The sequence below is a fragment of the Corynebacterium sp. HMSC073H12 genome (assembly GCF_001837775.1).
Lineage (GTDB): Bacteria > Actinomycetota > Actinomycetes > Mycobacteriales > Mycobacteriaceae > Corynebacterium > Corynebacterium amycolatum.
In genome coordinates this window covers 265266-322819 of the sequence record NZ_KV834023.1, presented here as the reverse complement: position 1 = coordinate 322819, position 57554 = coordinate 265266, and the positions used below count along the sequence as shown (strand labels likewise).

The 57554-nt window shown below is 59.5% G+C and carries 53 protein-coding genes; 39 read left to right on the top strand and 14 right to left on the bottom strand.

All coding sequences use genetic code 11. The features are described 5' to 3' along the window. Positions 1–178 precede the first annotated feature (178 nt). The 8 genes from HMPREF2708_RS01470 (at position 179) to HMPREF2708_RS01435 (ending at position 10013) form a co-directional block, all read left to right on the top strand. Positions 179–952, top strand: coding sequence for an HAD family hydrolase (locus tag HMPREF2708_RS01470; protein WP_070831351.1), 774 nt, complete (start codon positions 179–181; stop codon positions 950–952). A 308-nt stretch (positions 953–1260) separates the two neighbouring features. Beyond that, entirely contained in the window at positions 1261–3654 is a 2394-nt protein-coding gene (locus HMPREF2708_RS01465; protein WP_371326287.1) for a glycoside hydrolase family 65 protein, read from the top strand. A gap of 416 nt (positions 3655–4070) precedes the next feature. After that, positions 4071–4811 carry a succinate dehydrogenase cytochrome b subunit gene (locus HMPREF2708_RS01460; protein WP_070831346.1) on the top strand — a complete coding sequence of 247 codons (741 nt, stop codon included), beginning with the start codon at positions 4071–4073 and terminating at the stop codon, positions 4809–4811. A 19-nt stretch (positions 4812–4830) separates the two neighbouring features. Beyond that, positions 4831–6849: a fumarate reductase/succinate dehydrogenase flavoprotein subunit gene (locus HMPREF2708_RS01455; RefSeq protein WP_070831344.1), complete on the top strand. Its 2019-nt coding sequence runs from the start codon at positions 4831–4833 to the stop codon at positions 6847–6849. Continuing rightward, on the top strand, positions 6849–7598 hold the full coding sequence (locus HMPREF2708_RS01450) for a succinate dehydrogenase/fumarate reductase iron-sulfur subunit (RefSeq protein ID WP_016421966.1): 750 nt from the start codon (positions 6849–6851) through the stop codon (positions 7596–7598). Before HMPREF2708_RS01455 ends, HMPREF2708_RS01450 begins: the two co-directional genes overlap by 1 nt. Positions 7599–7638: 40 nt before the next feature. Then, positions 7639–8037 carry a hypothetical protein gene (locus HMPREF2708_RS01445; protein WP_049172374.1) on the top strand — a complete coding sequence of 133 codons (399 nt, stop codon included), beginning with the start codon at positions 7639–7641 and terminating at the stop codon, positions 8035–8037. A gap of 190 nt (positions 8038–8227) precedes the next feature. Then, positions 8228–9577, top strand: a complete 1350-nt coding sequence (locus HMPREF2708_RS01440) for a DUF445 domain-containing protein (RefSeq protein WP_070831342.1) — start codon at positions 8228–8230, stop codon at positions 9575–9577. Between the two features lie 124 nt (positions 9578–9701). Continuing rightward, positions 9702–10013, top strand: a complete 312-nt coding sequence (locus HMPREF2708_RS01435; protein WP_070831339.1) for a DUF2516 family protein — start codon at positions 9702–9704, stop codon at positions 10011–10013. Positions 10014–10184: 171 nt separating this feature from the next. Here HMPREF2708_RS01435 and purU read toward each other — a convergent pair whose 3' ends face one another. The 3 genes from purU to HMPREF2708_RS01420 all read right to left on the bottom strand — a co-directional run bounded on the left by purU (position 10185) and on the right by HMPREF2708_RS01420 (position 12503). Beyond that, positions 10185–11090 carry a formyltetrahydrofolate deformylase gene (gene purU, locus HMPREF2708_RS01430; RefSeq protein WP_070831336.1) on the bottom strand — a complete coding sequence of 302 codons (906 nt, stop codon included), beginning with the start codon at positions 11088–11090 and terminating at the stop codon, positions 10185–10187. 17 nt (positions 11091–11107) lie between these two features. Next, entirely contained in the window at positions 11108–11878 is a 771-nt protein-coding gene (locus tag HMPREF2708_RS01425; RefSeq protein WP_070831333.1) for an LmeA family phospholipid-binding protein, read from the bottom strand. A gap of 127 nt (positions 11879–12005) precedes the next feature. Continuing rightward, positions 12006–12503 carry a DUF2505 domain-containing protein gene (locus HMPREF2708_RS01420; protein ID WP_038627523.1) on the bottom strand — a complete coding sequence of 166 codons (498 nt, stop codon included), beginning with the start codon at positions 12501–12503 and terminating at the stop codon, positions 12006–12008. 85 nt (positions 12504–12588) lie between these two features. On the opposite strand from HMPREF2708_RS01420, the gene HMPREF2708_RS01415 reads away from it, so the two are divergent. Next, complete coding sequence (locus tag HMPREF2708_RS01415) at positions 12589–13764, top strand: UDP-N-acetylmuramate dehydrogenase (RefSeq protein WP_070831461.1); 1176 nt, start codon at positions 12589–12591, stop codon at positions 13762–13764. Between the two features lie 328 nt (positions 13765–14092). Here the strand turns inward: HMPREF2708_RS01415 and HMPREF2708_RS01410 are convergent, their stop codons facing one another. Further along, entirely contained in the window at positions 14093–15928 is a 1836-nt protein-coding gene (locus tag HMPREF2708_RS01410) for a long-chain-fatty-acid--CoA ligase (protein ID WP_070831330.1), read from the bottom strand. Positions 15929–16199: 271 nt separating this feature from the next. Here HMPREF2708_RS01410 and mshA point away from each other — a divergent pair, with 271 nt between their 5' ends. The 5 genes from mshA to HMPREF2708_RS01385 all read left to right on the top strand — a co-directional run bounded on the left by mshA (position 16200) and on the right by HMPREF2708_RS01385 (position 20962). Next, positions 16200–17462 (top strand): D-inositol-3-phosphate glycosyltransferase, encoded by a 1263-nt coding sequence (mshA, locus tag HMPREF2708_RS01405; RefSeq protein ID WP_210400297.1) that lies wholly within the window; start codon positions 16200–16202, stop codon positions 17460–17462. 59 nt (positions 17463–17521) lie between these two features. Then, the gene (locus tag HMPREF2708_RS01400; protein WP_070431988.1) at positions 17522–18007 is read left to right on the top strand and encodes a type III secretion system chaperone family protein; all 486 of its coding nucleotides are present in this window, start codon (positions 17522–17524) and stop codon (positions 18005–18007) included. Positions 18008–18077: 70 nt separating this feature from the next. Then, positions 18078–18824, top strand: coding sequence for a phosphoglyceromutase (locus tag HMPREF2708_RS01395; RefSeq protein WP_016421977.1), 747 nt, complete (start codon positions 18078–18080; stop codon positions 18822–18824). A 131-nt stretch (positions 18825–18955) separates the two neighbouring features. Then, positions 18956–20263 (top strand): sensor histidine kinase, encoded by a 1308-nt coding sequence (locus tag HMPREF2708_RS01390; RefSeq protein ID WP_070831323.1) that lies wholly within the window; start codon positions 18956–18958, stop codon positions 20261–20263. 3 nt (positions 20264–20266) lie between these two features. Next, entirely contained in the window at positions 20267–20962 is a 696-nt protein-coding gene (locus HMPREF2708_RS01385; RefSeq protein ID WP_070831320.1) for a response regulator transcription factor, read from the top strand. A 53-nt stretch (positions 20963–21015) separates the two neighbouring features. On the opposite strand, the gene HMPREF2708_RS01380 is transcribed toward HMPREF2708_RS01385, so the two are convergent. Further along, positions 21016–21948, bottom strand: a complete 933-nt coding sequence (locus HMPREF2708_RS01380) for a DUF3109 family protein (RefSeq protein WP_070831317.1) — start codon at positions 21946–21948, stop codon at positions 21016–21018. 34 nt (positions 21949–21982) lie between these two features. Between HMPREF2708_RS01380 and HMPREF2708_RS01375 the strand changes: the two genes are divergently transcribed. The 5 genes from HMPREF2708_RS01375 (at position 21983) to HMPREF2708_RS10820 (ending at position 26068) form a co-directional block, all read left to right on the top strand. Next, on the top strand, positions 21983–22921 hold the full coding sequence (locus tag HMPREF2708_RS01375) for a Ppx/GppA family phosphatase (protein WP_161798944.1): 939 nt from the start codon (positions 21983–21985) through the stop codon (positions 22919–22921). A gap of 1 nt (position 22922) precedes the next feature. Further along, complete coding sequence (locus tag HMPREF2708_RS01370; RefSeq protein ID WP_070831314.1) at positions 22923–24356, top strand: hypothetical protein; 1434 nt, start codon at positions 22923–22925, stop codon at positions 24354–24356. A 102-nt stretch (positions 24357–24458) separates the two neighbouring features. Further along, positions 24459–25268: a pyrroline-5-carboxylate reductase gene (gene proC / locus HMPREF2708_RS01365; protein ID WP_070560754.1), complete on the top strand. Its 810-nt coding sequence runs from the start codon at positions 24459–24461 to the stop codon at positions 25266–25268. 263 nt (positions 25269–25531) lie between these two features. Then, entirely contained in the window at positions 25532–25723 is a 192-nt protein-coding gene (locus HMPREF2708_RS01360; RefSeq protein ID WP_005509751.1) for a helix-turn-helix domain-containing protein, read from the top strand. Positions 25724–25966: 243 nt separating this feature from the next. Further along, positions 25967–26068: a 30S ribosomal protein bS22 gene (locus tag HMPREF2708_RS10820; protein WP_003855542.1), complete on the top strand. Its 102-nt coding sequence runs from the start codon at positions 25967–25969 to the stop codon at positions 26066–26068. 234 nt (positions 26069–26302) lie between these two features. Here HMPREF2708_RS10820 and HMPREF2708_RS01355 read toward each other — a convergent pair whose 3' ends face one another. Further along, positions 26303–27388: an HAD family hydrolase gene (locus HMPREF2708_RS01355; RefSeq protein ID WP_246840288.1), complete on the bottom strand. Its 1086-nt coding sequence runs from the start codon at positions 27386–27388 to the stop codon at positions 26303–26305. Positions 27389–27625: 237 nt separating this feature from the next. On the opposite strand from HMPREF2708_RS01355, the gene HMPREF2708_RS01350 reads away from it, so the two are divergent. The 17 genes from HMPREF2708_RS01350 to rfbA all read left to right on the top strand — a co-directional run bounded on the left by HMPREF2708_RS01350 (position 27626) and on the right by rfbA (position 46745). Then, positions 27626–27868 carry a glutaredoxin family protein gene (locus HMPREF2708_RS01350; RefSeq protein WP_070831308.1) on the top strand — a complete coding sequence of 81 codons (243 nt, stop codon included), beginning with the start codon at positions 27626–27628 and terminating at the stop codon, positions 27866–27868. 224 nt (positions 27869–28092) lie between these two features. Next, positions 28093–29535, top strand: coding sequence for a glutamyl-tRNA reductase (locus tag HMPREF2708_RS01345; RefSeq protein WP_083321827.1), 1443 nt, complete (start codon positions 28093–28095; stop codon positions 29533–29535). Positions 29536–29550: 15 nt separating this feature from the next. Continuing rightward, on the top strand, positions 29551–30483 hold the full coding sequence (gene hemC, locus HMPREF2708_RS01340) for a hydroxymethylbilane synthase (RefSeq protein ID WP_070831306.1): 933 nt from the start codon (positions 29551–29553) through the stop codon (positions 30481–30483). A 204-nt stretch (positions 30484–30687) separates the two neighbouring features. Next, positions 30688–32355 carry a bifunctional uroporphyrinogen-III C-methyltransferase/uroporphyrinogen-III synthase gene (locus HMPREF2708_RS01335; protein ID WP_070831303.1) on the top strand — a complete coding sequence of 556 codons (1668 nt, stop codon included), beginning with the start codon at positions 30688–30690 and terminating at the stop codon, positions 32353–32355. Positions 32356–32402: 47 nt separating this feature from the next. Further along, on the top strand, positions 32403–33461 hold the full coding sequence (gene hemB / locus HMPREF2708_RS01330) for a porphobilinogen synthase (RefSeq protein WP_070438168.1): 1059 nt from the start codon (positions 32403–32405) through the stop codon (positions 33459–33461). Between the two features lie 45 nt (positions 33462–33506). Continuing rightward, positions 33507–34142 carry a hypothetical protein gene (locus HMPREF2708_RS01325; RefSeq protein WP_070831300.1) on the top strand — a complete coding sequence of 212 codons (636 nt, stop codon included), beginning with the start codon at positions 33507–33509 and terminating at the stop codon, positions 34140–34142. After that, the gene (locus HMPREF2708_RS01320) at positions 34139–34519 is read left to right on the top strand and encodes a hypothetical protein (protein ID WP_070831297.1); all 381 of its coding nucleotides are present in this window, start codon (positions 34139–34141) and stop codon (positions 34517–34519) included. Before HMPREF2708_RS01325 ends, HMPREF2708_RS01320 begins: the two co-directional genes overlap by 4 nt. Before the next feature lie 19 nt (positions 34520–34538). Further along, positions 34539–37130, top strand: coding sequence for a heavy metal translocating P-type ATPase (locus HMPREF2708_RS01315; protein WP_070831294.1), 2592 nt, complete (start codon positions 34539–34541; stop codon positions 37128–37130). 35 nt (positions 37131–37165) lie between these two features. Continuing rightward, on the top strand, positions 37166–38512 hold the full coding sequence (gene hemL, locus HMPREF2708_RS01310; RefSeq protein WP_070831291.1) for a glutamate-1-semialdehyde 2,1-aminomutase: 1347 nt from the start codon (positions 37166–37168) through the stop codon (positions 38510–38512). Between the two features lie 148 nt (positions 38513–38660). Beyond that, a complete protein-coding gene (locus HMPREF2708_RS01305) occupies positions 38661–39254 on the top strand; it encodes a histidine phosphatase family protein (RefSeq protein WP_070831455.1) in 594 nt (197 codons plus the stop codon). Between the two features lie 54 nt (positions 39255–39308). Next, positions 39309–39923, top strand: coding sequence for a TlpA disulfide reductase family protein (locus HMPREF2708_RS01300; protein WP_005509804.1), 615 nt, complete (start codon positions 39309–39311; stop codon positions 39921–39923). Positions 39924–39946: 23 nt separating this feature from the next. After that, positions 39947–40807, top strand: a complete 861-nt coding sequence (locus HMPREF2708_RS01295; protein WP_070831452.1) for a cytochrome c biogenesis CcdA family protein — start codon at positions 39947–39949, stop codon at positions 40805–40807. A gap of 15 nt (positions 40808–40822) precedes the next feature. After that, positions 40823–42541, top strand: coding sequence for a cytochrome c biogenesis protein ResB (locus tag HMPREF2708_RS01290; RefSeq protein ID WP_070831288.1), 1719 nt, complete (start codon positions 40823–40825; stop codon positions 42539–42541). Between the two features lie 175 nt (positions 42542–42716). Then, the gene (ccsB, locus tag HMPREF2708_RS01285) at positions 42717–43727 is read left to right on the top strand and encodes a c-type cytochrome biogenesis protein CcsB (protein WP_005509962.1); all 1011 of its coding nucleotides are present in this window, start codon (positions 42717–42719) and stop codon (positions 43725–43727) included. Positions 43728–43779: 52 nt separating this feature from the next. Further along, the gene (gene rfbB, locus HMPREF2708_RS01280; protein ID WP_070831285.1) at positions 43780–44772 is read left to right on the top strand and encodes a dTDP-glucose 4,6-dehydratase; all 993 of its coding nucleotides are present in this window, start codon (positions 43780–43782) and stop codon (positions 44770–44772) included. A 387-nt stretch (positions 44773–45159) separates the two neighbouring features. After that, positions 45160–45849 (top strand): dTDP-4-dehydrorhamnose 3,5-epimerase family protein, encoded by a 690-nt coding sequence (locus tag HMPREF2708_RS01275; RefSeq protein WP_070831282.1) that lies wholly within the window; start codon positions 45160–45162, stop codon positions 45847–45849. 20 nt (positions 45850–45869) lie between these two features. Then, complete coding sequence (gene rfbA, locus HMPREF2708_RS01270) at positions 45870–46745, top strand: glucose-1-phosphate thymidylyltransferase RfbA (RefSeq protein WP_070831279.1); 876 nt, start codon at positions 45870–45872, stop codon at positions 46743–46745. Here the strand turns inward: rfbA and HMPREF2708_RS01265 are convergent. After that, positions 46742–47044, bottom strand: coding sequence for a hypothetical protein (locus tag HMPREF2708_RS01265; RefSeq protein WP_070831276.1), 303 nt, complete (start codon positions 47042–47044; stop codon positions 46742–46744). The genes rfbA and HMPREF2708_RS01265 overlap by 4 nt on opposite strands. A 194-nt stretch (positions 47045–47238) precedes the next feature. On the opposite strand from HMPREF2708_RS01265, the gene HMPREF2708_RS01260 reads away from it, so the two are divergent. Beyond that, positions 47239–47637, top strand: a complete 399-nt coding sequence (locus HMPREF2708_RS01260) for a DUF4229 domain-containing protein (protein WP_070831273.1) — start codon at positions 47239–47241, stop codon at positions 47635–47637. Between the two features lie 26 nt (positions 47638–47663). Here HMPREF2708_RS01260 and HMPREF2708_RS01255 read toward each other — a convergent pair whose 3' ends face one another. The 3 genes from HMPREF2708_RS01255 to menE form a co-directional block, all read right to left on the bottom strand. Continuing rightward, the gene (locus HMPREF2708_RS01255; protein ID WP_083321826.1) at positions 47664–48833 is read right to left on the bottom strand and encodes an alpha/beta fold hydrolase; all 1170 of its coding nucleotides are present in this window, start codon (positions 48831–48833) and stop codon (positions 47664–47666) included. Positions 48834–48842: 9 nt separating this feature from the next. Next, positions 48843–49739 (bottom strand): 1,4-dihydroxy-2-naphthoate polyprenyltransferase, encoded by an 897-nt coding sequence (locus HMPREF2708_RS01250; RefSeq protein WP_070831270.1) that lies wholly within the window; start codon positions 49737–49739, stop codon positions 48843–48845. Positions 49740–49824: 85 nt separating this feature from the next. Beyond that, complete coding sequence (gene menE, locus HMPREF2708_RS01245; protein WP_070831268.1) at positions 49825–50985, bottom strand: o-succinylbenzoate--CoA ligase; 1161 nt, start codon at positions 50983–50985, stop codon at positions 49825–49827. Positions 50986–51133: 148 nt separating this feature from the next. On the opposite strand from menE, the gene msrA reads away from it, so the two are divergent. Then, positions 51134–51790 (top strand): peptide-methionine (S)-S-oxide reductase MsrA, encoded by a 657-nt coding sequence (gene msrA, locus HMPREF2708_RS01240; RefSeq protein ID WP_070831265.1) that lies wholly within the window; start codon positions 51134–51136, stop codon positions 51788–51790. Between the two features lie 99 nt (positions 51791–51889). Further along, positions 51890–53071, top strand: coding sequence for a YkvI family membrane protein (locus tag HMPREF2708_RS01235; RefSeq protein WP_070831263.1), 1182 nt, complete (start codon positions 51890–51892; stop codon positions 53069–53071). A 34-nt stretch (positions 53072–53105) separates the two neighbouring features. On the opposite strand, the gene HMPREF2708_RS01230 is transcribed toward HMPREF2708_RS01235, so the two are convergent. The 4 genes from HMPREF2708_RS01230 to HMPREF2708_RS01215 all read right to left on the bottom strand — a co-directional run bounded on the left by HMPREF2708_RS01230 (position 53106) and on the right by HMPREF2708_RS01215 (position 57412). After that, the gene (locus tag HMPREF2708_RS01230; RefSeq protein ID WP_070831261.1) at positions 53106–54539 is read right to left on the bottom strand and encodes an ABC-2 family transporter permease; all 1434 of its coding nucleotides are present in this window, start codon (positions 54537–54539) and stop codon (positions 53106–53108) included. Next, entirely contained in the window at positions 54536–55279 is a 744-nt protein-coding gene (locus tag HMPREF2708_RS01225; RefSeq protein WP_070831259.1) for an ATP-binding cassette domain-containing protein, read from the bottom strand. The genes HMPREF2708_RS01230 and HMPREF2708_RS01225 overlap by 4 nt, the downstream gene beginning before the upstream one ends. A 116-nt stretch (positions 55280–55395) precedes the next feature. Then, positions 55396–56082 carry a response regulator gene (locus tag HMPREF2708_RS01220; protein WP_246840286.1) on the bottom strand — a complete coding sequence of 229 codons (687 nt, stop codon included), beginning with the start codon at positions 56080–56082 and terminating at the stop codon, positions 55396–55398. A gap of 73 nt (positions 56083–56155) precedes the next feature. Continuing rightward, on the bottom strand, positions 56156–57412 hold the full coding sequence (locus HMPREF2708_RS01215) for a sensor histidine kinase (RefSeq protein WP_246840285.1): 1257 nt from the start codon (positions 57410–57412) through the stop codon (positions 56156–56158). Positions 57413–57554 lie beyond the last annotated feature (142 nt).

Below are 57554 nucleotides of genomic sequence, written 5' to 3'. Positions count from 1 at the left end.
TTTTATGCGCGGTTTTTCTGGGTGGTAGCTAAACCCGCAGGGAAGTATTGAGATTCTCAACAATCGCGTAAGTGATGCGGGTGTTAGAGATACCTATGTTCTCAAGCGGGGCGGGGGCATCGTTGCTAGCGTTGATTGGGAAGATGCAGTCTGAAACGCCCCAAGGAGCTGCGATTCTATGACCAATCCCGTGACAGATAGCGTTACCAACCTTGCCAAGGCTAAGGACTTCCTCCACAACGCCGGTGCGGTTCTGTTCGACCTCGATGGAGTAATCACTCCTACTGCAGATGTCCACCAGCAGGCGTGGGCGGACATGTTTAGTGACTACTTCGAGCACAGGGGTGTCACGTCCTACTCGGACGAGGACTACTTCACCTACCTCGATGGTCGCCGTCGTGATGAGGGCATCGCGGCAATCCTGGAGTCCCGGGGGATTTCACTGCCACACGGTAGCGATAAGGACACCGCGGACGACGAGACAATAGTGGGACTCGGAAAGCGTAAGAATGATGATTTCCTGGCTCGAGTAGCCAAGGGAATTGAGGCCTACCCTGGGTCGGTTGCACTGCTCGATGCGTTAAAGGCCGCAGGGGACTCGTCGGCAAGCGAAAAACCGCAGTTGGCAGTAGTCAGTTCGTCGAAGAACGCCGTGCCTGTGCTGACGGCAGCGGGCCTGCGTGAGCGATTTGTGGAGATAGTTGACGGCGTCGTGGCGCACGACAACAACCTGTCAGGCAAGCCAGCGGCCGACACCTTCGTATACGCGGCGGAGAACCTGGGGGTGGCGCCGCGCGATGCTGTGGTGGTCGAGGATGCCATCAGTGGTGTGCAAGCGGGTGCAGCCGGCGCGTTTGGTCTGGTCATTGGTGTTGACCGCGGTGCTGGTGCGGAAGCGCTGAGCCGAGCGGGCGCCGACATTGTGGTCAGTGACTTGGCGGAACTCGTCTAGGCTGGCTCGTGAATACCGGCTGAAATAGTCCACTGGAATTACAACAACCCGCATAAATGGGCACAACACCCGAACCTGGGTGTCGATCCCCGAGAGAGAACCGGAAAGGCACCATGGCCAAAGATTCGACCACTGAAGCTGTCGACGAGACCGAACGTGCGATGCCACAGGGGCGCGGTCACAATGAGGAGACCGAACAGGCTGAACAGCAAGAGGAAGCGGTGTCTCCAGTTCGGCGTAAACAACGACGCAGTTTCCCGGCGGATCGCGCAGATAAGCATCATCACCTGGTAAATGCTGAAGGATTGATGGACCGAGACATCACTCCGGTCGATGAGTGGCGCTTGATTGAAGCGAAACCGCAGGGGCTCCCGCTCGGGTTGGGCGAGACGCTGTTTGCGCTGTCGAACGGATATATCGGTATGCGCGGCAACCCGCCGGAGGGCCGCGATTCCAGCGAGCACGGTACCTATATCAACGGTCTGCACGAGACCTGGCCAATCAAGCACGCCGAGGACGCCTACGGTCTGGCACGCCAGGGGCAGACAATTGCCAACGCCCCGGACGCTAAGGCAATGCGGCTCTATATTGATGACGAGCCGCTACGCCTCGGCAATGCCGAGGTCAGCGACTATGAACGGAGCCTGGATTTCCGCGAGGGCGTGCTGCGGCGTCGGTTCATCTGGCGTACACCGGGAGGCAAGCATGTCCGGGTTACCTCCGAGCGCATGGTGTCCTTCCAAGAAAAGCATGTCGCAGCAATGAGCCTGGAAGTCGAGCTGCTGGACGCGGATGCGGCGGTAATGATTAACTCGCAGATTCTCAACCGCCAGGATGGCGAGGATGAATACCACGATGCCGCGAAGGCTCAGGGCGCCGACCTCGATCCGCGGCGTGCTGAAGCTCTGGAAGACCGCGTGCTAATTCCGGCGTTTCAATCGGAATCTGCGCGCGGGCAGCGCTCTACGCTGGGCTACCGCTGCGCGAACTCCGGTATGACCGTGGCCACTTCCATGGACCACACCTTTACTGTCCGCACTCCCGACGGCACGGAGCCGTTCGTAGAGGTTTCGCAGTCGACCGAGCCAGATGTAGCCAGCTCCCTGTTCAACCTGGATGCGCCGGTCGGCACTGTTATACGCCTGGAGAAACTGGTCGCGTACCACTCCTCCCGCAAGGTGCGCGCCGAAGAGCTGGCATTCCGCTGTGAACGCACACTGAACCGCGTCGGCCGCATCGGCATGTTGGGGCTGATGGAGAACCAGGAGGAGTGGCTCGAACGCTTCTGGGAGCGCTCTGACGTGGTCATTTACAATCAGCCGGAGATTCAGCAGGCAGTGCGCTGGAACATTTGGCAGATTATCCAGGCTGCCGCTCGTGCCGAATTCCAAGGTGTGCCGGCCAAGGGAATGACCGGCACCGGCTACGGCGGCCACTACTTCTGGGACACGGAAATCTACGTGACCCCATTCCTTACCTATACGTCGCCACAATTCTCGCGCAATGCCATGCGCTTCCGCTGGGACATGCTCGAAGCCGCGTGGGCGCGTGCCGACGAACTGGCGCACGACGGTGCCCTCTTCCCTTGGCGCACCATCAATGGTCAGGAGTCCTCGGCCTACTTTGAGGCCGGCACGGCGCAGTACCACATCGATGCGGACATCGTGTACGCAATGATGAAGTACGTCTACGCCTCCGGGGACGAGGAGTTCCTGCTCAAGGAGGGCACGGATCTGCTGCTCGGCACGGCCAGGTTTTGGATGTCGCTGGGATTCTTCGATGCCGAGCATCGAGAGTTCCAGATTCACAGCGTCACCGGTCCAGATGAGTACAACACGGTGGTGAACAACAACCTGTACACCAACGTGATGGCGCAGTATAACCTGCGGGTTGCTGCGGACGTCGTCAGGCAGATGAAGCGTGATCGCCCTGCCGCCTATCGTGAACTGACCAACCGCTTCGACCTTACCGAGCGCGAGATTGAAGAGTGGGAGCAGGCCGCTGAGGCGATGTACATCCCGTTCGATGAGAAGCTCGGCATTCACCCTCAGGATGATCAGTTCCTGCTGCGTAAGCGCTGGAATCTCGACAATCCCGAGGTTGGGCCGCTGCGCCCCCTGCTGCTGCATTACCACCCGCTGACGATTTACCGTCACCAGGTCATTAAGCAGGCGGACGTCGTCCTTGCACTGTTCCTCATGGGCAATCGCTTTACGACGGAACAAAAGCGCGCAGACTACATGTATTACGATCCGCTCACCACTGGTGATTCCTCGCTGTCCGCCGTTGTGCAGTCCATTGTTGCGGCCGAGTTGGGTTTGCAGGAGCAGGCGATGGACTTCTTCCTCCGCGGACTCTATGTGGACCTGGCGAACCTGCATGGCAACGCTGCCGATGGTGTCCACGTGGCATCTGCCGGTGGAGTGTGGCAGTCCCTGGTCTATGGCTTCGGTGGTTTCCGTGACCACGATGGCCGCTACAGTATTGATCCGCGTCTGCCGGAAGGCTGGAGTGGTCTGACGTACCGAGTCACTATTCATGGTTGTCGTATCCGGGTGACGGTGCGTGGCCGCACGGTGGAAGTCGTCCTGGAGGAGGGCGACCACCAGGTTGGGCCGATTATGGTCGCGGGCCATGAGGTGATTATTGGTCCGGAGCCGTTGACCGTGGTGATGGCGAACTCGGATCAGAGCGAGGATTAGTCGGACGGCTTCGGCTGTACACGGTGCCAATGGGGGGGGGATTGCCTGTTGGGGGCGGCTGTTTGGGTTCTTTGGGGAATTCGGCAGGGGTAAAAATAAAGAATTTCGCAACATAATTATTGAGTATTAAAACCGTCCACCTGAGAAAAGTGGGCGGTTTTTTATTTTCGTGCTATTTATGTTGCGTTATTAGCCGGTTTGGGCAGGTGAAAAATCGGCAAAAGTCGGGGTAGGGGCGTTTTTATGGCGGGGAAGGGGATTTATACAGTGACGACGTCAGAAGTGGCTAAAATGCGATAACCTGAGAAAAGGCGGAGAAAAGACCTAGGTAACCTGTGAAAATCCCCACCCAAAAGGGGGAAAAATGTTTACCAGGCGCTGTGTGACTTTAGAGTGAATATGACACTGGAGGTGCCATGACTGTTAAAAGTTCAAACCGTGACGCAATCGCGCACGGCAAAATTAATGTAGAACCGCTGCGCGAGCAGCCTAAATACCCCTCATGGGCTCTGAAGCTGACCATGGCCGTCACTGGCGTGCTGTTTGGCCTCTTCGTTATTGTCCACATGCTGGGTAACCTGAAAATTTTCGCTGGCGCGGAAGACTTCAACGCATACGCGACCTTCCTGCGCACTGTCGGTGCTCCGGCAGTTCCGAACGAAGGCATTCTGTGGATTTTCCGCATTGTCCTGCTGGTAGCTATTGTCCTGCACATTTTCGGTGGCCTCACCCTGGCTGCACGTGCTAAGCAGTCCCGCGGCAAGTTCCGCCGTCAGGGAATGGTGTCCAGCTGGAACACCTTTACTGCGCGTTCGATGGTGGTCACTGGCATTGTGCTGCTGGCTTTCATCATCTTCCACCTGCTGGACCTGACCATCGGTGCTGGCGTTGCTCCGTCTTCTTTCGAGCACGGTGAGGCATACCAGAACGTGATTGCGTCCTTCTCGCGTCCGGGTGTTGTTGTTTGGTACATCATTGCGCAGCTCGCTCTGCTGCTGCACCTGTCCCACGGTCTGTGGACTGCTACTTCCGACCTCGGTATCACCGGTAAGCGCTGGCGCAAGGTTCTTCTGTTCCTGTCCGGCCTGCTGCCGCTGCTGGTTGTTGTCGGCAACATCTTCATCCCAGTCGCCGTCCTGACCGGTCTGGTCTCGTAGGTCGAGGAGGAAATTTACTATGACTAACACTGAAGCAACCGTCGCTGCGGACTTCCGCGCGCCGGAAAGCGCTGTCGACGGGGTCAAGATCGGCAAGGTTCTGTCCGATAACTCCCCGGGTGACAAGGTCTCCATGAAGGACCACTGGCAGTACCAGAAGGATCACGCCAACCTGGTTTCGCCGCTGAACCGTCGTAAGTTCCGCGTCATGGTCGTCGGTACCGGCCTGGCTGGCGGCGCTGCCGCTGCTGCCCTCGGCGAGCTCGGTTACGACGTGCAGGTTTTCACCTACCACGACGCTCCGCGCCGTGCGCACTCCATTGCTGCACAGGGTGGTGTCAACTCCGCTCGAGGTAAGAAGGTCGACAACGACGGCGCTTACCGCCACGTCAAGGACACCGTTAAGGGCGGCGACTACCGCTGCCGTGAGAACGACTGCTGGCGTCTGGCTGTCGAGTCCGTCCGCGTCATCGACCACCTGAATGCAATTGGTGCTCCGTTCGCTCGCGAGTACGGCGGTACCCTGGCAACCCGTTCCTTCGGTGGTGTGCAGGTCTCCCGTACGTACTACACCCGTGGTCAGACGGGTCAGCAGCTGCAGCTGTCGACTACCTCGGCTCTGCAGCGTCAGATTGGTCTCGGCAACGTCGAGATCTTCACCCACAACGAGCTGGTTGACATCATCGTCGCCGACGGCCGTTGCCAGGGTGCCATCATGCGTAACCTGATCACTGGTGAGCTGACCGTTCACACTGCTCACGCAGTTATTCTGGCTACCGGTGGTTACGGCAACGTCTACCACATGTCCACGCTGGCCAAGAACTCCAACGCTTCGGCCATCATGCGTGCATACGACCAGGGTGCTTACTTCGCATCCCCGTCCTTCATCCAGTTCCACCCGACCGGTCTTCCGGTCAACGCGCACTGGCAGTCCAAGACCATTCTGATGTCCGAGTCCCTGCGTAACGACGCACGTATTTGGACCCCGAAGAAGAAGGGCGACGAGCGCCCGGCCAACGACATCCCGGAGGACGAGCGCGACTACTTCCTGGAGCGTCGCTACCCGGCATTCGGTAACCTCGTCCCGCGTGACGTCGCTTCCCGTGCCAACTCTCAGCAGATTAACGCCGGCTACGGTGTTGGCCCGCTGAAGAACTCCGTCTACCTGGATCTGCGTGATGCAATTGAGCGCCTGGGCCAGCCGGTCATCAAGGAACGCTACTCGAACCTGATTCAGATGTACGAAGAGGCGATCGGTGAGGATCCGTACAAGGTCCCGATGCGTATTGCTCCGACCTGCCACTTCACCATGGGTGGCCTGTGGTCTGACTTCAACCAGATGACCTCCATCCCGGGCCTGTTCACCGGTGGCGAGGCATCCTGGACCTACCACGGTGCAAACCGCCTGGGTGCAAACTCCCTGCTGTCCGGTTCGGTCGACGGTTGGTTCACCCTTCCGTTCACCATTCCGAACTACCTAGGCCCGCTGCTCGGTACCGACCGCCTGGCTGAGGATGCCCCGGAGGCCAAGGAAGCACTGGACCGCGCTCAGGCTCGCCTGGACAAGCTGATGAGTATCCAGGGTAAGCACGGCGCTGAGTACTTCCACCGCCAGCTCGGTGAGATTCTCTACCGCGACTGTGGTGTGGCCCGTAACAAGGAAGACCTGGCTCGCGGTATCGAGGAGATCCGCGAACTGCGTAAGGCATTCTGGTCTGACCTGTTTATCCCGGGTGAGCCGAATGAGATGAACCAGCAGCTCGAGTACGCTAACCGCGTTGCTGACTACATCGACCTCGGTGAGCTCATGTGTGTCGACGCCCTCGACCGCGATGAGTCCTGCGGTGCTCACTACCGCGATGACCACATCTCCGAAGATGGCGAGGCGGAGCGCGATGACGCGAACTGGTGCTTCGTTTCCGCATGGGAGCGAGGCAACAATGGTCCTGCATGGGATCTGTCCGGTCACGAATTCATTCGCCACGCCGAGCCGCTCACCTTCGAAGCCGTCCCGCTCATGACAAGGAACTACAAGTAATGAAACTGCACCTTGAAATCTGGCGCCAAGCAGGTCCGAACGTCGAGGGACACTTTGAATCCGTTGACGTTGACGACGCCGTCGCAGAGATGTCGATTCTGGAGCTGCTTGACCACGTCAACTCCAAGTACGTCGAGTCCGGCAAGGAGCCGTTCGCGTTCGCATCTGACTGCCGTGAGGGTATCTGTGGTACCTGTGGTCTGAACGTCAACGGTCGTCCGCACGGCCCGGGCCAGAACACCCCGACCTGTCAGCAGCGTCTGCACCAGTTCAGCGATGGTGACACCCTGAAGATCGAGCCGATGCGCTCCGCCGCATACCCGGTCATCAAGGACATGGTCGTTGACCGCTCCGCTCTGGACCGTGTCCTCGAGCAGGGTGGCTACGTCTCCATCAACGCTGGTACCGCTCCGGATGCAGATACTCTGCACCTGAACCACGAGACCGCTGAGTTCGCACTTGACCACGCAGCCTGCATCGGCTGTGGTGCTTGTGTCGCAGCTTGCCCGAACGGTGCTGCACACCTGTTCACCGGCGCAAAGCTGGTTCACCTCTCCCTGGTCCCGCTGGGTAAGGAAGAGCGTGGCAAGCGAGCCCGCAAGATGGTTGACGAGGTCGAAGGCACCTTCGGTCCGTGCTCCCTCTATGGTGAATGTGCTGACGTCTGCCCGGCAGGTATCCCGCTGACTGCGGTTGCCGCCGTTACCAAGGAACGAGCTCGTTCGTTCTTCCGCGGTAAGGACGACTAAACTCTTTCTCGATTAGAGTTTTCCAGAAGGGACATAGATTATGGCGAATGCAGTCAAGCGTTACCAGGGCGAAGAGCACTTCGTCGACGGTTACGTGCCTCAGAGCATGAATGCCGAATACTCCTCGCTTCACAAGAGCATTACCTGGATTGGCATGGGACTCATGCTCGCCTCTCTGGCGGCTTGGGGCACCTTCATTTTCGGTCTCGCAACGACCGTTTTTGCCGACCAGACTGCTGCCTCTCACAGCAACGGTTTCCTGGCTAAGGATGCCGCCAACTACACCGACTACACCGGTGGTTGGAACTTCGACGGCAGCGTGTTCATGTGGGCTGGCCTGGTAGTTGCACTGGTTATGGTTATCGCGGGTGTGGCCTGCATCTCCATCGGTCGTCGTGACTACAAGGCTTACCGAAAGGAATTCGGCACTCACCACTAAAGGCTTGCCCCAGTTTAAAGGGGCTCGCCTCTAGGCGGATGTAACGCTAGCCTTTTGAACTAGCACCTCCACAGTTGATGCCACTGTGCACAGTGCGCTGGGGTGGGGAAGTACTGAGAAGTACCTCTCTCACCAACAGCGGACTGCGGCGCGGTGGCATTTTCGCGTTTTCGGCGCCTAATCTATACACATGGATAACAACCCCGCTAAGCTGCCGGCAGCTGTCGATTCGGTTTCGGACCGTCTCGCAGTTCCCGGGCCATCACCTGAGGTTGAAGCGGAAAAACGTGCGCAACTGCGTAAGGCCAAGGCCTTCGCTACGATGCTGCTGGTCATCGCAACCGCTGTGTATTTCACATGCCGCGGTATTGAGTCTTCACACTTATCCGCAGGCGAAGTTGTGCCCGCGTGGGTGGGCTACGTTCGCGCTGCTTCTGAGGCCGGCATGGTCGGTGCCCTCGCCGACTGGTTCGCAGTCGTAGCTCTGTTCCGCCACCCACTCGGCATCCCTATCCCACACACCGCTATCGTCCGCCGCAAAAAGGACCAGGTCGGTGAGTCCCTGGCGCAGTTCGTCGGAGACAATTTCCTGAACCCCGCTTTGATTGTGGACAAGGTGCGTAAGGCCGAGATCCCTGAGCGTATCGGCGAATGGCTGGTAGCGCCGGGAAACGCCGACAAAGTGTCAGCAGAGGTCGGTAAGTTCACCGGAAATGTGCTGGAGGCGATAAATCCTGACGATGCCGCCGCAGTGCTGAAGTCAGCAGTCATCGATGAAGTTGCAGCTCCGGAGTGGGGGCCACCAGCGGGTAAGGTTCTCGAGCAGCTGATTGAAGAGGGGCGCACCGAGCCCATCGTCCAGCAGATGGCTGAGTGGCTGCACCGGAAGTCGCTGGGCTCGCAGAATCTTATCGACCGCCTCGTCGGAGAGCGCGCCCCATCCTGGGCGCCGAGCTTTGTCAACGATCTCATCGGCGACAAGGTCTATCGCGAGTTGGTTGATTGGACCTGGCAGGTGCAGCATGACCCTAAGCACGACGCGCGCCTGGCACTCCACCGCTTCCTCACGCAGCTCGCCATAGATTTGCAGAACGACGAGAAGACCATCGCCAAGGTCGAAGAGCTTAAGACCGACATTCTTTCGTCCGCCGCCGTCACACAGGCACCGGCGAAGATTTGGGCATCAACATCCGCAAAGCTTGTCGACGCTGCCCGCGACCCGGACTCCCTGCTCCGTCGGAAGGTCTCGGAAACGGCCGCCCGCTACGGCGAGCGGATCCAATCCGATCCTGAGTTGCGCAAACGAATGGACCGCCGTCTGGAAGCGGCTGTCGTCTTCATCGCTGAGAATTACGCGGGCGAGATTACCTCGATCATTTCCGAGACCGTCGAACGTTGGGACGCCGATGAGGCTTCCGACAAGATTGAACTGATGGTCGGTCGCGATCTGCAGTTCATTCGCGTTAACGGCACGGTTGTCGGATCACTGGCCGGTTTGGCTATTTACACCCTGTCGACCTTGGTGTTTGGGGCTATTTAGCAGTACAACCCAGCACATCAGACGGTGTGCGTTAGCATGTAAAAAGCAATGCATCCCTGTTAAAGGAGTTGTTCCCCCGGTGCGCCTGTTACCATCTTTGCCCAGTCTTGCGGACTCGCCGCTAATGGCGATTTCCGTCTATGTGGACGTCCTGTTTCAGTTCGCCATTCCGTTTGCCATCGGCATCTTGGCGCTAATCGGTGCGGTGCTTGTCATCACCACCCGCGCGGATGCCTTTGACGCTGCAGACCGCAAGAGCCGCAACGTCTGGGCCGGCATGCTGGTCGGTTCGGCGATTTTCCTGCTCCTGCCGTGGCTGGGCTGGGCAATGCTGGGCATCCCGCTGATTGCCGGGCTGGTCATCACGGGTATTTACTGGTTGGATGTTCGCCCACAGATCAAGGACATTTTGTCGAACGCACAGGGCGGTTATTAGTCCCGGGCGGGTGCTAGGTTGCACTACTGAGAAAGTGTCTGGGTTTATGACAGTTTCTGGGTGAAAAACCCGGTTATTCTGTCATAAACCCAGACACTTTCTTTTTTTTGGGGGGGGAGGGGATAGGGATAGGTCTGGCTCCCCGAAAACCTACTGGAACACCACGGAAACCTACTGGAACACCACGGTGCGGTTGCCGTAGACCTGCACACGGTCCTCCAGGTGCCAGCGCAAACCGCGAGCGAGGACCTGCTTCTCCGCATCGCGCCCCTCACGCTGCATGTCCGCAGCGGTGTACTTGTGGGAGACACGCATGACGTCCTGCTCAATAATCGGACCATCGTCGAGGTCCTCAGTGGCGTAGTGGCAGGTGGCACCGATGAGCTTCACACCACGTCGATAAGCCTGCAGATACGGGCGCGCGCCCATGAACGACGGCAGGAAGCTGTGGTGGATATTGATTGCGCGGCCTTCCCACTTCTCGCACAGATCCGGCGGCAGAATCTGCATGAAACGTGCGAGCACGATGGCATCCGGGTTTTCGGCGTCGACAATCTCGGCGACCTCATCGAATGCCTTACGCTTGCCGACGGCATCCTTGGGGAAGGGCACGTGGTGGAAAGGAATGTCATACGCTGCGACCAGTGGCTCCAGATTGCGGTGGTTGCCAACTACTGCAGCGATTTCCATCGGGTAGTCCGACTGTGCGACGCGGCCGAGCAGATCCTGCAGGCAGTGGCCTTCCTTGGTCACCAGGATGACAGCGCGCTTCGGGACGGCGTTGTCGGTGACCTTCCAGCGGACCTCAGGGCCCCAATCACCGACGAGCTCAGCGAACTTCTCGCGCAGCTCTTCTACAGTCAGGTCGAGCGCGTCGGCGCGGACCGCCTGGCGAGTGAAAAACCATCCGGTCTCCGGGTCGGAGAAAAAGTCCGCCTCGGTAATCCACGCACCAATGTCGGACAGGAAGGTCGACAGGGTGGAAACGATACCGGTACGGTCTGGACAGCCGAGCGAGAAGATGTACTGGCGCTCGGTGGGAGTACCGCTTTTTGCGGTGATGAGAGAGCGAGTCATTCTCGGTATCTTACCTGCTAGCTAAAGGTAAGTTCGTTCACGGTCGACAAAGGCAGATTTGCGCCCGTCAGTGTCAACGCCAGGCCCTCCCCGGTGACGTGCGCTTCCTCCACCTGCATGCCGTGGCCGATGTCGTAGCTCAACAGCGTACCGCTCGCTTCTCCCAGCCAGCCGGCCAGGCCATCGAGGTTTAAGCCGAGGATTGAGCCGCCCTCCAGGTTGATTTCGATATGACCGCCGTTGGCAGTCGGGCGGAACTTGGAGGTCGCAAATCCGGAGGCGAATTCAATGCTGAAAAGGCCTTCGTCTGGCAGCGGCGTGATTGTGGAAGCGCGTACACCGCTTTCCCGGTTAATCAGCGCCTGCAGCAGCTGAGGTGGGATCGTGACATCTACTCGCAGCGACTCTGCCGTCGGATCCGCGCGATTGCTCAGATCCACGTTTTCCAGGTGCACTTCCGCTGCCGGGTCACCGTTGATCTCCGGTGCGCCACCCAGCGCCTCCGGGTTCTTGACCTCCAGTGTGTTCGGAGTGGACAGGTCCATCGAGGGCACGGACTTCGTGGCCAAGGCGAGCAGCATCGGGCGAGTGCCGAAAGAAACCTTGGGGTCCTCAGTGACCGTCGCACCACGCTCCTCGGCGGAGGTGCGGTAACCGTCGGAAATCTCCTTGCTCACGAACATCCGGACGCCGATTTCGCCGGCAATCGCAATAAGCGCCACCACGATGATGACACCGAGGACGGTGGGCAGGACTTTGACGCTCGATGAGCGTTTAGCAGAACTCATGGTTCCCAGTCTTGCTTAACGACGGCTCCGTCGCTACCACCTATCTTCGCCAGGTATCCGCCGGGGAGCCCGGCAAGCCTGGCAAACCCTTTCCCGGTGCCACCCGGTGCCCCCCCCGGTGCGCAACCTACTTAGCGACGTAGTCCGCCAGTACCGCGGTCTCAGCGTTAAGGACGCGCTCCAGGTACGGAGCGGCCTTCTCCTCGAGCTTGCCGCCGAGCAGCGGCACGTTGATGGCGAACTCGGAGTTGGTGGTCAGCACTGCACCTTCACCCTGGGCGGTGAGCTTCTGGGACGCACTGAAGGACGCCGGTACGCCCGAAGCTTCTGTGGTCACGGTGGAGGTCGCGCCGTCGTCGTTAAGCGGGCTGATGACGAACGTGCGGGTCATGCCGACCCCGGACTTGACGAACTTCTGCGCCTGCGCCGGAATCTTGTCGGCAGCGACGGTCTGGCGAATCACGACGGTGGTGCCAGCGTCGGTGGTCTCGAACTTTTCCACCTTGCCGTCAGCTGCCGAGAAACGGTTTGCGACCTTCTCCCAGAAACCGGCGTCGGTGAGGGCCTCGTAAACCTTCTCAATCGGCTGGTCGAAGTTGACGGTGTGCGTGTTAGTCGTAGTCATGCGCTTGATGATACGTAACTTGCACTACGCTAGGGGCGTGGAAAATCTCGACCAATCGCCGAACCCAATTCACCTGACCTCCGACATGGAAGAAGCCATCGATGGGCTTGCGGGGCTAGAGGGGGTGGAGCTCAGCACGCATACCGCTTTCTCGGATCTGACGACGCTCCGCCTCGGCGGGGTGCCGCGTGCCGTCGTCCGATGTAGCACGACGGACGCTGTGGTCGATGTTGTACGCACGCTTGACGACGCTAACGTGCCCCTCCTCATCGTGGGAGGCGGATCCAACCTGGTCGTAGCCGATGAACTCGAGCCACTGGTGGCTGTGGTGATCGAGGCTGACAACGTGACCATGAGCACTCGCGGACACGGGTTAGAGTCCGTGTCGGCAATCGTGGAGGCCGAGGCCGGTGCAGTTTGGGACGAGGTCGTGGAGATGAGTGTCGACGCCGGTTTTGGCGGCCTGGAATGCCTGTCGGGTATTCCGGGATCGGCCGGAGCCACGCCGGTGCAAAACGTTGGTGCCTACGGTGCTGAGGTATCGCAGGTTCTGGACGCGGTGCAGCTTTACGATCGCGCAACCGGCTCGGTCGAGTGGGTGGAACCGGAGTCCCTCGATCTTTCCTACCGCTACTCGAACCTGAAGTTCACCGCACGGGCAGTGGTGCTGGCCGTGCGGTTTGAGCTCAGCGTGGATGGGATGTCCGCGCCACTTCGCTATGGCGAACTGGCGCGGCGCCTGGGCGTCGACGAGGCCGAGGCTGCGGCTGGCGAGATTCGCAGGCCGGCTGAGCTGGTGCGCGAAAAAGTGCTTGAGCTGCGCCGGGGCAAGGGCATGGTTCTCGAAGATGCTGACCGCGATACCTGGTCGGCGGGTTCTTTCTTTACCAACCCGATTATTCCGGAGAACTCGGTGGAGACCGTGCGTGCAAAGGTTGCCTCGCTGCGTGGGGCTGATGAGGCCGCGAATATGCCCGCATTCCCCGCTGGCCCCGGCCACGAGGGGGCTGTGAAGCTCTCGGCGGCGTGGCTTATCGAGCGCGCCGGGTTCCCCAAGGGCTACCCCGGTGACGGTGCGCCCGCACGACTGTCGACTAAGCACACCCTGGCACTGACCAACCGCGGGGAGACTGGCGATGGTACGCCTACGACCGCTGCCGACTTGGTGGCTTTGGCACGCGATGTGCGCGCTGGTGTGGAAAAGGCCTTCGGCGTGACCCTGGTGCCAGAACCGGTGTGGGTCGGCGTGAGCATCGATTAGGCCCGCGGCGGGTGGCTGATGGCCAGTGGGGGGGCGGGCTGGAGAGGCTGGCGTGACTGATGGGGCCGCTGGGGCTGATAGAACCGCTGGGTAGTCCTCAACTTGCGCTCCCGGGCCTTCTCTCAATGGGCGGGGATAGCGAAAGTGATGGGTGGGGATAGAGAAAGTGACTAGGTTTATGACGTGTGAATAGCATTCATCCGCAGTTTTTTGTCATAAACCTAGTCACTAAGTCTGGGGGCGGGGGTCTACCTTAAGGGGATTCGCCTTAAGAGGATAGGAGCCAGCTCTACCCAGGCCCCTATCCCAACTACAAAACCACCGCGAACTAATGGTGCTTGCGGTGGGCAAGTGAATCCACGCTCTGGCCCTTCTGCTCCAGCTGCTTGAGCAGCACGTCGCGGACGTCGCGACGGCGGACCTTGCCCATCTGGTCACGAGGTAGTTCCTCCAGGTGGAAGAATGCGCGCGGCACCTTGTACCGGGTCAGGTTTTCGTAGCAGTGGTCGCGGTAGGCGTCGGAATCCAGTCGGGCGTAGTCAGCAAGGGTGATGGCGGCTACGACCATCTCGGAGCCGTCGTTCTTTGGCAGGCCGACAACCGTGGCATCGGTGATGTCCGGGTGGGAGAGTAGTACTTCCTCGACCTCGGCCGGGTAGACATTGAAGCCACCGGTGATGATGACCTCCTTGATGCGGGCGACCAGCTTGATGAAGCCGTCCGACTCCATGACTCCGACATCGCCGGTGCGGTACCAACGATCGCCAGCGGGAAGCTCAGCCGGCCCATCGGTAAAGGACTTCTCCGTTGCCTCCGGGAGGTTGAGATAACCGGCGAAAACCTGTGGGCCTCGGACGATGACCTCGCCCTCCTCGCCGTCAGCGCGGAGCTTGGTGGGGTCATCGGGGTCAACGATGGCGACCTCGGTGTCAGGGAACGGCAGGCCAACGTAGCCCGGGCGGCGGTTACCGTCCATCGGGTTGCCGACGATAATCGGCGAGGTTTCGGTGAGGCCGTAGCCTTCGACAAGGCGACCACCAGTGAGTTTCTCCCACTTCTGCACGAGGGAAACCGGCAGGGTAGCGGCGCCACAGAAGGCGAACTTCACGCCGGAGAGGTCGACATTATCGCGCTCGGCGGCTTCGACAATTTTCTCGTAGAGGGTCGGTACACCAGGCACCCATGTCGGGCGATTGTTCTTCATCACCTTCATAATCAGCGGAATCTCCGGTGCCGGCACCAGCACCAGTTCAGCGCCGATCAGCATGGACAAGTTAGTGACAATGGTCAGGCCGTAGGCGTGGAACATCGGCAGAACGCCAAGGGAGATTTCCCGTTCCTTGCCCAAGCCCGGCACCCAGGCCTTACCCTGCAGAATGTTGGCGACCAGCCCGCGGTGGCTCAGCTGCGCGCCCTTCGGCGAGCCCGTGGTGCCAGAGGTGTACATCATCACTGCAGTGTCATCGGCAGTGATGGACTCATCGGCCTGGAGGTCGTGGCCGTCTCCGCCGACGGCGTCGTGAAGCAAAGCATCAAAACCCATGACCTGCGGTGCGGAGGAGTGCAGCTTAGCGCGGGCGGCGCGGAGTTTCGGCAGCGGGATCGACAGGGCGGTGCGCATGACAAACGGCAGGTCCTGCAGCATGTTGACCGCAATGATGGTCTCGAGCGGGGTGTTGCTGCGAAGGTCTTCAAGTACGGGGACAATCTTGTCCCAGCAGATGGCAAAGCGGGCACCGTGGTCGTTGAACGGATGGCGCAGCTCGTGGGCGGTGTAGAGAGGATTGTGCTCTACGGCAACAGCGCCGAGGTGCAGAACTGCCCAGTAAGCGATGACGTGCTGCGGGCAGTTTGGCATAAGCAGTGCCACGCGATCGCCTTTGCGTACACCGAGTGCGCGCAGGCCGGCGGCAACGCTGCGGATCTTGGCATCCAGCTCGGCATAGGAGGTGGAACGACCAAAAAAGGTCAGTGCCTTACGGCGCGGGTGGTTACTCAGAGTGTGGCGGTAGACATCCAGGAGGGTGTCGAAGTTGTAGTCAATGTGAGGCGGTGTCCACTCCGGATACAGGTTCAGCCAGGCCTTAGAAATAGCGGCGTTGGGTGTGGAGCCGTTAGTTGGGGCAGAGTCATTTTCAGCGCACGAGCTGGATGTATCGGCCATGGTATCCTCCTAGGTTTTTGTTTAGCACCTGACTATGTCGTGAGGCGATAATAACTTACGACGTAGTAGGTATCGCCCCCTATTGTGCCGTACGTCGCACTGCATTGCCGGGATTTCTAGACACGTATTTGAGGTACTCATTTGCGGGGTTGCCCTTGGAATAGGCACTCTGGGCAGTATGACCGAAACATTTCCGTCGGCAACGACGGACGCAGACGCCGCCGCCCCAAACACCACCTCTAACACTCCGGCGTGGCCGAACCGCATCGCGATGATCTCCATGCATACCTCTCCGCTGGAGCAACCGGGCATCGGTGACGCTGGCGGCATGAATGTCTACGTGCTGCGCACCTGCGAGGAGCTGGCGCGACGCGGTGTGAAGGTGGATGTTTTCACTCGCGCCACGCGTTCCAGCGATGGACCGGTGATTCAGGTCAGTGAGAATTTCCGTGTCATCAACATAGTGGCTGGCCCATATGAGGGGCTGGAGAAGTCAGACCTGGCTACGCAGATGCCGGCTTTTGCTGGCGGGGTTATTGAGTTCGCCCGCAAACAGGGGATTGAATACGATCTGATTCATTCGCACTACTGGCTCTCTGGCCAGGTGGGGTGGTTGCTGTCGGATTTGCTTGACATTCCGTTTGTGCACACGGCGCACACGCTGGCGGCAGTGAAGAACCTCCATCTGGCGGAGGGGGATACGCCAGAGCCTGAGTCGCGTCGTATCTGTGAGCAGCAGATTGTGGATAATGCGTGCCGGCTCATCGTCAACACAGATGCCGAAGCTAAGCAGCTCGCGGATCTCCACGATGCCGACCCGTGGCGCATCAATGTCGTGCCGCCCGGGGTGGACGTGGAGCTCTTTTCGCCGGGCAGCGATCGTGCCACCGAGCGGTCCCGCCGCGAGCTGGGCATCCCGTTGCATACTAAGGTCATTTTGTTCGTCGGTAGGCTGCAGCGGCTGAAGGGGCCGCAGGTATTGCTGCGCGGTGTTGGCGAGCTCATGCGTCGCCATCCCGCCACTAATGTCCGAGTGATTATCTGCGGTGGCCTGTCCGGTTCTGGGGTGCACGCGCCCGACGAGTTCACCAATCTCGCCGCGGAAGAGGGGGTCGATCACCTAGTCCGTTTCATGCCCCCGCGCCCGCCGCAGGACCTGGCGAAGCTCTACCAGGCCGCAGACATCGTCGCCGTGCCCAGTTACAACGAAACCTTCGGGTTGGTGGCGATGGAGGCTCAGGCCACCGGCACTCCCGTTGCCGCGGCGAATGTTGGCGGGCTCTCCATCGCTGTCGATGATGGGGTCAGCGGTTTGCTTGTCGACGGTCACGAGCCCGCAGCCTGGGCCGATGCCCTCGGTCGCCTGGTGGAGGACGACGAGCTGCGCATTAAGCTGGCCACCCAGGCGCGCGAGCACTCCTTGGAGTTTTCCTGGCAAAAGACCGTGGATCGGTTGGCCGATGTCTATCATCGAACCGAACTCCAAAAGGAAAATTGTCCCGGCTCTATCCGGGATGCGGGTGGCTCTCGGTAGGTTTCGTTAGCTTCAGAATCGCCAGGGCCGTAGCCACATAAACAGGGAGATGATTCACGATGAGCACGGACATCCAAGGACTGCTGAAATCCCTCGGTGAGCAGCTAGAACGTCTCGGTGTTGAGCATGGCATTGCAGACAATGCCGCCGTGGTGGTTCTGCCTGGTAAGAAGAAGCTGAAGACCGTCGTTGGTCTCATCCCGGCGCCTGACTCCCTGCGTGTCGAAGCCTTCGTTTGTCGCGCTGTCGAAGAAAACCACGAGGCCGTCTACAAGTGGTTGCTGCAGCGCAATCGTCGTCTGTTCGGCATCGGTTACACCATTGACGCCGCCGGCGACATCTACCTGGTTGGTCAACTGCCGGCTCAGCTTTCCGACGATGACCTCGACCGCCTCCTTGGTCAGCTGCTGGAGACGGCCGATGGGGACTTCAACCAGATCCTCGAGCGCGGCTTTGCATCGGCAATTAAGCGCGAGTGGGAGTGGCGGGTTGACCGCGGGGAAAACCTGGCCAATCTGGAGCAGTTCCGCCACATGGTTGAGTAGCCGGGGGTAGTAACCCACATAGCGGGGCAACGAACGGCGGGCTGTCCAGTTTTGGGGCACAATTGGGGGTATGAGCAATGGAAAACTGATTCTTGTCCGTCATGGCCAGAGTGAGTGGAACGCATCCAACCAGTTCACGGGCTGGGTCGACGTTGCACTGACCGACAAGGGCCGAGCTGAGGCAGTACGTGCCGGTGAGATGCTTGTAGAGGCAGGCCTGAAGCCACAGGTCCTCTACACGTCGCTACTGCGTCGCGCTATTAACACCGCACACATTGCCCTGGATACTGCTGATTTGTTGTGGATTCCGGTTATCCGCGACTGGCGTCTGAATGAGCGCCACTACGGCGCCCTACAGGGCCTGAACAAGGCAGAGACCAAGGAGAAGTACGGCGAGGACCAGTTCATGTCCTGGCGTCGCTCTTACGACACTCCGCCGCCGGAGCTGTCGGATGACAGCGAGTTCTCGCAGGCTAATGACCCGCGTTATGCCAACCTGGATGAGGTTCCGCGCACGGAGTGCCTCCTGGACGTCGTCAAGCGTTTCATTCCTTACTTTGAAGAGGAAATCCTGCCGCGTCTGAAGGCCGGTGAGACTGTCATGGTGGCAGCTCACGGTAACTCGCTGCGTGCACTGGTCAAGCACCTGGACAACATCTCGGACGAGGACATTGCCGCTCTGAACATCCCGACCGGTATCCCGCTGGTTTACGATTTTGATGCTGAGGGCAAGGTTTTGAACCCGGGTGGCACCTACCTGGATCCGGAAGCTGCAGCTGCAGGTGCTGCTGCTGTTGCCGCTCAGGGCAACAAGTAAATATGTAGGTCATTGATAGGCCGATAAGGGGCGCAGCCAAGTGAGGCTGTGCTCCTTGGTCTATTTAGGGCTAGCGAGCGCAATAGTTTTTCAGCGCGCGCGGATTGTGAAAAGAGCTTAGGGTAAGACCCGTGTCAAAAATCATTATCGCTGCTCTACTAGGTGCTGCGGTTATGGCAGCTGTGCTGATTCTTGGTGGAGTTGTCTCGGGTGCCTATAACGCCGCTCGGCGCCAGAGGAGCGACGAGGAAAGTACAATAACCACCATGGCGCAGGTCATGCACCTGGCCATTCAGAAGTCTCCGACGGGGGTGGTGGTCGTTGACATCTCCCGTGATTTGATTTTGTCCAACTCCATGGCGCACAAGTTGGGGCTGGTTTATGAGCGCCGCCTGAATGATGTGGGCTGGGAAGCTGCAGAAAAGGTTTTTGACTCGCAGGAGGACCAGGAGCTGACACTGGTGTTGCCGTCGCGCCGGGCAGGGGCGCCGGACACGATTGTCCGTTGCCAGCTGACTCCGCTGTCACTGGTGGATGACCGTTTTGTGGTGATTTACGCGGCAGATGTCTCCGAACAGGCTCGCATGGAAGCCGCACGACGTGACTTTGTGGCCAACGTTTCCCATGAGCTTAAGACTCCCGTGGGGGCTATCAGTCTGTTGGTTGAGGCGTTGAATGAAGCTACCGACGACCCGGTGGCAGTGCGTCACTTTAGTGAGAGCCTGACGCAGGAGTCCAAGCGGATGTCGACGATGATTACGGAGCTCATCTCGCTGTCGAAGCTGCAGGGGGCGGAGCCGCTGCCGGACATGTCGCCCGTGAAGGTTGAAGAGATCGTCCAGGCAGCGGTGCGTCGTAACCAGATGCTCGCGGAGCAAGCGGGTATTGAAATCACCGTTGACTGTGAGTCGGAGTTGGTCGTTGAAGGTGAGCGCAGCCTGCTGATCACTGCGGTGTCCAACCTGATTTCAAACGCCATCAACTACTCGCCAGAGGCCACGCCTGTGTCCGTGACTGCAGTCACGGAGGATAACGACACCGTCGCTATCCGTGTAACTGACCGCGGTATTGGCATTTCTCAGGCGAACCAGAAGCGCATCTTCGAGCGCTTCTTCCGTGCGGATAAGGCACGCTCGCGGGCGACAGGTGGTACAGGTCTGGGCTTGGCAATTGTTAAGCACGTCGCAGCGAACCACAAGGGAACCGTCAAGCTGTGGAGCCGACTGGGCACTGGATCGACCTTCACCATTGAGCTACCGCTGATGGACAAGACCGGTTCCGCGTCTAATGACGGCGATGTATCTGCACGTTTGCCGATCGGGCACACTCCGCCTGCGGGTAAACTTGCGGCTAAGAAAAACGCGCAGCGTGGTACGGGCAAATCCCGCGGCAAGGATAAGGATTCCCAGAACAAAGATTCCAAGGAAGGAATGAAGTAATCCGTGACTGAGGTACTTATTGTCGAAGACGAGACGGCTTTGGCGGAGCCGCTAGCGTTTCTGCTGCAGCGCGAGGGATTCGAGGTGCGGATGGCCGCTGACGGCCAGGAAGCACTTGCAGAATTCTCCAAAGCAGAACCGGACATTGTGCTGTTGGATCTCATGCTGCCAGGTATGAGTGGCACCGAGGTCTGCAAAAACATCCGCTTAAAGTCCGCTGTCCCAGTGATTATGGTCACCGCCCGTGACACTGAGATTGACAAGGTCGTCGGCCTCGAAATTGGTGCGGATGACTATGTGACCAAGCCTTATTCCTCTCGGGAGCTTATTGCCCGTATCCGGGCTGTGCTGCGCCGCGGTCGTCACGACGACTCCGACGATGTCGAGGATCTCTACGAGGAGGTCTTGCGCGGCGGCCCGGTCGTGCTGGATGTCGAGCGCCATGTAGTCACCGTTGACGGCGATGATGTTGCAATGCCGCTCAAGGAATTCGACCTGCTGGAGTACTTGCTGCGCAACCGTGGTCGTGTGCTGACCCGCGGCCAGCTCATCGACCGCGTCTGGGGCTCCGACTACGTCGGCGACACCAAGACGCTGGACGTACACATCAAGCGCCTGCGCTCCAAGATTGAGCGCAATCCTTCCTCGCCTGAGTTCCTGGTCACCGTTCGCGGCTTGGGCTACAAGTTCGAGGACTAACGCAGCTAACTGCTGCCGATGCTCTTCGCCGGCGATCTGATGAATCCTCGACGTTAAACCTCGTCCGGTGCCAGCCCCTCGGCCGCTGCGCGTGTGGCCGGGTGAATCGCCAGCAGCGGGTAGCCGCTCGGCCCGAACGCTTTGGCCGCGCCCGCTGCCTCTCGGGCCCGGCAGTGCTCCGCCAGAATTTCGTAGCACTCTTCGCCGATGAGCTCGATTAGCTCGGACTTGTGCGTGCGCCACATCGGCTCGCCACCGGCATGTGTGGCCGGCGCACCCGTGCAGAACCACTCAAAGTCCTCGCCGCCATTGCCCCAGGCGCGACGATCGTATTCAGTAATGGTTGTGCGCAGAATCTCCTGGCCGTCTGGGCGTTCCTCCCAGTCCTCAAGTCGGCGCAGCGGCACCTGCCAGCACACATCCGGCTTGACCTTCACGGGGTCAATGTCGTTGGCCATCGCCCACTGGTGGATGGCACAGCCCGCACCATTTCGCCACCCCTCACGGTTGGCAAAAATGCAGGCATTCTTCACGACCTTCGTTTTCAGAGCAGGCTCAGGCTCTCCGTTTTCGTCGTCAAGCTCGTCCCACACTAACCACGGTTCCAACGGATCGGAGGGATCGGTTTCGTAGGTTTCGAGCCATTTCAGCGTTTGTTTGGGGCGGTTCTGCCACCACTGGGGCTCTGCGGAGTCGCCTTCCATCCGCTTTACGACGTCAATAACCCTCTCGCGGTCTTCGTCGTCGGTGATAAAGGCGCCATGGCCGCAGCATCCGACATCCGCGTTCGCGGAGTCGATGCCCAGGCAAGCGGAGGTGCCGAAGGCGCATTGATAGGAGCTCATCAACCAGGTTAGGTCGCAGGTGATGATGTGTTCTGGGTCCTCTGGGTGGGCGAACTCGAACCACTCTCGGGGAAAATCATAGGCGACTTCAGCGGGAGATGGTTGTGGTCCGCGACCGGGGCGGGGGTGGGGTTGATTCACACCAATACACCGTAGACCGTCTAACCTACTAAGAGTGAGATTAGGTGTATTAGATGTAGGTAGTAATACCGTCCACTTGGTGATGGTGGACGCCCGCCGGGGCGGACATCCGACTCCGATGAGCGATTCCAAGTCGACGATGAAGCTGGTCGAGTACCTGGATAAGGACAACAACCTGTCCAAGAAGGGCATTGACAAGCTGACGGGCTATGTCGCTGAATCCAAGGAATTGGTTGAGCAGATGAAGTGCGAAGAGATGATTAGCTTCGCCACTTCGGCTGTTCGCGATGCCGCCAACGCGGACGAAGTACTCGCTCACGTCGAGAAGGAAACTGGCATTAAGCTGCAGATTCTCTCCGGTGAGGACGAGGCTCGTCTGACCTTTTTGGCAGTACGGCGCTGGTACGGCTGGTCTGCTGGTCGTCTAATCAACCTGGATATCGGTGGCGGTTCTCTCGAGCTGACGTCGGGTACCGATGAGGATCCGGAGGCCGCGTACTCACTGCTGCTCGGTGCGGGCCGTTTGACCCACGAGTGGTTCGAAACCGACCCGCCGGAGCGCAAGAAGATTGACCTGCTGCGCGACTACATTGATGCTGAGCTCGCTGAGCCGGCTCGTCATCTGCGCACGCTTGGTGAGCCGGACTTGGCTGTCGCTACCTCGAAGACCTTCCGTACTCTCGCCCGCCTGACCGGTGCAGCTCCTTCCGCTGCTGGTCCGCGCGTTAAGCGCACCCTGACTGCGGCTGGTTTGCGTCAGTTGATTGCGTTTATTTCACGCATGACGGCGGCTGACCGTGCTGAACTTGAGGGTGTTAGTGCAAATCGTTCTCACCAAATTGTCGCAGGTGCTCTCGTTGCAGAGGCTAGTATGCGAGCATTGGGATTAGAGAAGGTCGAGATTTGTCCTTGGGCTCTGCGCGAGGGCATTATCTTCCGACGACTGGACAGTGACCTATACGGAAAGGGTTGAGATGAGCGAGGAAAAGCTCACCGTTGCCGAACTGCTGGCGCGGCGGCAGAAGGAGGGAGCCCCCTCTGAACCACCGCGGCGCCGCCGTCGACGCAGCCTTGAAGACGGCGGTGTGTCCGTTCAGGAACTCACTGGCTCAATCCCTCGCGTTAAGGCCGGCGAACCGCGACGCGGTGCACACGCTCTTTCCAACGCAGACGACGGTCAGACGACTACGAGCGATCTGCTTGCCGACGAAGCTGCGACCAACGCCACCGAAGAAGCACAGGCAACCGAACCGGAGGCAGAAGCTCCGGAGCACTTGGAGGCCGTTGCTGAGTCAGTGATAGTTGCTGAAGAGGCGGATTCTTCGGAGCATGAGGTTCAAGCTGAGGCCGAGGCTGAAGCTGCTGCTCGGGAAGAGGAAGAGCCAGATTTAATTGAGGCTGACACCGAGGTTGCTGACACCGAGGTCGCTGAGGCCGAAGCTGACGAAGTTGCCGAAGAACCGGCTGCTCCGGCTGTTCCGGTTGCTCCGGCAACTCCGCAGCAGGAGCAAGCTGCGCCGAGCACGCCAACTACGCAGCCAGCAGCCCCTGCGGTGCCGCTGGCAATTCCGATGGAACCCCGTCCGGTCATGGTCAACTCCGAGCGTTCGGAGATTACCTATACCTTCACCGAACTGCGTGACATGGCAGACGAGTCGCAGCAGATTGGGGAGCCGGGGCCAGTTGCTCGTGCAGTACTCACCGGTTCCAACGCTTACGACGACCGTCCGACTGCCTCCATTCCGGTTGTCCAGGACAATGTCGACGAAGCGTCTGAGGCATCCGCTGAATCGGATGACGTCGACGGTGAACAGCTTGCTGAGTCTGAAACAACAGAAGCTCCGGAAGAGCAAACCCATGTGCTGCCGCAGGTGGAAGAGGCCGACGCAGTCGGTGAGACTGAAGCTGCTCAGGAAACGGATACCTTCGAGGCTACCGACGCTGACGCCGATACCGGTGCCGCTTCCGAGGCGGCAGTAGCAGCCGCTGTCGCTCCTGAAGTAGCACAGCCAGAAGACGTACAGGCCGAGACCACGCCGACCCAGGTCGCAGCTGACGAGAAGCGGTCGGAGCCCCGGGACGTCGTTAAGCGTGAAGAATCCAAGAGCTCCAAGGGCAAGGTCGCCGCGCGTGATGGCTACGCCGAGGACAATTCCCTCTCGGTGCCGTTGCTCCTGATTCAGGTCTTCGTGGGTCTGATTGCTGGTGCATTGGTGTTCCTGGGCTTCACCATGGCCTGGTCGTCGCTGCCAAAGATTGTGGTTGTCATCATGGCTCTCGTGGTCGCTGGTGGCTTCGCGGGAATGGCTAACTACCTGCGCCGTGAGAAGGACAAACTGACACCGATTCTCGCGGGGCTTGTCGGTTTGGCACTGACATTTGGCCCCTGGATTCTCTTCCAGTTGTAGTGGGGCCAACAAAATAATCATCACCTGATGCAGGGGCCGGAAGCGAAGTTTTCCGGTCCCTGCATTCGCATGTGTGGGCCAATTTTGGCACACTTAGCGTCCATGACAAGAATTGCTGTAATTGGTGGCGGAAAGATTGGTAGCGCACTCGTCGGTGGTCTCATCGACGGTGGTGTCTCGCCCTCCTCGATTTATGTGGTGGGGCGCACCAAGGAGAGCCTGGCCGGTCTGAAGGAGACCTACGGCATTGTCGATGCCGACGACCCAGTAGGGGCCGTCGACGGTGCCGACGTGGTGTTCTTGTGCGTAAAGCCGTACTTGATTATCGACATGCTCGAGCAGATTGCCGACGTGCTCGATGACTCTGAAGTCGACACCATCGTGGTGTCGATGGCGGCTGGCATCACACTGGACAAGATGGAAGGTGTCTGTGCTGTCGGCACTCCGGTGATCCGCGTTATGCCGAATACCCCGATGCTGGTGGGCAAGGGCGTCTGTGCAGTCGCGCCGGGTCGCTTTGTCACGGAGAGCCAGACCGACGAGGTTGTCGGACTGCTGGAGAAGGTCGGCAGCGTTGAGGTCGTCGATGAGTCGCTGATGTCTGCAGTCACTGCAGTCTCGGGCTCTGGTCCGGCTTACTTCTTCCAGTTTGTCGAGGCGATGACCGATGCGGGTGTGAATCTGGGCCTCAAGCGTGATCAGGCTAAGCGTCTGGCGTCGGCTACGGCTGCTGGTGCGGCCGAGATGATGATGCAAGAGGGCGCGGACCCGACTGCGCTGCGTGCTGATGTCACTTCGCCGGGCGGTACAACGGCAGCGGCCACCCGAGTTTTCGAGGAAGAGGGTATTCGCCGTGCGGTGCATCGCGCGCTGCAGGCTTGCTATGACAAGGCCAATGAGATGGGTAAATAAGTATTTCGCCGAGTGGTGGCGGGTGTAAAAGTAACCCCAATATTTGGGGCATTGGAAATGGCCAGGGGCAGTAGCTAATCCGATACGCAGGGACGATGGATTAGTCACAACTGTCACACCATTCGCCAATGCCCCTATTTTTTATCAAAAATCGCACCGGCACCTTGCCTACCGGTAGGATGTGAAAAGCACGTGCGTGTCACGATTTTCTGCAGGAGGGGAAGCCTGCAGCGCGTCGCGTGCGCTGAAGGGAATATTTACTAATGCAGAATGCAGATAAAGGCACCTTTCTGACCGTTGCGGAAGTTGCTGACATCATGCGCGTATCCAAGATGACCGTCTACCGCCTGGTTCACGCTGGCGAGCTGCCGGCAGTGCGCGTTGGCCGTTCTTTCCGCGTCCATGAGTCCGCAGTCAAGGAATACCTGGACTCCTCTTTCTACAACGCGGGTTAGTTTTTTCTGCCTTTTAAGCGGGGCTGTTTGACCTGAACGCATATGTCCCCGCTATGATTAATCCGATTAGTACATGGTGCTGTGCTGCGCCCCTGTTTCCTATCGTCTTCAAGTCATGAAGTATCTAGCTGTGAAGGCGGAAGGAAAAAGGGCGTGACATCTCGGCGGTTGTAAGGCCGCATTGAGTACGCCGCCATTGTGCAAGAAAAGAAATTTCCGTCAACGAATAGCGAGGTCGAGCCGATGGGTTCCGTCATTAAGAAGCGTCGCAAGCGCATGTCGAAGAAGAAGCACCGCAAGATGCTTCGCCGTACCCGCGTGCAGCGTCGTAAGCTCGGCAAGTAAGCCAGCATTCCTGCCGTTATCGCAGGAGCGCGCGTGCTGCGTCGCGTACACGTTTTAAAAGCAAAACCTGCCCGGTCTCGTTGAGATAGGGCGGGTTTTGTCGTTGGGGGGGGGAGAGCTGCTGAGTACGGGCTGCAAATGTGAAACTGTGCGAGCTTATGGCACTTTCAGACCATTTTTCGAGCCATTTTTGTCATAAACGCGGTCACTACTCTCGAGTACTCCTAGCAGCGCTTAGCTTTCCTTGTTCGCGTCCCACAGTCGCTTGCCGACGAGTCCTGCGCCCCCAACAACTCCTGCCAGTAGTGCTCCGATCGAGAGCCACCGCATCGTGGCGAAGGTTACGGAGCGGAAGTGACGGTAGTCGTAGATAGTCCAACCCATCTTCTGGGCGTAATTCCGCAATTTCCGATCCGGGTTGATGGCCACGGCGGTGCCCACCATGGACAGCATGGGAATGTCGTTGGCGGAATCTGAGTATGCCGTGCAGCGAGACATGTCCAACCCGGAGGAGGCCGCCAGAGCCGCTACCGCGTGCTTCTTACCCGGGCCGTGGAGGATATCGCCTACCAGGCGGCCGGTGAACTTTCCATCTTTGACCTCGGCGACTGTGCCGAGGGCGCCGGTCAGCCCGATGTGCTTAGCGATAACCTGGGCCAGCTGCACCGGGGTGGCGGTGACCAGCCAGACCTCTTGGCCAGCCTGGATATGCAATTCCGCCAGATCGCGGGTGCCCTGGTAAACGCGGTCGCTGATCTTTTCTTCAAAGATCTCTTCACCGAGTTTGACCATTTCATCCACATCGTGGCCGGCGAAAAACTCCAATGCCTGTTCGCGGGCCTTAGCTACGTCGGCGGCGTTTTCCGCGCCCGAGATTCGGAATTTCAGCTGTTTCCAAATCATCCCGGCCAAATCGCGCTTCTTGATGAATCCGCGCTCGACCAACCCCATGGCAAAGAGGAAGATCGATGCGCCCTGGACAAGCGTATTGTCCACATCGAAGAAAGCGGCGGCACCTTGATCGCGTTCGACACCTGGAATGGGCTGTGAAAGCACACGTGCACCGCCAGCGGCATCTTCGGCACCAGCTACACTGCGAAATCCCGTAGCCAGTTCTTCGCCGCCGACATCGTAGACCTCGCCGAGTGCTTTCAGTGCATTGGCAGCCGCTGCAGCGCCAGCTTCCTCCTGCGCTTCGTCATTGAGCGGAGCGAGCGCTACCTGCTCGAGAAAATTACGGACGTTACCCTGCGAGGACGCAAGGTCTCCCAGAATGTCGATAGGGAAGGGGGAGCGGTTGTCGGCACTGAACTCACTCACGGCACGAAAATCTCTTTCCACGGTGATTTCGGATGGCTTTCAATTGTCTTCCAATAAAGATGCAACCGACATCCGTTATCGGAAGCTCTTGTTGAATAGTATCCGCTCTTTAGGCAAAGCTGCGCGCTGAGATTTAAGGAGCGGATGGGGGCAAAGATAAGAAGGGGCACTTTTGCAGGGGAAGTGTGGGGAGGGGGACGTCGTAAAGCGAAACAGTCGACCTTTAGACTGGCCGTTATGGTGACTGTGACGGTGATGAGTAGGAAGACGTGCGGTTCGTGCGCTCGCGTGATTGCGCAGATTGAGCCGCTGGTGCGGGGCCAAAATGCGCAGTTCCAGGTGGAAGACGTCGATACCAATCCAAACTTGGCCATGGAATTTGGCGATCGCGTGCCGGTGATTTTGGTCAACGATGAGGAAATCGCTTGCTGGGAAATCGATGACGATGAGCTCCTGGAAGCGATAGCGGAGGCCGAATAAGTTCGGGAGACAGCTCTGCCGAACTGCTAGGAGCCGCGGAGACATGGCAGAATGTGGAGTAGCGGCAAAGAAGCAGTAGAGCGCTGCGAACATCGAGGTAGAGGCTAAGTAAAGTATGCCTTTGTTGTGACGAGATGGCAGAGTTGTCTAGCGTTAACAATCATAGCTGTGTGAAAAAGCCCGTAGCGGGGCCTGTGAAGGAGCAATAGAGCGGTGATTGAGCGGTGAGTGTGCTTCTCGTCGGAATGTCGTACCGGTCTGCACCGGTGACCCTTCTTGAAAAGGTCTCTGTCGGTGAAACTGAGCGAGAGGCCATTTTAGCCCGTCTGGTCGCGGATGAAGCAATCAGTGAAGCGATGCTGTTGTCGACCTGTAATCGCGTTGAGTACTACGTGGTGGCCAACGGCTTCCACTCTGGGCTATCGGCTGTGGTCCGTGAAATTGTCGGTCGTACTGGGCTCGAACTCGATGAACTGACGCCGCACCTCTATGTCCGGTATGCACAGGCTGCGGCTGAGCATGCTTTTTCGGTGTGTGCTGGTCTCGACTCGATGGTGCTGGGCGAACAGCAGATTATCGGTCAGATCCGCAATGCCTACCAGGAAGCGGACGAAGCCGGCACAGTCGGTCGCATGCTGCATGACTTGGCACAGAAGGCGCTGCACACAGGCAAGCGAGTCCACAGCGAAACGCTGATTGATAACGCGGGCGCATCGATGGTCTCCGTGGCCATCGACGAGGCGGTTGCTGCACTGCACCCCGGATTCAACTCTGGTGTTGACGTCGCTGAGGGGACCGATATCCTGGCCGGACGTTCGGCTCTTATCCTCGGCGCCGGTGCGATGAGTTCGCTGGCCGCTAGCTACCTGGGGCGCTGCGGCATTGACCGTCTGATTATTGCCAACCGCACCGTTGACAGGGCGCAGAACCTGGCCAACCACTCCATTGAAGCGGGCATCCCCGCTACTGCTATTGCGTTGCATGATTTCGCCGATGTCCTCGATGATGTGGACATTCTCGTCAGCGCCACTGGGGCCATGGCTCCCGTCATTTCAGCTGCTGATGTCATCGACCACGGCCCGCTCGCCATCGTCGACCTGTCTATGCCTCGCGACGTTGCGGAGGATGTCTCCGGGCTTGAGGGGATTGCACTATTCAACATCGAATTGCTGCAGATGACTCGTACGGAGGTTCCGGGCCGTGATGATGAGGCTGCAGCGCGCGACATTGTGGGCGAAGAGTTGGAGTCCTACCTCACGGCGCAGCGTGCAAGCGAGGTAGCACCGACTGTTCGCGCTCTGCGTGAGCGTGCGGCAGATGTGGCGGCGGCTGAGCTCGCTCGCCTGGAGGCGAAGACACCAGGTCTTACGCAAAAGGAACGTCGCGAAGTCGAGTCCACGGTTCGCCGCGTCGTCGATAAGCTCTTGCACGCGCCAACGGTGCAGGTCAAGAAGCTTTCTAGCCAGCAGGGTGGTGGCAACTACGCGCTTGCGCTGCAGAAGCTCTTCGACCTGCCCCTATCTACCCCCTCTGGCCTGTATGCTGACACCGATATCCCCGCAGATCTCATGGTAGAGGGCCGAATTGGGCGGATGCAGGGATTTGAGCAGTATGGTCTTGACAGTAGTGCCATCATTGAAGGCGTTGCTGAAACCACCAAAAATTAACACCCGGAGGGAAACATGCCTGACCCAGCGACTATTCGTATCGGTACCAGGGGCTCGGAACTGGCCACGACACAGGCCGGCCACGTCCGTGATGCACTGATTGAGCTGGGGCAGCCTGCAGAGCTGGTGATTGTAAAGACCGCTGGTGACCATAACCGCCACGACCCGGTGGAAAAGATTGGTATCGGCGTCTTTACCCAGGCGCTGCGTCATGCACTCCGCGAGGGGGTGTGCGACATTATCGTGCACTCGTTTAAAGATCTGCCGACGTTGCCGGAAGACGACATGATGGTCGCAGCCGTGCCGGAGCGCGTCGACCCGCGAGAGGCGCTGATTTCCCGCGATGCCACGCCGCTGATGGACCTGCCTGAGGGTGCTCGAGTCGGTACCTCCGCGCCGCGTCGTGTCTCTCAGCTGCGTGCGCTGCGCTCTGACCTGGAACTTGTACCACTGCGTGGAAACATCGAAACCCGCATGGGGCGCGTCTCTGAAGACTTGGACGCTGTCATTCTGGCTCGCGCTGGACTGGAGCGCACGGGTCGCCTCGGAGAGCTTGCGGAATCCCTGGACATGGACGTCCTCATGCCGGCCCCGGCCCAGGGAGCCCTGGCGCTGGAGTGCCGCACTGCTGACCGCGAAATTGTGGATATTCTGCGGAAGATTGACCACCCGGTGTCCCATGCCCGCGCTGTCGCTGAGCGCGCGGTACTCAGTGAGCTGGAAGCAGGCTGCACCGCCCCGGTTGCGGCCTACGCAACCGTGAGCGATAGCGGTGAACTTACCCTGCGGGCGGGGGTGTTCGCAGTCGACGGATCGCGCCAGTTGCTCGAGACCGCTACCGCAACCGTGGATAAGGCCGATGAGCTTGGCCGGAAGGTTGCGGCGGCCCTGCTTGAACGGGGTGCTCATGAGGTAATGGGCGATACCCTGCGGGAATCTCAAAAGTAGCCGGTTAGTTAATTTGGCTCAAACCCTTTATGCTAATAGGCCTGTATGCATGCCGTTGGGATAAGGGTTCCCTCCGTGCGCTCGCATGTGAGATTCAGGTATCTACCTGCCCCTCACATGTGTTGGCGCATGTCCGCTTTCTTCCTTAGTGACTCATCGGCACGAAAAGTGAACAACCAATAGAAAAGAAATCACTCCGCAACGATGAACACCTCCCTCCCCGCAGCAACGGGACGCATCCTGTTCGTCGGCGCTGGTCCTGGAAATCCCGACCTGCTGACGCTTCGCGCCCGTGAGATTCTCGCAGACACCGCTATCGCCTACGTCGACGCCGATGTCATGCCGGGGGTTCGAGAACTCGTCGCAACCGATGTGCCTGTTCCTCCTGAGCTGCTGAAGGAAGCCGAGGAAGAGTACGAGCGCATGTGCGCCGCAGCCAAGGCCAAGGGATCTCGTCGTAAGCCACCGCGTCCGGCACCGCCGACCGCCGCAGATTTGCGCAATCCTATCGACGATCCCAAGAAGATGGCCGCCCTACTCGTCGAAGAAGCAGCCAAAGGCAATGATGTAGTGCGTTTGGTGGCCGGAAATCCGCTGACCAACGATTCGCTGCTGGCCGAAATCAACGAGGTCTCGCACGCCGAGGTTGAGTTCCAGATCGTCCCTGGTATGTCCGTGCCCTCCACCGTCCCGGCATTTGCCGGTATCGCGTTGGGCTCGACGTACACGGAGACCGATCTCGGTCGCGCCGATGTGGACTGGGACGAGTTGGCGCAGGCACCGCAGCCGCTGGTGCTGCAGGCCGTGCAGGATGACCTGTCCGCCATTGCCTCCGAACTCGGTGAACGCGGTCTGCCGTCGGCGTTGCCGGTGTCGGTGACTGTCAACGGTACGACTCGTCTGCAGCGCACCTACGACGTCACGCTGGGCACCTTGGCGCAGCTTTCGGGTGACCTGACCGGTCCGCTGGTGGTTACGCTTGGCAAGGGTGTGGACAATCGCTCGAAGTACTCGTGGTGGGAAAACCGGGCCCTCTACGGATGGAAGGTGCTGGTCCCACGCGCCAAGGCGCAGGCAGGGCCGATGAGTGCTCGTCTCGTTGGGCACGGCGCCATCCCGATTGAGGTCCCGACCATCTCAATCGAGCCACCACGTAGCCCAGCGCAGATGGAACGCGCCATCAAGGGGCTTGTCGACGGCCGTTACCAGTGGGTTGTCTTCACTTCCGTCAACGCTGTCACCGCAGTGTGGGAGAAGTTCCAGGCATTCGGCTTGGACGCGCGCTCGTTCGCTGGAGTCCGCATCGCAGCTGTCGGCCATCGCACCGCCGCTGCCATCCGTGATCTCGGCATTACCCCGGAGCTGCTTCCGGACGACACTCGTCAGAACGCCGCGGGCATCGTCGACGTGTTCCCGGAGTACATCGAGGATCTCGATCCGGTCAACCGCGTATTGCTGCCACGCGCCGACATCGGCACCGACGTGCTTGTCGACGGTCTGATTGACCTGGGCTGGGAAGTCGATGATGTGGTCGCGTACCGTACCGTGCGGGCAGCGCCACCGAGTGCGGACATCCGCGACATGATCAAGTCCGGTGGCTTTGACGCAGTGTGCTTTACCTCGGGGTCGACGGTGAAGAATCTGGTCGGCATCGCGGGTAAGCCGCATGCTCGCACCATCATTGCCTGCATCGGGCCGATGGCCGCAGCCACGGCTCGCGAGTACGGTCTGCGTGTAGATGTCGTGCCGGAACGCGCAAGCATCCCGGAGCTGGTGGATGCGCTGGCAGAGCATGTTGCGCAACTGCGGGCGGCAGGGCAGCTGCCGCCACCGCGCAAGAAGCGTCGTCGTTCGCGTAAAACCAAGGCCTAAGCCGGGGCGAATCGGTGCGAGTTCGCGTTTTGATTAAAGTTGTCTTTATGACTACATCTGGAGCTTCTGAATCATCCCGCGAAATCGATCTCGAACAGTTTGGATTTCCTCTCCCGATTCGTCGCCCACGCAGGTTGCGCACCAACCCGGTGATGCGTGCGATGACGGCAGAGACGACACTGACTCCGAAGAATCTCATCCTTCCCATGTTTGTTGCAGATGGGATTGATGAGCCGAAGCCAATCAGCTCCCTGCCCGGAGTAGTACAGCACACCGAAGACTCCCTGGTAGAAGCTGTGCGCGAGGCTGTTGAGGCAGGTATCTCGGCGGTTGACCTCTTCGGTGTCCCGCTCGATGCGGATAAGGACGGCGAGGGCTCTGAATCCTGGAATCCGGAGGGCGTTCTCAACCGCGCTCTGCGTCGTCTCCGCGACGAGTTCGGGAATGACATTCTGATCATGGCCGACACCTGCCTGGATGAGTTCACCGACCACGGCCACTGTGGCGTACTGGGCACGGACCGCTTCGGCAACACGGTCGTTGAGAATGACCGCACGCTGATTAACTACGTCAAGATGGCCGTTGCCCAAGCCGACGCCGGTGCACATATCGTGTCCCCGTCGGGCATGATGGACGGTCAGATTGCCGCTATTCGTGAGGGCCTGGACGCCGCTGGCCATGAGGATGTCTCCATCATGGCGTACTCGGCAAAGTATGCCTCCGCCTTCTACGGTCCATTCCGTGAAGCCGTGGGCAGCTCGCTGCAGGGTGATCGCCGTACCTACCAGCAGGATCCTGCAAATCGTCGTGAGTCCCTGCTCGAAGTGCAGCTCGACGTTGACGAGGGCGCAGACATGGTGATGGTAAAGCCGGCCATGAGCTACCTGGACATTCTGCGTGAGGTCGCGGATATGTCGCCGGTGCCGGTTGCCGCCTACCAGGTCTCTGGTGAGTACGCGATGATTCACGCCGCTGCCGCCAACGGGTGGATTGACCTGGATGCTGCGATGATGGAAGCAGTACTGAGCATTCGCCGTGCCGGTGCGGAGCAGATTTTGACCTACGCAGCGGTGGACTTGGCGAAGAAGCTGCGTGCCCAGTTCTAATCCGCTGGGGTGAACGTGCAGTAATAAGTATCGAGAAGTGGACGGATGACTAAAGAAGAGAAGAAGCCCGCAATTCCCGAGCAGGTCGAGGGAGCTAGGCAGGCGTGGCGGGTTACGGCCGTGATGCAGCTGCTCCTCGCTGCAGTAGCCACGGTGACCTACTGGCTGCATCCGGAAATGCTGATGAGCCCCTCAACCGCTAAGGAGAATTTCCCGGGTTTCAGCGAGGGCCAGATTGATGCCGCCATGAAGGCGAGTATCGTTATCGCGTTCTTTTTCGCAGTGGGGCTTTGCATCGCGTTCTTCGCCATCATCGAGCGAATGCGCAAGGGGAGCGAAGGTGCTCGCACCGTGCTGGTTATCGGCTCACTTTACCTGGCACTGTCGGCGCTGATGTCCTTCTTCTCTTCTACGGCTTCAGAATCGGGAGTGCCAGCATCCCTCGTTCTTATCAGCGGAATTGTGCGAATCGTCTCTGCCACTGCCGCGGTAGCTGGCCTGGTGCTCGCCGCTTCGAAGGAGTCCAAGGACTACTTCGATCATCAGCGCCCCTCGAAACCGTGGACTCCGTCCGCGCCGAAATCGCATCTGCCGGGAGCGTCGAAGCATGGCGCTGATCCAAAGCAGCAACAGCAGCTGGACCAGTCACAGCCCAAGCAGCCTGAGGAGTCCAAGCAATGATGTCCCTGCCGAGTCGACCCTGGCAGTGGGTGCTCTTCGTCGCGCTCATCGCCCAGATTGTCCTGAGCTTGATACTGGTCACCGGAGATTACTCGCAGGCTCCCGCCGCCGTTGGCCGTGACATCTACATCGTCGCCGGCGTGACGCTGGTCTGCTCGCTCATTGGTAGCGGCTGCTTGCCGACGGCCACTGAGTTCAAACTCTCCCGGAACTGCCTGCTCATCGTGGTGATTATCACGGCTCTCGCCATGTTCTTTGCCATTATGGCCGGCGCGCTGACTGTATGGGTTATCACGCCCAGCCTGGCGATGGCGTGTGGACTACTGTTGCTCTATCGTGAATTAGCGCTCACGCGCGCCAACCAGCCACAGGATTAGACGGAAAGTATCAAAGGCCATGAGTGACACCGGTGAGTCTGATTTCTCTCTGGACAATCGCGTTGAACAAGCGATTGTGGATGCCAAGGTCGCTGCTCGTAAGGCATTGCCACGAAGCCGTCAGGACATCGACGAAGAAAGTGCCCATCAGCGGCTTGCACACCGCAGAGGCCAGTCCAACACAGCTTTTGCACTCATCCTGGAAAACTTGGAAAACGCCGAGAGTGCTGAGCGTGCTGAGCATGTTTTGGAATCCTTTCCAGGTGTGACGGCCTCTGTGGTTTACAAGCCCGGGCGTGCGTGGATTACCGCGCCCGATGCCATCGATCCGAATCAGTTCATCGAAGCTCTCCGCGAAATTGGGATCGAGTCGTACCTCACGCGCAGCACGCTTCGTCGTCGTGCAACTCGGCTGGATGTGTCGCAGCATCGCCGTCCCGCTGTTCCGGCTGCCGCTCAGCAGAATGAGGAGGAGCGCATTCGCCGTCGTGAAGCGGCGTTGCGCCGAAGTGGTGGCGGTGCGGAGGTACTGTTCACGGCGCGTGAACTGGTGACCAAACAGCGCTTTTGGGGAAGCCTGCTCCTATCGATTCCGGTGCTGGTGACGTCGTTGAACGTCAATTGGCAGTTCCCGGGCTGGCAGTGGATGTGCCTTGTGCTGACCACGATTGTGGTGTGGTGGGGCGGCTGGCCGTTCCACCGTGCAATGGCGGCGTCCCTGCGTCGGCGGATGTCGGCGCTGGATGGGGCGAGCTCCATTGCCATCCTGCTGGCGTGGATGTGGTCGCTGGCGCAGCTTATCTTTGGCCCCGCGGGACAGATTGGATATACCACTGCGCCCACGTGGTTTGCTTTCAACTACCGGGAAAGCGCCTCGGCGGAGGTGTTTTTCGACGTTGCCTGCGGCCTGACCGTGCTGTTGCTAACAGGCCGCATGTTTACGCGCTACAACAAAGTGCGTACTGGACAGATTTTGCGCAACCTGCGCATTCCAGCTGAGCGAAACGTGACAGTCGTGCGCAAGAGCGCCAAATCCGCGGAGCCGAAACGGGTGGAGGTGACGGTCGCGGAGCTCAATATCGGTGATGACATCGTGGTTCCACCGCACTCGGTGATTCCGGTCGATGGCTCAGTCATCGGTGGTGCGTCCACGATGGATGCACAGCTACTCGGTATTGGCGTTGAACCGCAGAAGGTCAAGGTCAACTCCAAGGTTTGGGCCGGCGCAATCAACCTGGATTCGGAGCTCAAGGTGCGCGTGGAGCGCACCGGTTTCAAGACCCGGGCGTCGTCGATAGCGCGCTGGCTGCGTCAAGCGGTTCGAGAAGAAACGGTGATGCACCAGACCGCAGTGCACTCGGCATCAGAGCTGGTGCCGTGGACGCTGTCGTTGGCGGGTGTGGCATTTTGCGGCTGGTGGCTGGCGACGGGCACGATGAGCGGTGCCCTCGCGGTGGCGCTGGCCATGCTCTCGGGCATCGCGCCGGTGGCATTGGCAATGTCTACGTCGACCGTGCAGCGCATCGGGATTCTGGCCGGTGCTAGTAACGGAATCTTGATTCGTGGCAATGAGACTTTCCGGAAGTTAGCTACCGCCAATGTGGTGATTTTTAACCGGGTTGGAACCCTGACCGAGGGTGACACCCACGTGCTCGGTGTCGCCGCTGAGCGCAATGAAAATCCGGATTTGGTTCTGCGTGTGGCGGGCGCTCTCATGATGGAGAGCAATCACCCGGCATCGGCGGCCATCGTGCGCGCGTGCCGTGCATCCCGCGACGCCGGTTCCGGTGGTGGCGAGGTGCCGCACTGGATTGAGACCGTACACGTCGCAATTGCGGAAGACGGTGCCTTTGTCGGCCAGGTAGAGATCCCGGTGAAGGACTCCGACGACAAGTTGGAGATGCGCTTTGTTGAGGGGCGTGTTTGGCGTCCACGTGATCTCACTGCACTCAGCGAGAAAATGGCCGTGGCTGCGCTCAGTGGCGGTACTCCGATGGTGGTGTCGTGGCGTGGCAAGGTCCGTGGTGTTATCACCATTGGTGAGGACATTAAGCCCGATGCGGTCGAGAGCATTGACCAGCTTGAGGATATGGGCGTGGACACCATGATGATCACTCGAGATCCGTATCCAGTAGCTCGTCGTTTCGCTGACCGGCTGAATATCTCGCGAGTATTCGCGGGCATCATTGCCTCCCGCAAGGCCATTGCGGTGCGTTCGGTCCACAGTGACGGTGAGACAGTCGTGATGGTTGGCGACAAGGACATCCGGGACTCTCTGCGTGCCGCTGACGTGGGTGTTTTGATGGACAACACCGAAGGCAACCAGAATCTTGATGTCGATTACGCCGATGTCGTGGCACTGCGCAACAACGTGTTGTCGATTCCGGAGGCCATTGAAATCGCACGTGCTGTGGTGCGGATGATGGACTCCAACATCTACTTTGCGTGGTTCTACAACGTTGCAGTCATCCTGCTGGGTATGACCGGTATGATTCACCCGCTCCTGGCATCGCTATTGATGATTTTCTCCAGCTTGTGGATCGACTGGCGTTCCCGTCGAGTGTCGTCCCGCAGGAAGCATCTATTCAGGGTGAAGCTGGGACGTTGGTAGGGCAGGGTAGCCCTTAATCCGAGTGGCCGTCTACGATGGTCACCGTGACTCAAGACATTAATGCTCCTCATGTCCCAGAAAACGTTGAGCTCACCGAGCGTTCGGCAGAGTTCTTTACGCAGGCTCAGGCAGTGACGCCGGGTGGCGTGAACTCGCCGGTCCGCGCCTTCGGTTCCGTCGGTGGCACCCCACGTTTCATTGACCACGCCGCGGGCTCTCGTCTCGTGGATGTTGATGGCAACGAATATGTGGACTTGGTCTGCTCGTGGGGCCCGATGATTCTGGGCCACGCGCACCCGGCAGTGGTGGAGGCCGTTCAGAGCGCCGCTACCCGCGGTCTGTCTTTCGGTGCTCCGTCGACAGCTGAGACCGACCTGGCTCGCCACATCGTCGAGCGCACGTCGGTAGATGAGGTACGTCTGGTCAACTCCGGCACTGAGGCCACCATGTCCGCAGTTCGCCTGGCTCGCGGTTTCACTGGCCGTTCCAAGATCATCAAGTTCGCCGGCTGCTACCACGGTCACGTGGACGCGCTGCTGGCATCGGCGGGTTCTGGTGTCGCTACTTTCGGTCTGCCGGATTCGCCGGGTGTCACCGGTGCATCGGCTGCCGACACCATTGTTGTTCCTTACAACGACATTGAGGCGGTCAAGGCCGCATTCGCTGAGAACCCGGGCGAGATTGCCTGTGTCATCACTGAGGCGGCAGCGGGCAACATGGGTACCGTCGCACCGCAGGACAACTTCAATGCGAAGCTGAAGGAAGTCTGCCACGCAGACGGCGCTCTGCTGATCCTCGATGAGGTTATGACTGGCTTCCGCGCTTCCTACAACGGCTGGTACGGCATTGATGGTGTGACCGGTGACCTGACCACCTTCGGCAAGGTCGTCTCCGGTGGTTTGCCGGCAGCTGCCTTCGGCGGTCGCCGCGACATCATGGAGTACCTGGCTCCGAACGGTCCGGTCTACCAGGCAGGCACACTCTCCGGTAACCCGGTCGCTATGGCAGCTGGCCTGGCCAACCTGGAAAACGCTACGAAGGATGTCTATGACACCGTTGCGGCCAATGCGGATCGTCTGGCCACGATTCTGTCCGATGCCCTGACCAAGCAGGGCGTGGCTCACCACATTCAGCGTGCGGGCACGATGCTCTCGCCGCGCTTCGCCGAGGGCGAGGGGCACAACTTTGAGCAGATGCAGGCAGCGGATACTTTCCGCTACCCGGCCTTCTTCCACGCCCTGCTGGCCAATGGTGTCTACCCGCCGGCTTCTTGCTACGAGACCTGGTTCGTCTCCGCCGCACTCACCGACGCCGACTTCGAAATCATCGAGCGTGCAGCAGCCCGCGCGGCCGAGGCGGCGGCAGCCGCCAAGCCGGAGTAGGTGACACGTGCCGCAGAAGACCAATTCGCAGGCCGAGCAGCAGGCAGCACAGCAAGCCACACCGCAGGCAGCACCGCAGGCCGCGCAGCCGACACAGCCGGAAAATCAGACAGCTAAGCGTGCGACAAAGCACGCCAAGACCACGGTTGTGCATCTCGTCCGCCACGGCGAGGTTTATAACCCGGATAAGATTCTCTATGGGCGCCTGCCCGGCTGGCACCTGTCGGAGCGCGGTCAGCGCCAGGCAGCAGCCACGGCATCGTCCTTCGAAGGCCATGACATCCGCTACTTCGCCTGCTCTCCGCTGCAGCGCACCCAGGAAACCTCACGGCCTTTCACCGAGGTAATCGGCACGAAGCCAAACCTGGATGAAGATCTCCTGGAGGCCGGCAACACCTTTGAGGGATTGCACATCAAGGGCATTGACTCCGCACTGTGGAATCCGAAGTACTGGCCACGGCTGCGTCGTCCGAGCGTTCCCAGCTGGGGCGAGCCCTACGAGGAGATTGCGGACCGTATGTTCCACGCCATCGAGCGAGCCCGCGAGGCCGCCGAGGGCGCGGAGGCGGTGCTGGTGACTCACCAGCTGTGCATCATTGCAGCTCAGCGTCGTGCGCGGTACTTGAAGCTCGCCCACAACCCGGCAACTAGACAGTGCAATCTGGCGAGCGTGACCTCCTTAATCTTCGTCGGAGACACCATTGTCGACGTGCGCTACAGTGAGCCGGCCGGTCACCTGTAAGGTGAATAAATAGTTTTGTTGAAGTTTCACTGACCCCGGAAGGTGGCACCCCAGGTGGCCAAGGTCTCATCGTCCCGAATTGCAGCAACGCTGGCGGCAGCAACTCTGTCTCTGTCGCTCGCGGCATGTAACCCCGGAGAGTCGGTGGGACATGACGCCGTTGCCGTTGGTGGTCAGTTCGAGTTTGTTTCTCCGGGTGGTCAGCAAATCATTGACTACGCACCGGAGGAGCGCAAGCCGGTTGGCAAGGTCTTCGGTCCTTCTTTGGAGGACGACAACAAGGAAATCTCCCTTGAGGACTTCAAGGACCAGATTGTGGTTCTGAACGCCTGGGGTCAGTGGTGTGCACCGTGCCGCTCCGAGTCTGATGACCTGCAGTACGTTCAGGAACAGATGGAAAAGCAGGGAATTGGCACCGTCCTCGGCATTAACGTCCGCGACAATGTCCGCCAAGCTCCCATCGACTTTGTGAAGGACAACGGCATCACCTACCCGTCCATCTACGACCCGGCTTTCGTCAACGCCGGTGCGCTCGGTGGTATCCCGGCGTCGGTGATTCCGACGACCATCATCCTGGACAAGCAGCACCGGCCGGCCAAGGTCTTCCTCCGTGAGGTCGATCACACCATGCTGATGAAGGCCGTCAATGAAGTGAAGGCGGAGGGCTAGGCCCCGGCATGTCAACTCTTGCCATGGACACGATCTATCTTGCCGATGGCATCGGCCAACAGTTCGCGGACGTCGCCACCGGCGGCCCCATTGTGTTGGGGCTGCTCGCCGCTGCACTGGCCGGTCTCGTCTCCTTCGCCAGCCCGTGCGTCATCCCGCTCGTGCCCGGTTATGTCTCCTATCTCACCGGTATTTCCGGAGCATCGGGGGCGCAGGGCAATGGCGTGACGACGGGAGTTGCGGACGCAACCGACGTCGATAAGCATGACGGCGATGGAAGCCGTGGCCAGCGTTCCTCGACTGCCCGCGTCGGCCTGGCCGCGTTGCTGTTCGTGTTGGGCTTTACTGTCATTTTTGTGCTGGGGTCGGCCTCGATTTTCGGGCTCGTGTCCACGTTGCGTCTGCAGGCGCGCACGCTGACGATTGTCGGTGGCGTGGTGACCATCGTGATGGGGCTTGCCTTCATGGGCATGGTGCCAGCGCTGCAGAAGGACACCCGCATGGCGCCGAAGCGCTGGACCACGTGGCTGGGAGCGCCACTGCTCGGTGCGGTGTTTGCGCTGGGGTGGACGCCGTGTCTGGGCCCGACGCTGACTGCAATTATTTCGGTGTCCGCAGGTACACAGGGCATGACTGCGGCCAGGGGAGTGGCGCTGATTATCGCTTACTGCCTGGGGCTGGGGCTGCCGTTCATTTTGGTGGCGCTGGGGTCGGCACGTGCGATGCGTGGAGTGGACTTCCTGCGTAAGCACTCGCGAACCATTCAGCTCATCGGTGGTGTGGCGCTGGTGCTGGTCGGAATTGCCCTGGTCACGGGACTGTGGGATGTTTTTGTTGCCTGGGTTCAGGCCGCTTTTATTACTGATACGGTAACGCCAATTTAATGAAAGATTTCTTCGATGTCGGTGAATTGGAATAAGGTACGACAGCCCTTCCAGCAGGTCTGGAACTGGTTGACCAGCATGCGCACGGCGCTGATTCTGCTGTTCATCCTCGCTTTCGCAGCGGTTCCGGGTGCCCTGTTGCCGCAGCGCTCGCTGAATAAGGACAAGGTCGACCAGTATCTTGGCGCCAACGGCAAGACCGCCGAGATCATGGATAAGCTGCAGCTTTTCGATGTCTTCTCGTCCGTTTGGTTCGTCGCCATCGTGGCCTTGCTGCTGATTTCCCTGGTCGGCTGCATTATTCCGCGGACCATCGACCACTACAAGGCCATGAAGACGCCACCGGCTAGGGCACCAAAGCGGTTGGCGCGTCTTCCGCTTCACGACGAAGCCGTGGTCGATGCCTCCGCGGACGAAGTTTCTGAACGGGTGCGTGAGCGTCTGACCAAGTGGGCGTTGACCGAAACCCCAGCAGATGAAGATCGCGCTGGGGCGCGCTCCTTTTCCGCGGAGAAGGGCTACCTGCGTGAGTTCGGCAACCTGGTGTTCCACCTGGGCATTGCGTTGCTGATTATCATCGTCGGCTTGGGCCGCATGATCTATTACGAGGGCCAGGTCATTTTGCTGACCAACACCGGCACCGAAATTTCTGATGACAACGTCAACAGCGCGGTGGGCGTTCCGTTCTGTAACACCGCTGCGGCGAACTATGACTCGCTGCGCTCGGGCAACACCTTCGACGGTACGACTCTGAACCCGTTCTGTATTCAGGTCGAGGACTTTGCTGCCGATTACCTGCCGAACGGCCAGGCCAAGATGTTCACCTCGCACATCCGATTCGCAGAAGAAGAGGATATGCGTAAGCCGGTCGATGAGTGGGAGAAGACCACGCTGCAGGTCAACCACCCTCTGCGCATCGCCGGTGACCGTGTGTACCTGCAGGGGCACGGCTTTGCCCCGGCCTTTAAGGTGACCTGGCCGAATGGTGAGTCGCGTACCTCGATTGTCCAGTTCCGCCCGGATGACCCGACCTTCTTCCTGTCCTCTGGTGCGCTGCGCTTCGACCCACCAGCGGGCATGTACCCGGACTTGTTCGAGCGCCGCCAGAACCAGATTGCAATCGAGGGACTGTTCGCTCCGACCGCGGAGTTTACTGGTGAAAAGGGTGCTCTGCTGCAGTCCTCTTACCCGGCGATGCAAGACCCGGCCGTGGCTGTCGACATCTACCGCGGTGACGCGGGCTTGGACACCGGTCGCTCGCAGGGGCTGTTCTCCCTCGACCGCGACCTGATGCACTCGGGTCAGCTGGCTAAGGAAGCCCGCGTCAACCTCAAACAGGGCGAATCCACCGAGCTTGCCGACGGCACCAAGATTGAATTCCTCGGTGCGAAGGAATTCGTCAACTTGCAGGTTTCGCACGATCCCACGCAGTTCTGGGTGCTGGTGGCCACAGTCGCAGCCTTGGCTGGCATGGTTCTTTCGTTGGGCATTAAGCGCCGTCGCGTGTGGGTTCGCATGTTCCCGCTGGAAGATGGCCGCACTCGCGTTGAGTTCGGTGGCCTTGCCCGCACCGACAAGGCAGGTTGGGGCGAGGAGTTCCAGTACATCGTAGATGACATCCTGGAACGTGACAGTGATGACGAGGATGCTGCCGACCAGGACACTGCGGACATTGATGCGGCGGACAATGGTAGTGATGACGTGGACAGTGAAGGCAAGAGAGTCAAAAACTAACTAGCCGCTAAGGCCGATTCATCCACTGCAGGAGGGGTGAATGCGCGGGGGTGAAGATTGCGCCTCCGCGCAACTTTTTCGTGTCCCCGTGTCCGGCCCCCTTTTGCTTAGTCCTGCTTTAGTACTAGGGTGTGAAGGAGTATTCCGCCAATTCCACATTTTTGGAGCCAAGTACATGCTCGTCAATAAGACACTGGCGCAGTTTTCGGACTGGTCGTACTTCACGGCCTTCGCCTTTTATCTTGTGGCCTTTGTTGTTTCCATTGCCTACTACAGCCGTCGTATCGCGGCCGCTGAAGCTAAGAGCCAGGTTGCGGAGCGCGAGCTGGTAGCCGCCGGTGCTGGTGATGGAGCTACCACCGCTAGTGTCGCTAACTCGGTGGAGTCGGAGACGAAGGCGTCGGCAAGCGTAGTTAAGAATCAGGCGCTGACACAGAAGCTCGGCGTTGTGGCGGAAATGCTGATTTACGTCGGTGTAGCTGTGCACTTTGCATCGGTGCTATTGCGTGGCCTGGCTGTGCAGCGTTTCCCGTGGGGCAACCTCTACGAGTACATTTCGGTCTCCATTCTGTTTGCGATGGTCGTTGGTGCCGGTGTCCTGCACCGCGAGACCATGCGCGTGTTCTGGCCGTGGACGCTGGCACCGATTCTGGCGCTGATGTTCTACGGCGGTAGGAAGCTCTACACTGAGGCCGCTCCGGTTGTGCCGGCCCTGCAGTCGATTTGGTTTCCGATTCATGTGTCCATCATCTCTATCGGCTGTAGTATTGCGCTGATTTCCGGTGTGGCATCCATTCTCTACATGCTGAGGATGTACAACCGCAAGGGCAGCGAAAAGGGTTTCCTGGGCAAGCTGGTCTCGCCACTGCCGGATGCACAGAAGCTGGATGCGATTGCTTACCGCACCGCTATTTGGTCCTTCCCGCTGTTCGGTCTGGGTATTGTGCTGGGTGCTATTTGGGCGGAGTCCGCATGGGGTCGCTTCTGGGGCTGGGATCCGAAGGAGACCACGGCTCTGATTACCTGGATTATCTACGCCCTGTACCTGCACGCTCGCGCGACCTCTGGCTGGCGCAACACTAAGGCCGCGTGGATTAACATCTTCGGTTTTGCGACCATGGTGTTCAACCTCTTCTTCATCAATATGGTGGTTTCGGGCCTGCACTCTTATGCTGGCCTGAACTAAGCCTTCACACGTGTACAAAGCCGGCATCGCCGGGTGAACTAGAATCGCTTCCATGCGCGTTCTCGTCACCGGTGGTGCCGGCTTTATTGGTTCCAACTTCGTTCTCCGCACTCTGGCTACACGGCCCGATGTGAATGTCACGGTACTTGACGCTTTCACCTATGCAGCGAACCCTGCGAGCTTGGAAGGTGCGGACTGTGAGATCATTCGCGGCGATGTTCGTGACGCGGAGCTGATCGATCGCCTCGTGCCACGCTTTGACGTGGTCGTCCACTTCGCCGCAGAGAGCCATAACGACAATTCGCTGGTGGATGCCGATCCCTTCGTCACCACCAATGTGCTGGGCACCGTGAATCTGGCGAAGGCCTGCGCTACCCACGACGTTCGCCTCCACCACATCTCTACAGACGAGGTCTTTGGCGATCTCGCTCTCGACGACCCAGCACGCTTTACGACGGCCACCGCGTACAAACCCTCCAGCCCCTACTCGGCCTCCAAGGCGTCCGCCGACCACTTTGTCCGGGCGTGGGTGCGTAGCTTCGAGTTGGCTGCGACGATTAGTAACTGCTCGAACAACTACGGGCCTAGGCAGCATTCCGAGAAACTGATTCCGCGCCAGATTTGCGGCCTGCTCCGTGGGCGCAGGCCTCGCGTATACGGCACCGGCGAGAATGTTCGGGACTGGATCTACGTCGATGACCACAACGATGCGGTCTGGGCCATCCTGGATTCCGGCGAGGTGGGGGAGACCTACCTGATTGGTGCCGATGGTGAGCGTTCCAACCTCGACGTGGTCGGAGACATCCTGGAGAGCTTCGGACGTGCGCGGTCCGATTTCGTTCATGTCACTGACCGCCCGGGGCATGACCGTCGTTATGCGATTGACCCCGCATCCATCCGCACCCTTGGCTGGCAGCCGCGCTACCAAGACTTTTCCGCAGGCCTCGCCGAGACCATCGACTGGTATCGAGCCAACGAGTCCTGGTGGGCCGCGGCCTACGAAGCCGCTGAGGCTGGCTACGCCGAGCGCGAGCAGGAATTGTAGTTCTGATTGGGCTGATTTGGGCTGGTTTGGGTTGGTTGGGTTGGTTGGGCTCTGCCTAGCCAGCACCCCGGTTACTTGGTACGTCCCGGTTACTTGGTACGCCCATGCGTCACTTCAGCCACGCCTGCAATATAGTTCCCATGCGCACCAGGTAAAGGGCTCAAAACAGGCCCAAAATACCCAGACTCGCATGTTTGGTGGCATTTTCGGGCTTTTGGGTGAATCTGACCTGGGAGTTTCTAATCTGAAGCCCACCAAACATGCGAGTCTGCGTCAAAACACCCCTTGTGAATGGCGTTAAACGTTAATTTCGGCTCGGCGACTACCCAGCCCACACCCAACCCACCACCAGCCCGAACCCGTCCCTCGCGTCTACACTTGTTACCCATGAGCCCTAAGAGCACATTCCAGCCCACTTCCATCGACGGCGTTTTCACCTTCGAACCGGTCATCCACGGCGACAGCCGCGGTAGTTTCCACGAGTGGTATCGCCTCGACGCATTCGCCGAGACCACGGGCTACCCGTTCTTCCCGGAGCAGGCCAACATGAGTGTCTCTGCTGCAGGCGTTGTCCGCGGTCTTCACTTCGCCGACGTCAGCACCGCTCCAGACGGTCATCCCGGTCAGGCGAAGCTGGTCACCTGTCCCGCGGGACGCATCCTTGACATTGCGGTTGACTTGCGTCGCGGCTCGGATACTTTCGGCAGGGTTGAGGTCTTCGAGCTCGACAGCAAGACCCGCCGAGTGGTCTATCTGCCCAACGGCATCGGACATGGTTTCGTTTCGCTTGCCGACGACTCCGTGCTCACCTACCTCACTTCCACCGGCTACAACCCGGAGGCTGAACGCGCTGTTAGCATCCAGGATCCGACGCTGGGAATCGACTTGGCTGCGTTGCTGGCCAAGGGTGGTCTCACCGAAGCGGACATGATTCTCTCCGAGCGCGATCAGAAGGCCCCGACGATCGAGCAGTTCGAGGCCGAAGGCAATAAGCTCCCCAGTGAGTTTGACTGCAAGGATCTTGAGAACATGGCTCGCGACGAGTGGGCGATTGCCAACGAAGCAGCCGGGCAGTAAAGCAGAAAGGCGCGAGCATTATGAAGGGCATCATCCTCGCAGGTGGCACGGGCTCTCGGCTGTTTCCAATCACGCTTGGTGTCAGCAAGCAGCTGGTTCCCGTCTATGACAAGCCGATGATTTATTACCCGCTGAGCACGCTGATGCTCGCGGGAATCAGGGACATCCTCGTCATCACCACGCCACATGATGCCCCGCAGTTTGAGCGCCTGCTTGGCGACGGCTCGCAGTGGGGCCTCAACCTCACCTTTGCCACCCAAGACGAGCCCCGCGGCCTTGCCGAAGCGTTCATCATCGGCGCGGACCACATCGGCGATGATTCCGTTGCGCTCATCCTCGGCGACAATATCTTTTACGGTGCTGGCCTGGGGACACAGCTGCGCCGATTCCACGAGGTCGATGGCGGAGCAATTTTCGCCTACTGGGTCGCAGATCCCACCGCCTATGGAGTAGTGGACTTCGACCAAAGCGGCAAGGCCGTGGCGATTCAGGAGAAGCCGAAGAAACCTCGCAGCCATTTCGCGGTGCCTGGTTTGTACTTTTATGACGCCGAGGTTGTTGAGATAGCTCGCTCGCTGGAACCGTCGTCACGCGGCGAATTGGAAATCACGGATGTTAACCGCGCGTACTTGGAGCGCGGAAAACTGCAGGTAGAGGTGCTGCCGCGTGGGACAGCCTGGCTGGATACGGGCACGGTGGACAATTTGATGGCCGCGGGCGATTTCGTGCGCACGATTGAGCAGCGTCAGGGTTTAAAGATTGGTTCGCCGGAAGAGGTGGCGTGGCGCATGGGATTCATTGACGATGCTGCGCTTAGCGTGCGTGCCGACGCCCTCAGCGCCAGCGGCTACGGGGAATATCTGCAGCAGTTGTTGCTGCGTGGCAAGGACGTCTAATCGGTTTCACCGGGATTGTCTGGGCTATCGGGCCTATTTGGTTTATCTCCCTGGTTATCCCGGTCGCGAGGCTCCCGTTCGCGCCGTTCCTGTAGCTCCTGCTCACGCTTGCGGCGATCGAATTCGGCCTTCTTGAGCTTCCAGAGGAACTCCGGATCATCGTCAGGAGCGAGCGGACGGGGCTCCGGTTGCGGAGCAGAAATACGCCGCATGGCGTTGCCGCGACTGCCGGGGCCAAATGCCTTCCACAGCATGACTACGACAAGGATGATGAACAGCAGCAGAATGAGCCGACCCATGTAATAGCTAACCTCCTGGATTTACCGACTAGAATACGCAACGAGTCCCGTAGTGCCCACGAGGGGTATTGCAACGCAGGCGGTACGGTGTACAGAGTTCGTTAGGGTACAAAGGAACGTTGGACACGAACAGCCATGGGGCGCTAACAACGCCCGGGCGCAGCACAGGCGTAACACGTAGAGGTGAGGGTTTAATGACCAATCCAGCAGAGCAGGACAAGTTGGCTTCTGAGGCTGAAGCGGAAGCGGCTCCGGCTCCGGCGGCTCCAGCAGCCCCGAAACAGTCAGCTCCTAGCTCCAAGAATGCTGGTCGCGGCAATGCCATGAAGGGGCTGTTCTGGTACGGCCTTGCGCGTCTGCTGCTGTTCCTGGTGCTGTTCTTCATCCTGCTCGTGATTATCTACCTTGTTGGCGTGCGGATTCCGGCCGCAATTACGGCTGTGTTTGCACTAATTATTGCGATGCCACTGTCGGTGTTTGTGTTCCCGAAGCTGCGTGTTCAGGCCAACGAGTCGGTTGCAGTGTGGTCGGAGAACCGCCGTGCGCACAAGGAATACATCGCGCAGCAGATTAAGGACCGCGAGGAAAACTAGGGCACTAGTCAGCTATCGTTGCCGCTCTAGCTGCTTTCCTGGACCTTCTCCAGCACCCGCTCGATTGCCCGGTTCACCGCATCCGGAGCCTCCAGCGGCAACATGTGGCCGGCCCCATCGACTTCAACTAGCTCGGCGTCCGGCCACTTTTCCATAATTAGGTCTGCTTGCTTGCGGGGAGTGACATCGTCCTTCGTGCCCACCAGTACCGCTCCCGGCAGACCCTCTAAGTAAGGTCCGGCCGCGAACTCGTCATGGTCCTGCAGGTCATCCAGGTAGCCTACGAAAGTTTCCAGCGGTGTTTCATTAATCATGGCCGCGTGGAACTCGATGATCTCGTAGTCCGTGCGCCGAGCGAACACCGCAACTGCCAACGACGGCGCCATCAGTGACGCGATTGCCTCGCGGAACTTGCGGATTTCCTTCGGCGAGGACTCAATCGCATTGCGCGCCGCATCCGCCACCGGGGACGCGAGAATCTGCGGTACCCCCTGGGCGGCAAGCTTGTCGATAGACGTGGAAATCAGCACTACGCCCGCGATCCGACGGCGAATACTTTCCTCGGCAGCGCGCACCATGTGCAGTGCGATCAAACCGCCCAGTGAATGCCCAACCACGATGAGTTTTCCGGTCGCGGCGCGCTCCGCAATCACGGCCAGCGCATCGGCTGCAGCACCTTCGACTGTGCAGAGTGAAGCCGGAACCGCGCCGGTCTGGCCGTGGCCGCGTAAATCCATGGTGAGCAGGCGTGCTTCCGGGTGTGACTTCCGCAGCGCGTTGAACTGCCGGTACCAGGACTCGCCAGCCAGGGTGAAGCCGTGGATAAAGACGATGGTCACGGGTTCTGTGGCGGGCTCGCCTGGTTCAACCTCGTACCAGTGCACCGGAATATCGGTGGTGACAGTATCCGGTTTGTCGCTGGCCTTTCGCTCGTCATCCTTGGCCGCAATGTCGGCTGTGACCGGTGTGGTCTTGATATCTACTACACCGGTGGCCGTAAGATTAGTCAGGCCCGGTTCACGGGTCTGTGAATGCAGCGCGCCGTGCTCCAGTGCCAGTCGTCGACGTCCCGAACTGGTCAAGCGCAGAGCAGCGCTGCGGACGAAAGCTGGAGTTTTGGCTGCTGTGTCGCCAACTCGGGTTGCGGCCTTCTGGACGTCGTTGAGCGTCTTGTGTGTCAGTGTGCGGAAGTCCATCGGAACCCCTTAGCTGAGCGCGAGTGCGAGTGCCGTGATGACGGACCAGGCAAGCATCATCTTGCCGGTAAGCCCGAGTACCGGGATGAGCTCCTTGCCCTTCTTATGCATGCGGATTGGTTCGGAGGCCTTTACCCACAGTGGCACGATGAGCAGACCCACCAACGCCCATGGGTGCCAGAAAGCGATAAAGATACTGGCCAGGGCAGGCATGATGGAGAGAATCTGCCAGACGATACGGGTGCGGAAGTCGCCCAGGCGCACCGCAAGCGTGATTTTCCCGGTGGCAGCATCGGTGGGAATATCGCGCAAGTTGTTCGCCAGGTTTACGGCAGAGGACACCGAACCGATACCAATTGCGCAGGCCAGGCCGACCCAGGACAGGGAGCCGGTCTGGGTGAACTCTGTACCGAGCACCGCGACGAGACCGAAGAAGACGAAGACCGAGACCTCGCCAAGGCCGCGATAACCGTAGGGATTCTTGCCGCCAGTGTAGAACCACGCCGCTGCGATGCACAGCGCGCCGACCAGAATGAGCCACCACGCGCTCATCAGAGACAGCGCCACACCGGCAAGACCCGCGACACCAAAGGCGCCGAACGCCGCGTACTTCACGACCTTCGGCTCCACCAGACCAGAACCAGTCAGGCGCAGCGGGCCTGAGCGGTCATCGTCAGTGCCGCGGATGCCGTCGGAATAGTCGTTGGCGAAGTTCACGCCCACAATCAGCGCCCACGCGACAATCAGCGCGAGCACCGCACGTCCCCAAATAATCGGCGCGTACGTCGATGCCGCTCCGACACCGACGATGACTGGCGCAAACGCATTCGCCCAGGTATGGGGGCGCGCGCCTTCCAGCCAATCGCTTAACGACGCCGTTGCAGGACTCTTTGGTGCTTCAGACATGAATTAATAATAGGACGTGACACCAAATGCCTTGAACTAATGCGGGTTCGAGTGGCTTAAAGGCCGAAGGTTACAAGCCCAAAGTCTAAAAGAGCGCCGCGACTTTCTGCCGGTCGACCTTGCCTGGCCCAATCAGCGGCAGAGCATCCACGCGTCGCAGGTCCTTGGGAATCATCCAGTGATTGATGCGCCCGGCATCTTCGGCATCGCCGAGGCCGTCCATAATATCGCCGAGCTCAGCGGTGCCTTCATACGCTGCGACGATAGCGTGACCGAGTCGCGGGTGTGGCACGCCGACCACGCAGGCTCCCGTAACGCCGTCGATGGCGAGCAGTTCACGCTCGAGGACTTCGGGGTGCAGTTTCAGCCCGCCGGAGTCGATGATGGTGTCCAAGCGTCCCGTAATGACGAGCCGACCGTTGCGGATTTCTCCCGCATCCGAGGTGGCGAACCAACCTGGTTTATGGAAAGCCTCGTGACCGGGCGCATTGCGGTATCCGTGTGCGATCATCGGTCCGCCCAGCCAAACGCGACCATTTTCGATGGCGACCTGTGTACCTTCGATGGGCTGGCCGTCATAGACGCAGCCGCCGGCTGTCTCGGAGGAGCCGTAAGTGGTCACGACGTTAATGCCGAGCTCTTCCGCGCGTGCTGCCACCTGCGGATTCAAGGCCGCGCCGCCGACGAGGATGGCGTCGAAGAGACGCAGGGCTGCTACGCCAAAGGGTTCTTCCATGGCCTTCGCCAGCTGCATGGGAGCCAGCGAAGTGTAGGCGCGGTCGCCGGCACCGGCACCAGTGAGGGCCTCGGCGCCGTCGGCGAATGCGGCTACATCAAAACCGTCTGTCACATCCACGCAGACCGGGTCCGTGCCCGCGAGCAGCGAACGAATGAGAACCTGCAGGCCAGCGATATGGTAGGCCGGCATCGCCAGCAGCCACTGTCCTTCACCGCCGAGCCACTGATGTGTAGCTGTCGCGGAGGAGACCAAGTTATCCACCGTCAGCTGTGCACCCTTCGGTGTGCCGGTGGAACCGGAAGTGCCGACAACAAGTGCGATGGACTCATCAATCGGCTCACCTGCGCGTTGCGAGTTCCGCAAGATTGAGGCGCGCGTGCCGTCGTGAAGCGGAACGGGAAGCAAAGAGACCTCGCCGTCCAGCGCGGCACGGAGGTCGGGCAGGATAGCGGTCGGGTCGTGGGGATTGACGGAAAGCAGGCTGAGCGTACGCACAACCCAAACCATAGCCCGTGTTGTGCCGTAGATTCTGGTGACGAGGCGTGTGAAACGTGAGTGTGGCGGTGGTGACAGGGGCGGAACAATCGTCGCCTCGGGCGCGTTGCGCAGAGCATAGAAAGTCGTAGATAGAAATGTAGATAGAAAGGCATCGATGATGGGTTGGATTTTTGGTAGGTCAGCGGAGCTGGTGCCGGAAGGTGAGGCGCTCAAGGGCGGCTCGCACCCGGTATTGGAGAATCCGAAGCCGCATGCGGTGCTCGGCACGCCGATTACCGGCCCGTGGGAGGATGGCCAGGAGGTCGTCTACATCGGTATCGGCTGCTACTGGGGTGCTGAGAAGCTGTTTTGGGAAACACCGGGTGTGCTCAGCACGTCGGTCGGGTTCGCCGGTGGCGTGACGCCGAATCCCACCTACCGCGAGTCCTGCACCGGACGGACCAACCACACTGAGATTGTGGAGGTCGTCTACGACCCGGAGCAGATTAGCTTCGACCAGCTGATTGCCAAGGCCTTCGAGGCCCATGACCCCACGCAGGGCTATCGGCAGGGGAATGACGTCGGCACGCAGTACCGTTCGGCGTTTTACACGACGACGCCCGAGCAGGCGCGCCGGGCGCAGGAAATCGCCGATGCGTACGCGCCGAAGCTTGCCGACGCTGGCCTGGGCCCCATCACCACCGAGATTAAGCCACTCGCGGAGACTCCGGCAGGGGAGTACTACCGAGCCGAGGACGAGCACCAGCAGTACTTGTTTAAGAATCCGAACGGCTACTGCCCGGTGCATTCGACCGGCGTGGCCTGCGGGATTTAAAGGCGAAATTTCGTAGAACGCTTAATCGCGATTAGTAAAACTCACTGAGAAAAGTAAGGTGGTTGTATCAATCCGATAGTTGAATAGGAGTGAACCCTTGTGGTGAAGCAAGTACTGCGCGTTGCATTTGCTTTCGTCGGCGTGGTCGTCGGCGCGGGCTTTGCGACGGGTCAGGAAATCATGCAATACTTCGTCGCCTTTGGCATCGATGGTGTCTGGGGTGCCGTTCTCTCAGCGGTGATTATGAGCCTGATGGCGATGATCATTTTGCAGCTGGGAAGCTACTTCCAGGCCAGCGAGCACGGCGAAGTTTTCAGACGCGTATCGCATCCCATCTTTTCGCGCGTACTGGACATCGGCGTGATTATCACGCTCTTCGCCACGGGGTTCGTCATGTTCGCCGGTGCCGGTGCCAACATGGAGCAGCAGTGGGGCATCCCTGTTTGGATCGGTGCCGTGATTATGGTGCTAGTGACCATCGCAGCCGGTTTCCTCGATGTGGACCGCGTGACCACTGTGATTGGATCCATCACGCCGTTTATCGTCGGCTTTATTCTGCTGGCCAGTATTTATACGCTGGCGTTCACCGATGCCACCCCGGCCGCGGAGCAGGCAGCTGCCGTTGCGGAAGTCCCGACCACTCTGCCGAACTGGGTTGTCGCCGCGGTGAACTACGTGGGCTTTAACCTGATGGTTGCGGTCTCCATGGCGATTGTTATTGGCGGCAGCCTGTTCAACCCTCGCGCTGCAGGAGCCGGTGGCTTTGTCGGCGGTTTGGTGTACTCCGCAATGCTGCTGATTACCACCATCACGCTGTTCCACACCGTTGGTACCGTCGCCACTGATGCCGTGCCGATGCTCACCGTCATCAACCGCCTGCACCCGTGGCTTGGTCAGGCAATGGCCGTGGTTATCCTCGGCATGATTTTCAACACAGCGCTTGGCATGTTTTACGCGCTGGGCCGTCGCGTCACCGCTAAGCACCCGGAGAAATTCAAGATTGTCTACGTCGCTCTGGTTCTGCTCGGTTTCGCCTTGAGCTTTATGGGCTTCCAGAACCTAATCGGTTGGGTGTACCCAATCCTGGGCTACATCGGGTTGCTGCTCATTACCGTCATGCTCGTTGCCTGGCTGCGCGGTCGTGAGCGTATCAGCGAAGAGACTTCCCGCCGTAAGCGCATCTTCCGCCTTGTTCGCCGTGGTCGGAAGAAGGAAGCTCGCGAGGAAATCGAAGACTCCAACCTCAGCGTCGAAGAGGTCCGCGAAGCTATCGAGGAGTAGGGGGGCTGGCGCGTGGCTGCAGTCAGCGTAGCTGTCAGCTCAAGAATCGGATGGCTTTCAGCGACGTTGCCCGCGCCCAGGCCACGAATGCCCCGGTCACAATGGCGGATGCCAGAACGATCAGCGGCCACCGCTCGGGGTAATCACGGACTACCCAGGTCCATCCCCATTCTGAGGTCCACCACAGCGGTGAGGCGCTGAGGACATCACCGCCAACCATCACCGCCCAACCGCCGAGCGCGACCGAGGCAAAAATCGCCGCTGCCACACTTCGACGCGCAATCAATCCGGTCACGGCCACAATCATTGCGGCCACAAGAGGCGCGATGACCGCCTGGTACGGCCAGGGGTTGATGTCGGTCTCGCTGCTGGCTTCGCCGCCTGCGCCGCTGATAATCGCCGCAATCACGAGCACTGGCGCGAGAAATGCCATATCCAAGGCAAACAAGCGAAGCGTGATGCTCCCCCGCGAGCGTCGATACATCAGCGCTGGCCAGGCATCAGCTTGCGAGGTCCACGTCATGATAGCGACCACGGTTGCGGCCGTCGGCACGCAGACGAAACTCAGCAATCCCAGCGCATACTCCGGGTCCCACACCACACGCACGACCGCAAGCCCAGCAAGCATCAGCGCCGCGAGACTCCACCAGGTGCGCCAGGGCAGGGTCGCGCTCATGCCATGGCTTAACGACGAAGTGCTGCGTTCCCGGCCCGTCGGTAAGCTGAGAGATTTTCCGTGCGCAGCCAATCCGATGGCAAAGAAGCCTAGTCCGAGGAGTAAATGCAGCAGCGCGGGCGGCAGGATGGCGATGTCCCAGATTTCGCTGTCTGCGGGAGCCGTGATGGAATTAGCCTGCACACCGTGAATAGGTAACGTTGGGCGGATTGCCCAGGTCCACGGGAGAACTTGCCAGTTTGGGCTCATGGCATTCAGTGTTCCTGCGATGGCCCAAGCGATGGCAGTCAGCGGAGCAAGGAAGAGAGCTGCGCGTGGCACAAGGCGCCATAGGGCAAGGCCGAATGCCCAGAACACAAAGAATGACAACGTGTTGAAGATCGTGAATTGCAATGCGATGCTCACGCTCCGGGCAAGGAGAGTGGCCATCAGTGCGTGGCCGAGGGCCGTGGAGGCGATGACAGTGGCTGCGCGTGCCAGGAGTACCCGAATGCTCGAAATATTGCGCCAGATTAGGCCACCTTGGCGGAGCTTTTCTTCACGTTTTTGGCCAATGACGGACGTAATAGCAGCCAGGGGAGGAAGCAGGATAAGCGAGTAGATGTGGGCGCTCGCCATGGAGGTGGCATCAACGCCTGTAGAAAAGACCATGCTGACCAGAGCGATTGCCACCATGATGATGGGCAGGAACATGGTGAGCGACCACTTCGCCCGCAGTAGCTCGGCGCGGAAGTAGTGGCGCGTAGGAACAGCGCGCGTGTTAAGAGTGCGTGTGTGCGGTTGAGCGCTCATCGGGCAACACCTACTGCGGCAAAGAAAGCCTGCTCGAGGGATTGACCAGCAGCCGCAAAGTCCGTCAGCGGGCCTTCGTAGACCAGCCGGCCACCAGCGAGAACACCCAGGTGGTCAACACTCTTTTCGACCTCACCGAGCTGATGCGAAAACACCACAACCGCTTTGCCGCTATCGGCGAGATTCCGCAACAAGGTGCGCAGGCTCACGATAGCTTCGGGGTCGAGGCCGTTAGTGGGTTCGTCGAGAAGCACAATGTCGGGGTCGGTGAGCAGCGCCATCGCCAGCGAGAGACGAACCTTCATGCCGGTGGAGAAAGCACGCGCGCGCTTGGTGCCAGAATGTAGGCCGACCATGTCCAGCACTTCGCCAATACGCTGCTTGTCTGTGCCGGTCAAGTGTGCGTGCACTTTGAGGTTGTCGGTGGCCGAGAGTTGCGGGTAGAACGCCGGGCCATTGATAGAGGCGCCGATGCGGTCCAGGTCTTCAATTGACCACGGGTGTCCCGTGATGCTGATTTCACCGGAGTAGGGAATTAGCCCAAGCACCGTGCTCATCAGCGTCGACTTACCGGCACCGTTGAGCCCCAAAAGTCCGTAGACCTCACCGGCACGAACGCTCATGTCGAGATCGTTCAGGACCGGTTCGTTCTTGCCGTAGGAGACAGTGATGCCGCGCAGCTGAAGAAGGGGAGCGGCGGCATCTGCGGAATGGCCTGAGGTAGGAGTCGGTGCGTTCATGCCTTAAGTAATAGGCATAGCCGGTTCGGTTCGCGCCCTCCCTGAGGATGAGATGGCGGAAATATCCTCCCCAGGGAGGAGGCGCTAGCGAGGGTGACGGCACCAGCGAGGAGAATCTAAAGCATCCCGTTTTTCGCAGCCCAAATGACAAGATCCACACGACTGCGTGAGCCCGTCTTGGTCAACAGGGCTTTCACATGGGTTTTCACGGTCGTCGTGGCGACCACCAACCTGCGAGCGATCTCATCATTGGAAAGCCCTTGGCAGACGAGGTCCAAAATCTCCTGTTCGCGGGGTGTGAACTGAAGCGCTGAATGGATGGCATCTGAGCTAGAGCCACTGGCCGAGGATGCCCTCGCTGGCTGCCCTGAGTGCGGTGCGCGCGGTGAAATATGCCGCAACACCATCGGTGTCACCTTCGGATCAATGACACCTTCACCACGGTGGATGCGCATAATGGCCGAAAGCAGCTCACGGGGATTGGAGTCTTTGAGTAAAAAGCCTGCGGCTCCAGCCTCTAAAGCTCCGAGCACCAGGTTTTCTTCGCGGAAGGTGGTCAGTACCAGAACTTTCGGAGCGGATGCGTGGGTCGCGCCTCCGGACGATGCCCCTCGCACGATTTGCCGCGTGGCCTCGATACCGTCCATCACGGGCATACGAATGTCCATGACGACCACATCCGCACCAGAGGCAAGACGCACAGCCTCGGCGCCGTCGCCCACGGCACCAATGACTTTCATCTGCGGGTGGGCATCAATAAGCTGCGCGAAAGACTGCCGAATCAGAGCCTGATCTTCAGCCACTAATACTCGAATTACATTCATTGCTCGTCTTTCTCGACAGGATCGACAGTCAGCCCTGCTTCGGTTGAACCGCTTACAGGCGGATACTGACGCGGAACATGCCGTCGCTTTCACCATAAGTCATCTCGCCACCGAGCTGCGCCACGCGTTCATCCAGACCAATCAGGCCAGCACCAGCTCGCTTCCTGGGGTCCAAAGTTTCGCTCTCAGCCCGGTTTGCGGTGATCAAATGAACCCGTGCCGGGCTGTCATCAGCGTCGGCAGGTGGATCGATTACCAGTGCCAGCTCACCAGCGCCCGATGAGTGCTTGGCCATATTCGCGGCCAACTCCGTCACTGCCCGCACCAGAGTCAGTCGCTTCGCGAGTGGCCAATCCGCCAGCGCCTCATAAGACTCCGGCAGAGTCACCGAAACATCGCGACCCGGCGGACAAACAGCCGCAACCAGACGTGGAATCTCATTCGGATCAGCGCTAATCTCGCCGCCTTCACGTAGTGCATCGACAAGCGCATGCACATCTCGCAACGATTGTGCTGCGGTCTCGGCAATACCTTCTAGCGTGGTCTTTTCAGCAGCGCTTTCGGCTCGTGAGTCATTCATCTCCGCCAGGTACAGCGCTGTTTGGGCCTGAACCTTAATAGAGGTGAGTCCGTGCCCCACGACGTCGTGAAGCTCCCTGGACAACTCCAGCTTGTTGAGCGCCACGACGTTCTCCAACTCTGCGGCATGTTCCTCGGCGTTGATTCGGAGCCACAGCGGCACTGCGTACGCGCTCGCCGTGATGAGCACCGCAGGCAGACCGAAGACCAACAGTCGTTCCGGAGTAAAACCGAAGGCTGGAACCGCTGGGTTGAGGAAACTGCCAATCAACCCTAAAAAGAGCCCAACTATGCCCCAGGTTCGATTCTGTTCCCACCTGGTCACAGCCCATAACGATAGTGGGGCGGAAATAACAATAGGGTCTACCCCAAGGTTTACCGGGGATAGCCACACCAGCAAGGCGAGGCCCGCTAGGGCGCTGTACGTAACCACAAACGATGCGCGCACTGCTTTACGACGAAACGCTGCGGCGCCGGCAATCATCGCGGACAGAACCACATTGGTGACATAAGTGAAGCTCGGGCCATAAGTAAATAGCGGCGTCATGCTCAACCAGCAGCACAGCAGGAAAGCAGCCGCAATAGCGAGATCGGCAGCTGGGAACGAGCCGACAAAGAAACGCACCCGGCTGCGCCAGTCGAGTGGGGCAGGAGTCTGCGTGGTTGCAGACTGCGCGGATGTAGGGGCAATGGTTGTTAGCGGCCTAAGCCCTGTCGGCATGTTCTGCATGTTCCAAAGGTAGCGAGAAAAAGTGTGACTTCGTGTGTTTGTGGAGGAGTTTCAAGTCATCGTCGGGAATCGCAATTGTGTCTATGTGAAGTAATCGAGTTTTGACCGACTTTAATCTGTCATCAAATCCTCCAAACCTTCA

Coding starts and splice junctions, on each gene's coding strand:
- HMPREF2708_RS01470 (WP_070831351.1), top strand. CDS start 179: ATGACCAATCCCGTGACAGATAGCGTTACCAACCTTGCCAAGGCTAAG.
- HMPREF2708_RS01465 (WP_371326287.1), top strand. CDS start 1,261: ATGGACCGAGACATCACTCCGGTCGATGAGTGGCGCTTGATTGAAGCG.
- HMPREF2708_RS01460 (WP_070831346.1), top strand. CDS start 4,071: ATGACTGTTAAAAGTTCAAACCGTGACGCAATCGCGCACGGCAAAATT.
- HMPREF2708_RS01455 (WP_070831344.1), top strand. CDS start 4,831: ATGACTAACACTGAAGCAACCGTCGCTGCGGACTTCCGCGCGCCGGAA.
- HMPREF2708_RS01450 (WP_016421966.1), top strand. CDS start 6,849: ATGAAACTGCACCTTGAAATCTGGCGCCAAGCAGGTCCGAACGTCGAG.
- HMPREF2708_RS01445 (WP_049172374.1), top strand. CDS start 7,639: ATGGCGAATGCAGTCAAGCGTTACCAGGGCGAAGAGCACTTCGTCGAC.
- HMPREF2708_RS01440 (WP_070831342.1), top strand. CDS start 8,228: ATGGATAACAACCCCGCTAAGCTGCCGGCAGCTGTCGATTCGGTTTCG.
- HMPREF2708_RS01435 (WP_070831339.1), top strand. CDS start 9,702: ATGGCGATTTCCGTCTATGTGGACGTCCTGTTTCAGTTCGCCATTCCG.
- purU (WP_070831336.1), bottom strand. CDS start 11,090: ATGACTCGCTCTCTCATCACCGCAAAAAGCGGTACTCCCACCGAGCGC.
- HMPREF2708_RS01425 (WP_070831333.1), bottom strand. CDS start 11,878: ATGAGTTCTGCTAAACGCTCATCGAGCGTCAAAGTCCTGCCCACCGTC.
- HMPREF2708_RS01420 (WP_038627523.1), bottom strand. CDS start 12,503: ATGACTACGACTAACACGCACACCGTCAACTTCGACCAGCCGATTGAG.
- HMPREF2708_RS01415 (WP_070831461.1), top strand. CDS start 12,589: ATGGAAGAAGCCATCGATGGGCTTGCGGGGCTAGAGGGGGTGGAGCTC.
- HMPREF2708_RS01410 (WP_070831330.1), bottom strand. CDS start 15,928: ATGGCCGATACATCCAGCTCGTGCGCTGAAAATGACTCTGCCCCAACT.
- mshA (WP_210400297.1), top strand. CDS start 16,200: ATGATCTCCATGCATACCTCTCCGCTGGAGCAACCGGGCATCGGTGAC.
- HMPREF2708_RS01400 (WP_070431988.1), top strand. CDS start 17,522: ATGAGCACGGACATCCAAGGACTGCTGAAATCCCTCGGTGAGCAGCTA.
- HMPREF2708_RS01395 (WP_016421977.1), top strand. CDS start 18,078: ATGAGCAATGGAAAACTGATTCTTGTCCGTCATGGCCAGAGTGAGTGG.
- HMPREF2708_RS01370 (WP_070831314.1), top strand. CDS start 22,923: ATGAGCGAGGAAAAGCTCACCGTTGCCGAACTGCTGGCGCGGCGGCAG.
- proC (WP_070560754.1), top strand. CDS start 24,459: ATGACAAGAATTGCTGTAATTGGTGGCGGAAAGATTGGTAGCGCACTC.
- HMPREF2708_RS01360 (WP_005509751.1), top strand. CDS start 25,532: ATGCAGAATGCAGATAAAGGCACCTTTCTGACCGTTGCGGAAGTTGCT.
- HMPREF2708_RS10820 (WP_003855542.1), top strand. CDS start 25,967: ATGGGTTCCGTCATTAAGAAGCGTCGCAAGCGCATGTCGAAGAAGAAG.
- HMPREF2708_RS01350 (WP_070831308.1), top strand. CDS start 27,626: ATGGTGACTGTGACGGTGATGAGTAGGAAGACGTGCGGTTCGTGCGCT.
- hemC (WP_070831306.1), top strand. CDS start 29,551: ATGCCTGACCCAGCGACTATTCGTATCGGTACCAGGGGCTCGGAACTG.
- HMPREF2708_RS01335 (WP_070831303.1), top strand. CDS start 30,688: ATGAACACCTCCCTCCCCGCAGCAACGGGACGCATCCTGTTCGTCGGC.
- hemB (WP_070438168.1), top strand. CDS start 32,403: ATGACTACATCTGGAGCTTCTGAATCATCCCGCGAAATCGATCTCGAA.
- HMPREF2708_RS01325 (WP_070831300.1), top strand. CDS start 33,507: ATGACTAAAGAAGAGAAGAAGCCCGCAATTCCCGAGCAGGTCGAGGGA.
- HMPREF2708_RS01320 (WP_070831297.1), top strand. CDS start 34,139: ATGATGTCCCTGCCGAGTCGACCCTGGCAGTGGGTGCTCTTCGTCGCG.
- HMPREF2708_RS01315 (WP_070831294.1), top strand. CDS start 34,539: ATGAGTGACACCGGTGAGTCTGATTTCTCTCTGGACAATCGCGTTGAA.
- hemL (WP_070831291.1), top strand. CDS start 37,166: ATGGTCACCGTGACTCAAGACATTAATGCTCCTCATGTCCCAGAAAAC.
- HMPREF2708_RS01295 (WP_070831452.1), top strand. CDS start 39,947: ATGGACACGATCTATCTTGCCGATGGCATCGGCCAACAGTTCGCGGAC.
- HMPREF2708_RS01290 (WP_070831288.1), top strand. CDS start 40,823: ATGTCGGTGAATTGGAATAAGGTACGACAGCCCTTCCAGCAGGTCTGG.
- ccsB (WP_005509962.1), top strand. CDS start 42,717: ATGCTCGTCAATAAGACACTGGCGCAGTTTTCGGACTGGTCGTACTTC.
- rfbB (WP_070831285.1), top strand. CDS start 43,780: ATGCGCGTTCTCGTCACCGGTGGTGCCGGCTTTATTGGTTCCAACTTC.
- HMPREF2708_RS01275 (WP_070831282.1), top strand. CDS start 45,160: ATGAGCCCTAAGAGCACATTCCAGCCCACTTCCATCGACGGCGTTTTC.
- rfbA (WP_070831279.1), top strand. CDS start 45,870: ATGAAGGGCATCATCCTCGCAGGTGGCACGGGCTCTCGGCTGTTTCCA.
- HMPREF2708_RS01265 (WP_070831276.1), bottom strand. CDS start 47,044: ATGGGTCGGCTCATTCTGCTGCTGTTCATCATCCTTGTCGTAGTCATG.
- HMPREF2708_RS01260 (WP_070831273.1), top strand. CDS start 47,239: ATGACCAATCCAGCAGAGCAGGACAAGTTGGCTTCTGAGGCTGAAGCG.
- HMPREF2708_RS01255 (WP_083321826.1), bottom strand. CDS start 48,833: ATGGACTTCCGCACACTGACACACAAGACGCTCAACGACGTCCAGAAG.
- HMPREF2708_RS01250 (WP_070831270.1), bottom strand. CDS start 49,739: ATGTCTGAAGCACCAAAGAGTCCTGCAACGGCGTCGTTAAGCGATTGG.
- menE (WP_070831268.1), bottom strand. CDS start 50,985: ATGGTTTGGGTTGTGCGTACGCTCAGCCTGCTTTCCGTCAATCCCCAC.
- msrA (WP_070831265.1), top strand. CDS start 51,134: ATGGGTTGGATTTTTGGTAGGTCAGCGGAGCTGGTGCCGGAAGGTGAG.
- HMPREF2708_RS01230 (WP_070831261.1), bottom strand. CDS start 54,539: ATGAGCGCTCAACCGCACACACGCACTCTTAACACGCGCGCTGTTCCT.
- HMPREF2708_RS01225 (WP_070831259.1), bottom strand. CDS start 55,279: ATGAACGCACCGACTCCTACCTCAGGCCATTCCGCAGATGCCGCCGCT.
- HMPREF2708_RS01215 (WP_246840285.1), bottom strand. CDS start 57,412: ATGCAGAACATGCCGACAGGGCTTAGGCCGCTAACAACCATTGCCCCT.